This window comes from Marinobacter salexigens, assembly GCF_002806945.1.
GTDB lineage: Bacteria > Pseudomonadota > Gammaproteobacteria > Pseudomonadales > Oleiphilaceae > Marinobacter > Marinobacter salexigens.
Window position 1 is genome coordinate 1 of record NZ_NIHC01000010.1, and the last position, 55473, is coordinate 55473.

Here is a 55473-nt window from a genome sequence, read left to right on the forward strand (position 1 = left end):
GTGAAGATGGAAGTAACGTTGATTGCTCCGATCGCCATGGAAGACGGTCTACGCTTCGCGATTCGCGAAGGCGGCCGTACCGTTGGTGCCGGCGTCGTCGCAAAGATCATCGAGTAATACGCTCGTTGCATCAGGGAAGGGGGCTGATTTAATCAGCCCCTTTTTCGCTTTCTGTCGCAACCGCTTCTCCCGACTTGGTCAATAATCATGATTGTTGACAGGGTTGGGTATTATGCATACAATGCGGCTCCTTTTTTTGAAGGTCGGCTAACTAGTTAGTAGCTGCTACGAGTGGAGTTTGGTGCATCATGCAAAGCCAAAAGATTCGAATCCGGTTGAAGGCGTTTGATTATCGCCTTATCGACCAGTCGACGCAGGAGATTGTCGATACCGCAAAGCGGACCGGCGCTCAAGTGCGTGGACCTATCCCTCTGCCGACGCGGAAGGAGAAGTACACTATTCTGGTTTCTCCGCACGTCAACAAAGACGCGCGCGACCAGTATGAAATTCGTACTCATAAGCGTTTGCTCGATATTGTCGAGCCGACGGAAAAGACAGTAGATGCTTTGATGAAGCTAGACCTGGCAGCAGGTGTAGACGTTCAGATTAGCCTCGGTTAATACCGCCCGGTATTGATCTGTGTAACTGTCCTAAGGCCATAGAGGGTGCGAGCCCCGTACACTATAGAGGTGAAACATGGCGATTGGTGTTGTCGGCCGTAAGGCTGGTATGACCCGTATTTTTACGGAAGATGGGCAGGCTTTGCCTGTCACAGTAATTGAGGTTGATCCTAACCGCATTACTCAGCTCAAGACTCTTGAGAATGATGGCTACCGTGCCGTCCAGGTGACTGTGGGTGCGCGTCGCGCCTCGCGTGTGACCAAGGGCGAGGCTGGCCATTTTGCGAAGGCCGGCGTAGAGGCTGGTCGGGGCGTCTGGGAGTTTCGTCTGGCTGATGGCGAGGGTGAAGATCTGGCCGCAGGTGGCGAAATTGCCGCGACTGTCTTTGAAGATGGTCAGTTGGTAGATGCTACAGGTCGTTCAAAGGGTAAAGGTTTCCAGGGTGGCGTAAAGCGCTGGAATTTTGCCATGCAGGACGCTACGCATGGTAACTCCCTATCGCATCGTGCTCCGGGTTCTATTGGTCAGAACCAGACTCCGGGCAAGGTATTCAAGGGCAAAAAGATGGCGGGCCAGATGGGGAATGCACAAGTCACTGTGCAGAACCTGAAAGTTGTCCGTGTCGACGCCGAGCGCAACCTCCTGTTGATTAGTGGTGCCGTACCCGGCGCAACTGGCAGTGATGTTGTCATCAAGCCTGCACTTAAAGCCTGAGGAGCGGTTCGATGGAATTGACTATTACAGGTAGCGGTAAGGAAGTTTCTGTATCCGAAGCTGCATTTGCCAAAGATTTTAACGAGGCTCTGGTTCACCAGGTTGTAACTGCCTACATGGCAGGTGGCCGTCAGGGAACCAAAGCTCAGAAAAACCGTTCAGAAGTCAGTGGTGGTGGTAAGAAGCCCTGGCGTCAGAAGGGCACAGGTCGCGCTCGTGCTGGTACTATCCGTAGCCCGATCTGGCGCTCCGGTGGTGTAACCTTTGCTGCTAAACCCCGCGGTTTTGAGCAAAAAGTTAACCGTAAAATGTATCGCGCTGCGATGTGTTCTATCTTCTCCGAGTTGGTTCGTCAGGAGCGTCTGGTGTTGGTTGACGACTTTACAGTCGATGCGCCAAAGACCAAGGCCTTCACCTCCAAGCTTGCAGATCTGGGTGTTGCAAATGCCCTGATTTTGACTGAAAGCCTGGAGCATAACCTGCATCTGGCTTCTCGCAACGTACCTCACGTCGATGTGCGTGATGTTGCTGGGTTGGATCCGGTTAGCTTGGTCGCCTTTGAGAAGGTTGTGGTGACTGTTCCCGCTCTGAAGAAGATCGAGGAGATGCTGGGATGAATCAGGAACGTATTTATAAGGTCCTTCTTGGGCCTCACGTATCGGAGAAGGCCTCTCTGGTGGCCGAGCATGGACAAGTTGTTTTCCGGGTAGCCCCGGACGCTACCAAGCCGGAAATCAAGAAGGCTGTTGAACAGCTGTTCAACGTCACCGTAGAAGGTGTTCAGGTTCTGAACCGTAAGGGCAAGCTTAAGCGCACTGTCCGCGGGTTCGGCAAGCGTAATGACATTCGTAAGGCTTATGTAAAGCTGGCTGAAGGTCAGGACATCGATTTTCTGGATGTGGAATAAGGTAAAGGGGTCGTAATATGCCGATCGTCAAAACCAAGCCAACATCTGCCGGACGCCGTCACGTTGTAAAACTTTACAACCCGGACCTGCACACAGGGCGCCCTTACGCACCGTTGGTGGAATCTCAAAGCAAGTCGGGTGGCCGTAATAACAATGGCCGGATCACTTCCCGGCACATTGGTGGTGGCCACAAGCAGCACTACCGTATTATTGATTTTAAGCGGACTAAAGATGGTATTCCTGCGACAATTGAGCGCATTGAGTACGATCCTAACCGCTCTGCGCACATCGCGCTGATTAAGTATGCCGATGGTGAGCGTCGTTATATTATCGCTCCCAAGGGTATGCAAATTGGCGACCCTGTGCGCTCAGGAATCGACGCGCCTATCAAGGTTGGAAGCACATTGCCGCTGCGGAATATCCCGGTTGGTTCTGTGATCCATTGCGTTGAGCTCAAGCCTGGCAAAGGTGCTCAGCTGGCTCGCTCTGCGGGCGCATCCGTACAGCTGGTTGCTCGGGAAGGCGCTTATGCGACCATCCGCCTGCGCTCAGGTGAAATGCGTAAGGTGCTTGTAGATTGCCGTGCCACACTGGGAGCAGTATCCAACAGTGAGCATAGCGCCAAGCAGCTTGGCAAAGCGGGTGCATCACGTTGGCGTGGCAAGCGTCCAACAGTACGTGGTGTTGCTATGAACCCAGTTGACCACCCGCATGGTGGTGGTGAAGGGCGTACCTCTGGCGGACGTCACCCGGTTACTCCGTGGGGTGTTCCGACCAAAGGGCATAAGACTCGTAAGAACAAGCGTACTGATAATATGATAGTGCGTCGTCGTTCAGCCAAGTAAACGACTACATAGAGGTAAATGCTGTGCCACGTTCTTTAAAGAAAGGTCCTTTTATAGACCTGCATCTGTTGAAGAAGGTCGAGGCAGCTCTGGAAGCGAACGACAAGCGACCGATCAAGACCTGGTCGCGTCGCTCAACGATCTTTCCAGAGTTCGTAGGCCTGACCATCGCAGTCCACAACGGCAGGCAACACGTGCCGGTTTATGTAACCGAAGATATGGTCGGGCATAAACTGGGAGAGTTCGCGGCAACGCGTACTTATCGTGGCCACTCGGCCGACAAGAAAGCTAAACGCTGATTGTGAGGGGAATAGAAATGGAAGTAGCAGCCAAGTACAAGGGCGCTCGCCTCTCAGCTCAGAAAGCACGCCTTGTCGCCGATCAGGTCCGCGGCAAGCCGGTTGAGGACGCCCTGAACATTCTGACTTTCAGCCCTAAGAAGGCGGCGGTAATCATCAAGAAAGCTCTTGAGTCTGCCATTGCCAACGCTGAGCATAACGAAGGTCTGGACGTTGACGAACTGCGGGTTTCCACCGTAATGGTGGATGAGGGCCCAACGCTCAAGCGGATCAAGGCTAGAGCCAAGGGGCGCGCTGATAGAATCATGAAGCGCACCTGTCATATCACCGTCAAGGTCGCCGACAAGTAGGAGATGCTCAGATGGGTCATAAAGTAAATCCGATCGGCTTCCGCCTGGGTGTGATTAAAGAGCACAACTCAGTCTGGTATGCCGATAAAAAGGAATACGCACAGAATCTGTTGAATGACATTCAGGTTCGCGAATTCCTCGACAAGCGCCTGGTTAAGGCGTCTGTTAGCAAGATTGTGATCGAGCGCCCTGCTCAGAACGCCCGTATCACGATTCATACTGCCCGCCCCGGTATTGTTATCGGTAAGAAGGGTGAAGATGTTGATCGTCTGCGTCGTGAAGTTGGCGAGATGATGGGTGTGCCTGTGCACATCAACATCGAAGAAGTCCGCAAGCCGGATCTGGATGCTCGCCTGGTAGCGCAAAACGTTGCCGGCCAGTTGGAGCGTCGTGTGATGTTCCGTCGCGCTATGAAGCGCGCGGTTCAGAATGCCATGCGCCAGGGTGCCAAGGGTATCAAGATTCAGGTTGGTGGTCGTCTCGGGGGTGCTGAAATTGCGCGTTCCGAGTGGTACCGCGAAGGTCGTGTTCCGCTGCACACATTGCGTGCAGATATTGATTACGCAACCTACGAAGCGAATACCACTTACGGCATTATCGGCGTCAAGGTATGGATCTTCAAAGGTGAGATTCTTGGTGGTATGGAACAGGTCCGTGCTGACAAGAAAGCCTCTGGGAAGAAAGGTTCTAAGTAAAGGGGCAATCTTATGCTGCAACCAAAACGCACCAAATTTCGCAAGGTAATGAAGGGCCGTAATACCGGTCTTGCTCACCGCGCCAACAAGGTGAGCTTCGGTGAATACGGATTGAAAGCGACAACCCGTGGGCGTATAACTGCGCGCCAGATTGAAGCGGCTCGTCGTACCATGACGCGTAAGATCAAGCGTGGCGGGAAGATCTGGATCCGAGTGTTCCCGGACAAGCCGATCACCGGCAAGCCGCTTGAAGTACGTATGGGTAAAGGTAAGGGTTCTGTCGAGTATTGGGTGGCTGAGATTCAGCCAGGCCGGATGCTCTACGAGATGGAAGGTGTTTCAGAAGATATCGCACGTGAAGCCTTCACGCTCGCAGCGGCTAAATTGCCGGTACAGACCACCTTCGTAACGAGGACGGTGATGTGATGAAAGCAACAGAGCTGCGTGAAAAATCAGCCGAGGAGCTGAACAAGGAGCTGATCAATCTCCTGAAGGAGCAGTTCAACCTGCGCATGCGCAAGGCGACAGGTCAGCTCAATCAGTCTCACCTTCTCGCTGGGGTGAAGCGTGACATTGCTCGCGTGAAAACAGTATTGAACGAAAAGGCAGGACAGTGACATGACCGAAACTACCCAAACTGCCAGAACTCTTAGCGGCAAGGTCGTAAGCAACAAGATGGAGAAGTCCATCGTGGTGTTGGTCGAGCGTCAGGTGAAGCACCCTTTGTACGGTAAGTACTTGAAGCGTTCAACCAAGATCCATGCTCACGATGAGAACAATCAGTGCAACATTGGTGACAAGGTAACCATCGAGGAGATCCGTCCGATCTCCAAGACCAAGAGCTGGTCGCTGGTGGAAGTCACCGAGAAAGCATCCAAGGTGTAAATCGCCCGGAGAACAACCATGATTCAGACTCAGACAATGCTTGAAGTCGCGGATAACAGCGGTGCGCGTCAGGTGATGTGCATTAAGGTCCTGGGCGGTTCACACCGGCGTTACGCCAACGTAGGGGATATCATTAAGGTGACCGTCAAGGAAGCCATCCCCCGCGGAAAAGTGAAAAAGGGCCAGGTCCTGAAAGCTGTAGTAGTGCGCACCCGCAAGGGTGTCCGTCGTCCCGACGGGTCGCTGATCCGTTTCGACGGTAACGCGGCTGTACTTCTGAATGCTCAGGACGCACCCATTGGTACCCGTATCTTCGGACCGGTTACCCGTGAACTGCGAAACGAAAAGTTCATGAAAATTATCTCACTGGCACCCGAAGTACTTTAAAGGACCAGAGGCCGGTTATGAAAAAGATTAAACGAGATGACGAAGTAATCGTCACTACGGGGAAAGACAAAGGCAAACGTGGTAAAGTTCTGAAAGTTCAGGACGATGGTAAGGTAATTGTTTCCGGCATCAATATGATGAAGAAGCACACCAAACCAAACCCGATGTTGGGCACCCCTGGTGGCATCGTCGAAAAAGAAGCACCTATCCAGGCTTCCAACGTAGCTATTTTTAATCCGCAGACCGGCAAAGCCGATCGTGTCGGCTTCCAGATCAAGGAAGACGGTACAAAGTCGCGGATCTTCAAGGCTACGAAAGAAGCTGTCGATAACCAGTAAGCGGTGGTGGTTACGATGCTTAACATGAAAGAGCAGTACAGCAAGGAAGTGGTACCCGCCCTGCAGAAAGAGTTCGGTTTCAAGAACGTTATGCAGGTGCCGCGTATCGAAAAGATTACCCTGAACATGGGTGTCGGCGAAGCGGTCGGTGACAAGAAGCTGATTGAAAATGCTGTGGCGGATCTTGAGCGCCTGGCAGGTCAAAAAGTGGTTGTCACTACAGCGCGTAAATCTGTTGCGGGTTTCAAAATCCGTGAAGGATGGCCGATTGGCTGTAAAGTTACCTTGCGCGGCGAGCGTATGTGGGATTTCTTTGATCGCTTGGTACACATTGCGGTTCCCCGCATTCGTGACTTTCGCGGTCTGAATCCCAAGTCTTTTGACGGGCGCGGTAACTACAGCATGGGTGTGCGTGAGCAGATTATCTTCCCGGAGATCGAGTACGACAAAGTCGACAAGATCCGAGGATTGGATATCACCATTACCACCAGTGCCCGTACCGACGATGAAGGTCGTGAGCTACTGAAAGCTTTCGGTTTTCCGTTCAAGAAATAAAGGAACGAGAGTAATGGCTAAGGTTTCAATGAAAAACCGTGAGCTGAAGCGCGAGCAAACCGTTGCGAAGTATGCAGCGAAGCGCGCTGAACTCAAGGCGATTATCAAGAACCCAAATACCAGCGATGATGACCGTTGGGATGCGCAGATGAAGCTCCAGCAGCTTCCTCGCGATGCATCCCCCTCGCGTCTTCGTAATCGTTGCCAGGTTACTGGTCGTCCCCACGGCGTTCTACGCAAGTTCGAGCTTTCACGGATCAAACTCCGCGAATACGGCATGCGTGGTGACGTACCGGGCCTGACCAAAGCAAGCTGGTAAGATAGGTATCCTGGCTTCGGTCAGGGTGCCTGTTGGTAAGCGGTGCGGCGCGCCGCTGCACAACTAAAAAGATCAGGAGCCTCATACTAATGAGCATGCAAGATACGCTTGCGGATATGGTAACTCGTATTCGCAATGCCCAGATGGCATCGAAAGCTGATGTTACGATGCCGTCTTCCAAAATGAAGGTCTCGGTAGCCCAGGTTCTTAAAGACGAAGGCTATGTTGCAGACTTTTCCGTTTCAGCCGATGTAAAGCCCGAGTTGACAATCACGCTCAAGTACTTCGGTGGTAAGCCTGTCATTGAGCAGATCAAGCGCGTTAGTCGCCCAAGTCTGCGCCAGTACAAGGGCACTGGGGAGCTACCGAAGGTATCCGGTGGTTTAGGAGTCGCGATTGTCTCTACGTCCAAGGGCGTTATGACTGACCGCGCCGCACGAGCTGCTGGCGTGGGTGGCGAAGTCATCTGCACCGTATTCTAGGAGAATCACATGTCCAGGGTTGCCAATAATCCTGTCGTGCTGCCTTCCGGTGTTGAGGTTAAGCTGAACGGACAGGAAATTAGTGTTAAGGGCTCCAAGGGAGCTCTAGATTTTTCTATTCACCAGGCGGTTGAAGTGAAACAGGAAGAGAACCTTCTTCGTTTTGCTGCTCGCGATGGTGCCCAAAAGTCCCGCGCTCTTGCCGGTACAACCCGTGCGCTGGTCAATAACATGGTAACTGGTGTATCCGCTGGCTTCGAGCGCAAGCTCCAGCTGGTCGGTGTAGGTTATCGGGCCCAGGCGCAAGGTACGAAGCTCAATCTGACACTGGGTTTTTCTCACCCGGTTTCTTATGAGCTGCCCGAGGGGATCACTGCTGAAACTCCTTCTAATACGGAAGTAGTCATTCGCGGTATCGACAAGCAACAGGTTGGCCACGTCGCTGCAGAGATCCGCGCGTTCCGTCCGCCCGAGCCTTACAAAGGCAAAGGTGTACGGTATGCGGATGAGCAGGTCAGACGCAAAGAAGCCAAGAAGAAATAAGGCGGGACTATGAGCGCGAATAACGAAAGATTGCGTCGCGCACGCAAAGTGCGCATGAAGATCCGTGAACTGGGTACGACACGTTTGTGCGTTCACCGCACTCCGCGTCATATGTACGCCCAGGTTACGACAGCAGATGGCAGTCAGGTTTTAGCCACTGCCTCCACGTTGGATAAGGAACTGCGCCAGGGTGCAACCGGTAACGTGGACGCCGCCAAGAAGGTTGGTCAGCTGATTGCTGAGCGTGCCAAGGCGGCAGGTGTGGAGCAGGTAGCATTCGACCGCTCCGGTTACCGTTATCACGGCCGTGTTCAGGCTTTGGCCGACGCAGCCCGTGAAGCTGGCTTGCAATTCTAAGAGGTGGAGAAGATGAGCGTTAACGATCAGAAAGCGCCTGAGCTCCAGGAGAAGCTGGTTCAGGTGAATCGCGTTGCCAAGGTGGTCAAGGGCGGTCGCGTATTTGCGTTCACCGCGCTGAGCGTTGTTGGTGACGGTAAAGGACGCGTTGGCTTCGGTCGCGGCAAGGCTCGTGAAGTGCCGGTTGCGATTCAGAAGGCGATGGAAGCTGCACGCAAGAACATGGTGGATGTGCCGCTTGACGGTACTACCTTGCAATACGCTGTAAAAGCCCAGCATGGTGGCTCCAAGGTGTATATGCAGCCAGCCTCTGAAGGTACAGGGATCATCGCTGGTGGTGCGATGCGAGCTGTGTTGGAAGTTGCAGGTGTTCAGAACGTACTGTCCAAGTGCTACGGGTCTACAAACCCGGTAAACGTGGTACGTTCCACCATCAAGGGTCTCCAGGCTACTCAAGCGCCTGAAGATATTGCAGCCAAGCGCGGTAAATCCGTCGAAGAGATTCTGGGTTGAAGTCATGGCGAACGCAAATACGATCAAAGTAACTCTGACCCGCAGCCCCATCGGCTGCCAGCCCAAGCACAAGCTTTGTGTGAAAGGCCTGGGTCTTCGTAAAATCGGTCACACCGTTGAATTGGAAGATACTCCTTCCATTCGCGGCATGATCAACCGGGTTAATTACCTGGTTCGGGTTGAGGAGAACTAAGATGCGTCTGAACGAACTTAGTCCAGAGCCCGGTTCACGTCCCGCCGCCAAGCGCGTTGGTCGTGGTATCGGTAGCGGCATCGGTAAAACCGGTGGTCGCGGTCATAAAGGTCTGAAATCTCGTTCCGGTGGCAGCGTTGCTCCTGGTTTCGAGGGTGGTCAGCAGCCTTTGGCCCGTCGTCTTCCGAAATTTGGCTTTACGTCGCGCCAGCAGCGCTATGTTGCTGAGATTCGTCTGAACGAACTGGCGAAGGTAGAAGGCGATGTAGTGGATCTTGCTGGCCTTAAAAAGGCGGACATCATCCGCGAGGAAATTCGCGAAGCCAAAGTTATTCTGTCGGGCGAACTTGACCGCGCAGTAACTGTAAAGGGACTTCGTGTAACTAAAGGCGCGCGCGAGGCAATTTCTGCCGCGGGTGGCAAAGTCGAAGACTAAGGCGAGTCGAGGACTAAATGGCGAAGAACGCATCATTGCCTGCGGGCGCGGGGAAAGGACTGGCCGAGCTTAAGTCACGGCTTTGGTTCGTCTTCCTGGCATTATTGGTGTACCGGATTGGTGCACACATTCCGGTGCCAGGAATTAACCCTGACCGTTTGGCGGCATTGTTTGAGCAGAATCAGGGCACAATTCTGAGTATGTTCAACATGTTTTCAGGTGGTGCGCTCGAGCGCATGAGTATCTTCGCTCTCGGTATCATGCCGTATATCTCTGCCTCTATTATCATGCAGCTCATGACTGCGGTCAGCCCGCAGCTTGAGCAGCTGAAAAAAGAAGGTGAGGCTGGGCGTCGAAAGATAAGCCAGTATACGCGGTACGGTACGGTTCTCCTGGCTCTGGTTCAGGGTTTTGGTATTTCTGTTGGTTTGGCCTCTCAAGGCGTCACCTTTAATGACAGTTTCAGCTTTCACTTTGTGGCGGTTGTTTCTTTCGTGAGTGGTGCTGTCTTCATGATGTGGTTGGGTGAGCAGATTACTGAGCGCGGTGTCGGTAACGGCATCTCCCTGCTGATTTTTGCAGGCATTGTCGCCGGGCTTCCCGGTGCAATCGGCCAGACTCTGGAGCAGGCTCGTAACGGCGAAATGAGCCTGTTGGTGGTTCTGGGTATCGGTATCCTTGCTATTGCAGTAGTTGGCTTCGTAGTGTTTATGGAGCGTGGGCAGCGTCGTCTGACCATCAACTATGCCAAGCGACAGCAGGGGCGTCGTGTTTTTGCTCAGCAGTCCAGTCATTTGCCTTTGAAGGTAAACATGGCCGGGGTTATCCCGCCCATCTTTGCTTCATCCATTCTGCTTTTCCCGGCATCGTTGGGGCAGTGGTTTGGTCAGGGTGAAGGCATGGAATGGCTCAGTGATATTTCCCAGGCATTGGCGCCAAGCCAGCCGTTGTACATTATTCTGTTTGCAGCAGCGGTCGTTTTCTTCTGCTTCTTCTACACAGCTCTGATGTATAACCCGAAAGAAGTTGCGGATAACCTCAAGCGCTCTGGCGCGTTTATACCGGGCATTCGTCCTGGCGATCAGACAGCTAAGTATATAGATGGTGTTCTGACTCGTTTGACCCTGTTCGGTGCAATGTACATTGCAGCAGTATCTCTGTTCCCTCAGTTTCTGATGGTTGCCGGGAATGTTCCGTTCTATTTGGGCGGCACCTCACTGCTGATTGTTGTAGTCGTGGTGATGGATTTCATGGCGCAGGTTCAGTCGCACCTGATGTCGCATCAGTATGAATCGCTGATGAAGAAGTCCAATCTCAAGGGCTATGGACGGAACGGTTAATACCGTTCCCCTTGAAAACTGGAGTCGACAATGAAAGTACGCGCTTCGGTAAAGAAAATTTGCCGTAACTGCAAAGTAATTCGTCGCAATGGCTCAGTAAGAGTCATTTGCTCGGAGCCTCGCCACAAGCAGCGTCAGGGCTGATTCCCTCGGGAAGCATCCTGGCTAGCGAAAGAGGTTCGCAATGATGGCGCTTGACTCGATGCCGGGTCAGGCGCTATTATTTCGCGCCCCATTTCTGTGGCGGAAAATTCACACAGCAAAGCTTTGAACGCGGAGTAATTTGGATGGCACGTATAGCCGGTGTCAATATACCCGATCACAAACATGCTGTTATCTCGCTGACCTACATCTTTGGTGTTGGCAAGACAACAGCCCAGAAGCTTTGCGATGCAACCGGCGTTAAGCCGGACGTCAAGGTCAAAGACCTGTCTGACGATGAGCTTGAGTCACTTCGTACCGAAGTGGGTAAAGTTGTCGTTGAGGGCGATCTGCGTCGTGAAGTACAGATGAACATTAAGCGTTTGAAGGATCTCGGATGTCACCGTGGTCTGCGCCATCGTCACGGGCTTCCTGTCCGCGGCCAGCGCACAAAGACCAACGCACGCACCCGTAAAGGTCCACGCAAACCTATTCGTAAGTAACAGGTAGGCAAACATGGCAAAGCCAGGTACACGTACCCGTAAAAAGGTGAAAAAGACCGTTGTTGATGGCGTCGCGCACGTACACGCGTCCTTCAACAACACGATCGTGACCATTTCTGACCGTCAGGGCAACGTTCTGTCCTGGGCCACCTCTGGTGGGTCCGGTTTTCGTGGGTCACGTAAGAGCACACCTTTTGCTGCGCAGGTAGCAGCTGAAAGAGCCGGTAACGCGGCTGCTGAATACGGCCTTAAAAACCTGGACGTAGAGGTTAAGGGTCCCGGGCCAGGACGTGAGTCTGCAGTTCGTGCGTTGAATTCGTGCGGCTACAAGATCACTAACATCACAGATGTGACGCCGATTCCCCATAACGGCTGTCGTCCGCCCAAAAAGCGCCGCGTCTAACACAGGAGACAGTGAATTATGGCTCGTTATATAGGCCCGAAGTGCAAGCTGTCTCGTCGTGAAGGGACAGACCTTTTTCTCAAGAGCGGTGTTCGCGCGCTGGATTCCAAGTGCAACATCGAGACTCCGCCGGGTATGCACGGCGCGCGTCGCAGTCGTCTGTCTGAGTACGGCGTGCAGCTTCGAGAGAAACAGAAAGTTCGTCGTATCTATGGCGTTCTCGAAAAGCAATTCCGCAACTATTATAAAGAGGCGGCTCGCCTGAAGGGCGCAACAGGTGAAAACCTGCTGCAACTTCTTGAGACTCGTCTTGATAACGTTGCATACCGCATGGGCTTTGGTTCGACCCGTGCAGAATCCCGTCAGCTCGTCTCTCACAAGGCGATCCTGGTTAACGACAAGGTAGTGAATATTCCTTCCTACAAGGTCAAGCCTGGTGATGTTGTGAGTGTGCGTGAAAAAGCCAGAAACCAGCTGCGTGTTAAAGGCGCTCTGGAACTGTCTGCAAGCCGTGCACCGGTGAGCTGGGTAGAGGTCGACGCCAACAAGATGTCCGGCGTTTACAAGTCAGTACCTGAGCGTACTGAGTTGCCGGCCGACATCAACGAGAACCTCATCGTCGAGCTTTACTCCAAGTAAAGCCTGATAAGCAACGATAGTAGATAGGGGCGTCTATGCAGCGTTCAGTACAAGAGTTATTGACACCTCGTACCATTGACGTGAAAGAATCGAGTGCCATGCGCGCCAAAGTCACGCTGGAGCCTCTGGAAAGAGGGTTTGGCCACACTTTGGGTAGCGCACTGCGTCGCATTCTCTTGTCTTCGATGCCGGGCTGCGCTGTTACTGAAGCGCAGATTGACGGTGTCTTGCACGAGTACAGCGCGATTGAAGGTGTCCAGGAAGACGTTATTGAGATTCTGCTGAATCTCAAAGGCGTTGCCGTCAAGATGAATGGTCGGGACGACACTGAGCTTACGCTCAGCAAAAAAGGCCCGGGCGTTGTTACAGCCGGTGATATCAAGCTGGATCATGACGTCGAGATTTCCAACCCGGATCATGTGATCTGTCACCTGAGTGAAAAGGGTGAAGTGAACATGCGTCTGCGTGTTGCGCGTGGTCGCGGCTATGAGCCGGCAGATCAGCGTGGTCTCGAGGAAGATGAAACCCGCGCCATCGGCCGACTGCAATTGGACGCAACCTTCAGTCCGGTTCGCCGTGTAGCCTACTCCGTGGAAAGTGCACGGGTAGAGCAGCGTACCGATCTGGACAAGCTGGTTATTGATTTGGAGACGAACGGCACGATTGATCCGGAAGAAGCGATTCGCCGGGCAGCCACCATTCTCCAGCAGCAACTGGCAGTATTTGTCGATTTTGATCACGAAAAAGAGCCTGAGCGCGTTGAGGAAGAGGAAGAAATTGATCCTATTCTGCTGCGTCCGGTGGATGATCTGGAATTGACGGTGCGTTCGGCTAACTGCTTGAAGGCTGAAAATATTTACTACATCGGTGATCTGATCCAGCGCACAGAAGTTGAGCTGTTGAAGACGCCTAACCTTGGTAAGAAGTCGCTAACCGAGATTAAGGACGTTCTGGCGTCCCGTGGTTTGTCTCTGGGCATGCGTCTTGATAACTGGCCACCGGCTAGCCTTCGTGGCGACGACCGGGTTCTGGGCGGTTGATTGCCGATTAGTTTAAGGTAAGGAATCAGAGCAATGCGTCATCGTAAGAGTGGTCGTAAGTTCAGCAGGACCAGTGCGCATCGCAAGGCCATGTTTCGTAACATGACTGCGTCACTGGTTGGTCATGAGCTGATTAAAACAACGCTGCCGAAAGCCAAAGAGCTTCGTCGTGTAGCTGAGCCTTTGATCACGCTCGCCAAAAAAGATTCGGTAGCGAATCGTCGTCTGGCGTTTTCTCGCCTGCGCGACGACGCGGCGGTTGCCAAGCTGTTTGATGAGCTTGGCCCCCGTTACAATGAGCGTCCGGGTGGTTACCTTCGCATTCTGAAGTGTGGCTTCCGCGCTGGCGACAATGCCCCTATGGCATTTGTTGAGCTGGTTGGGCGTCCGTTGGACATCGAAGCAGAAGAAGTGGACGAAGGCGACGAGTAATATCGTTCCTTAGTCCACAAAAAAACCGGGTGCCGTAAGGTTCCCGGTTTTTTTGTGTCTAAAATTTGATGGTTTATTCGGTAATTGCTGCTTAGGGGGCTGGCCCGGGGTGGCGGGTGCATTTTCTTTGGAAAAATAACTCGCTGCGCTCAGACATCTTTTTCCGGCAGAAAATGCACCCGCCACCCCGGGCCGAACATGCTTTGAGTTAGTTTGCTTTTGGTCCCAGCATTGGTTTCAGGTAGCGGCCGGTATGGGAAGCTGGGTTTTGTGCAACTTCTTCAGGCGTACCTTCAGCAATAATCTGACCGCCGCCGGAACCGCCTTCCGGGCCCAGGTCGATTATCCAGTCCGCCGTTTTGATTACGTCCAGATTGTGCTCGATAACCACAATGGTGTTGCCGTGGTCTCTCAGGCGTTCCAGTACGTTCAGTAATTGCTGAATGTCGTAGAAGTGCAAACCTGTAGTTGGCTCGTCGAGTATGTACAGGGTTTTGCCTGTGTCGCGTTTTGAGAGCTCTTTGGCGAGCTTTACGCGCTGGGCTTCACCGCCAGAGAGGGTGACTGCACTTTGTCCAAGGCGGATGTAGGAGAGGCCTACATCGATGAGGGTTTGCAGTTTTCTGGCGAGGAAGGGAACGGCATCGAAAAACTCCCGGCCTTCTTCTACGGTCATGCTCAACACTTCGTTGATGTTTTTTCCTTTGTAGCGCACCTCGAGGGTTTCCCGGTTGTAGCGTTTGGCTTTGCATACATCGCATGGAACGTATACGTCCGGGAGGAAGTGCATTTCTACCTTGATCATGCCGTCGCCCTGGCAGGCTTCGCAACGTCCGCCTTTAACGTTGAACGAGAAGCGCCCCGGTTTGTATCCCCGCGAACGGGCTTCCTGGGTTCCGGCGAAGAGTTCGCGGATTGGGGTGAACAGGCCGGTGTAGGTGGCGGGGTTGGAGCGAGGTGTTCTTCCAATCGGGCTTTGATCTATGTCGATCACTTTGTCCAGCTGGTCGAGACCTGTGATACCCCTGTACGTCGCAGCGCTCAGGCTAGTGGCTTTGTTGAGTTTGGCCGCTGCAACGGGGTACAGGGTGCTGTTTATCAGGGTGGATTTGCCGGAGCCAGATACGCCGGTTATGCAAGTCATTATGCCCAGGGGCAGGTTCAGGGTGACATCCTGCAGATTGTTCCCGGTTGCGCCGGTCAGTGTCAGGATTTCGCCAATGCCTTTATTTCGGATTTCGGGGACGGCTATTTCCTTGGTGCCACTGAGATATTGGCCTGTCAGTGAGTCGGGGTTTTCCAGGATCTCGGCAGGCGTGCCTTGGGCAATGATCTGGCCGCCGTGGACGCCGGCGCCCGGCCCGATATCAATAACATGATCGGCTGCCCGAATGGCGTCCTCGTCATGCTCTACAACGATCACGGTGTTACCCAGGTCGCGCAGATGGGTGAGAGTGCTCAGCAGGCGGTCATTGTCCCGCTGGTGCAGGCCGATCGAAGGTTCATCCAGAATGTACATAACGCCTACCAAGCCCGCGCCTATCTGGCTGGCGAGCCTTATTCGTTGCGCTTCACCGCCAGACAGGGTGTCGGCGCTGCGCTCAAGGGTCAGGTATTCCAGACCCACATTCACCAGAAATTGCAGTCTCTGCCGAATTTCCTTAGTGATTTTTTCTGCAATCTCGCCCCGTCTGCCGGGCAAGGACAGTGCGTCAAAGTAGGAGTAGGCCTCGCCAATTGGCAGGCGAGTTATGTCCGGAAGGTTGCGCTCTTCAATGAACACATGGCGGGCACTGCGTCTAAGCCGGGAGCCATGGCATTCTTTGCAAGGCGCAGTACTTAGGTTGCGGGACAGCTCTTCGCGCACGCTCTGGGAGTCTGTTTCCCGGTACCGGCGCTCAAGGTTCGGGATAATACCTTCGAAGGGGTGTGCCCTTTCCATGATATGGCCGCGTGAGTTTACGTAGCGAAACGGTATGTCGTCGCTGCCTGATCCAAATAGAAGCATGGTTCGGAATTTTTCAGGGAGCTCCTCCCAGGGTGTCTCCAGGTCTATGTTGTAGTGCTCGGCGATGCTGCCCAGCATCTGGAAGTAATACACTGCCCGCCGATCCCAGCCCTTTATGGCACCGGCTGCGAGTGTTGCTTCAGGGTGCTGGACGATTTTCTCACTATCAAAGAACTGTTTTACCCCCAGGCCGTCGCAGGTCGGGCATGCGCCAGCCGGGTTGTTGAAGGAAAACAGTTTTGGTTCCAATTCGCTGAGAGCGTAGCCACATTGTGTACAGGCGTATTTAGCAGAAAAGGTCGTTTCTTCGCCCTCACAACCCGCTTCTGCGTCCATAGGTGCAATTAGCGCAATGCCGTCAGCAAGCCCCAGTGCCGTTTCAAAGCTTTCAGCCAGGCGCTGCTCCTGGCCGGGCTTTACCTTGAAGCGGTCCACAACCACATCTATCTGATGTTTGCGCTTTTTATCGAGTGCTGGAACGTCGTCAATATCATAGACCGTTCCGTCTATCCGCAAACGTATAAAACCTTGGCTGCGCATGGTTTCTACAACTTGCAGGTGTTCCCCTTTGCGGTCACGAATCACCGGAGCAAGGATCATCAGTTTGCTGTCTTCAGGCATCGCCAGCACCTGATCCACCATTTGGCTGACGGTCTGCGCTTCAAGTGGTTGACCGTGCTCCGGGCACCGAGGCTCACCAGCGCGTGCAAACATCAATCTGAGGTAGTCGTAGATCTCAGTGATGGTGCCAACGGTTGAGCGCGGGTTGTGAGAGGTGGACTTTTGCTCAATCGAAATGGCAGGGGAGAGCCCTTCGATGTGATCCACATCGGGCTTCTCCATCATAGAGAGGAACTGGCGGGCGTAGGTGGATAAGGATTCCACATAGCGCCGCTGACCTTCTGCATAAAGCGTATCGAATGCCAAGGATGATTTACCTGAGCCGGATAGACCCGTTATAACGATCAGTTTGTCCCTTGGGATATCCAGGTCGATGTTTTTCAGGTTGTGGGTACGTGCCCCCTTGATCTGGATATGATCCATAACACCTCGCGTAGAGAAAAAACGGGAATTATACCGTGTTACGCCGGCTTCGGCGAAGGTGCCGATAACAGCGCCGATAAACCAGCGGCTGTGCCTCGTGGCAGAAGCTTCTGTTACAATGCGCCGCCTGTTAAAAATATGCTTATTCGCAAAGCCACCCAAGCAAGCCTTCAAGAGGAGCCCACTACCGTGAATTCGCTGGAAAAACGCTCCGTATTTGCGCTGGCGTCTGTGTATGCCATACGCATGCTCGGATTGTTCATGATCATGCCAGTGTTCATGTTGCTGGGTGAGGGCCTCGAGGGCGCAACGCCGGCATTGCTCGGCTTTGCCATTGGCGCTTACGGACTGAGCCAGGCATTGCTGCAGATACCTTTTGGCCTGCTTTCCGACCGCGTTGGCCGCAAACGCATGATTTATATCGGCCTGATTCTGTTTGCAGCAGGCAGTATATTGGCCGGCTCAGCCGATTCAATATACGTTGTTATTGCCGGTCGGATCCTTCAGGGTGCAGGGGCTATTGCCAGCGTGCTGATGGCGCTGCTTAGTGACCTTACACGGGAGGAGCAGCGAACGAAGGCCATGGCAACGGTGGGTATCTCAATCGGGCTTTCTTTCTCTGTCTCTCTGGTGCTCGGGCCCTTGGTAGGTTCAGCTTGGGGGCTGTCGGGGATTTTTTACGCGACCGCTGTTCTGGCTATGGTTGCCTTGATCATCGTAAGCCGTGTAGTGCCTAGCCCCCATCAACATAAAGTCAGTGCCGATACTCATCCTGCCAAAGCCATGCTCGGCCGGGTGCTGTCTGATAAGCGTCTATTGCGGCTGGATTTTGGTATTTTTGCTCTGCACCTGGTGCTGACGTCGCTGTTTTTGGTGTTTCCTTCTGTGCTGCAGAATCAGCTTGGGCTGGCCAGCGCTTCCCATTGGTGGTTTTACCTGAGTGTGATGATTACCTCATTTTTTGCCATGGTGCCCTTTATCATTATTGGTGAAAAAAAACGCGTGATGAAGCCAGTACTCTGCGGTGCTATTGCTCTGCTGGCCTTGGCGACGGCGGGGCTTTCGGGCGTTTCAAGCAGTCTTGTGCTGGCTTGGGTTGTGATGTTTTTCTTTTTTATGGCATTTAACCTTCTGGAAGCCAGCCTGCCGTCGCTGATTAGCAAAGAGGCTCCGGCGGCGAGCAAGGGCACGGCCATGGGCGTGTATTCCACCTCCCAGTTTATGGGGGCTTTTCTTGGTGGTGCCTTTGGTGGTTACCTGCTGCAGAAGGTTGGAATCGACGGTGTAGTCTGGTTTATGGTGGCCGTTCTCGGGCTCTGGTTGTTGGTGGCTTTGACTATGCCAGCGCCAAGCCATAATTCAGGTTTCGTGGTACAGTTGCGTGAGTTGGCGAATGACCAGTACGACGATGTTGATGGCAGTCTGCGCCGCTTGCCGGGTGTGCAGGATGTGGTCATTGTTGAAAACGCTGCCACCGCCTATCTCAAGGTGGACCGACAGCACTTTGATGAGGCGTTACTTGCGGACTTTCCATTCGTCCGGCAGAGCAGCAATTCTTGAAACCCGAAGGCCCGCAAGGAATGCGGGTGTCGCTGAAAACAGAATCAGGAGCAGAACATGGCAAGAGGCGTAAACAAAGTTATTCTTATCGGGAACCTCGGGCAGGATCCGGATACCCGTTACACTCCCAACGGCAATGCAGTGGTGAACCTGAGCCTTGCGACCGACGAGAGTTACAAGGATCGTCAAACTGGCCAGATGGTGCCGAAAACCGAATGGCACCGAATCGTTATGTTCGGAAAGATTGCCGAGATCGCTGGCCAGTACCTGCGTAAAGGCTCGAAAGTTTACATCGAAGGTAAGCTCCAGACTCGCAAATGGACGAACAAAGAAGGCCAGGATGTGTACACCACTGAAGTGGTTGTTGATATCAACGGCCAGATGCAGATGCTGGATAGTCGTGGTGCTGACGGTGGTATGAACCAGGGTGCGCCTGCTGGCCGTCCTCAGCAACAGCAGGTACCTGCTGCGCAGCCTCAGAATAACCCGCAGCAGGGTGGTGGCTATAACCAAGGTTATAATCAGAGCCAAAACCAGAACCCGCCAGCACAGGGAAGCAGCATGCCTGAGCCGGTGGATGACTTTGATGACGACATTCCGTTCTAGATCTTAGCAAGTGTAATTTGTAATGAAAAAACGGCTGCTTCGGCGGCCGTTTTTGTCTTTTCGTAAACCTATTTTTCCTCTGCGCGGTCCATGCCCAACTCATTGATTTTTCGGGTAAGGGTATTGCGCCCCCAGCCAAGAAGAACCGACGCGTCCCGACGTTTCCCGCCTGTGTATTCAAGAGCCGTCTCGATCATGATTTTTTCGAATTCCGGCATGGCCGACTCAAGAATGGCAGTTTCTCCGCGCCTCAGCTCTTGATGCGCCCAGTTCTTCAGTCCCTCCTGCCAGGTGGCCCCGGTAGTGGGTTGCTCACTTTGGTGGCGCAGTTCAGGCGGCAGATCCGTGATGTGCACTTCTCTACCACTGGCCATGACTGTGAGCCATCGGCAGACGTTCTCAAGCTGCCTTACGTTGCCGGGCCAAGGCAGGGTTGTAAGAAAACTCTCGGCCTCAGGGCGCAGAGTTTTTGGTACTACAGACAGCTCCTTGGCAGCCTGCTGCAGGAAGTGCTGCATCAGGCGGGGAATGTCTTCACGGCGCTCGGCCAGTTTTGGCAGGTGTACGCGGATCACGTTCAGGCGGTGAAAAAGGTCTTCCCGGAACTCGCCAGACTCGACCAGCTTCTCCAGGTTTTGGTGGGTAGCCGCGATGATGCGCACATCAACCTTAACGGCTGTAGTTCCGCCAACCCGATAAAACTCGCCATCGGCAAGAACCCTCAGCAGGCGAGTTTGCGTGTCGCCTGGCATATCGCCAATTTCATCAAGAAACAGAGTGCCGCGGTCAGCCTGCTCGAACCGCCCCTGGCGTATAGCTGAGGCTCCCGTAAAGGCACCTTTTTCGTGGCCAAAGAGCTCTGACTCTATGAGGTCTCTCGGGATGGCCGCCATGTTCAGGGCAATGAAAGGGTGGTGGGCGCGAGGGCTGTGGTTGTGTAGCGCTTGGGCAACCAGTTCTTTGCCTGTGCCGCTTTCACCATTAATCAGAACCGTGATGTTGGAATGGGAAAGCCGGCCAATGGCCCGGAAAACCTCTTGCATGGCAGGGGCTTCGCCGATGATCTCTGTGCTTTGTTCAGGTGTGTCTGCCTTGGGTTCGGTAGCCGCACGTTTTTCATGGCTGTGAGCTACCGCTCGTTTTGCCAGGGCAACGGCATCATCTACATCAAAAGGCTTCGGAAGATACTCGAAGGCTCCGGTCTGGTAACTGGTTACAGCACTGTCCAGATCGGAATGGGCGGTCATGATAATAACGGGCAGGTCTGGGTGCGCTTCTGCTATTTTTGACAGCATTGTGATGCCGTCGATGCCGGGCATACGGATATCACTGATGATCGCGTCGGGCTGTTCCTGTTCAAGTCGTTTCATGATGTTTTCGCCGCTCTCGAACACGGTGGGCTGCAAGCCCGCCTGCCCAAGGGCACGCTCAAGTACCCAGCGAATACTGCGATCGTCATCAATTATCCATACCTTGGCGGATTTCTGGTTCATGTGGTGCCCTCCAGAGGCAGGAAGATAATGAAGTTAGTCTTGCCTGGTTCGCTTTCGCACTCAACCAGGCCGCGGTGTTGGCTGATGATGCCCTGGGTGATAGACAGCCCCAGTCCAGTGCCATTGGCACGACCACTGATCATCGGGTAAAAAATGTTCTGGCGCAGCTCTGGCGGGATTCCCGGGCCGTTGTCGATGATGTCTACCCGGCATATCAGGCGATGGCGGTTTGGGCCGATGGATACTTGCCGTAGGGCGCGAGTTCGGAAGGTGATCGTGGGTGTGTTTGCGGTGCCAGTGTGATCAGGGTTTTCAAAGGCTGCTTCCATTGCGTTGCGGGCAATGTTCAAAAACGCTTGTATTAGCAGTTCTTTATCCCCGGAGAGCATCGGCAAGCTTGGGTCGTAATCTCGCTGGAATAACACTCTGCCTTTGCTTTCTGCCTCCAGTAAGGTGCGTACACGCTCCAGTATTTCGTGGATATTGGTTGGTGCCAGTTGCAAGGCTTTGTTGGGGCCAAGCATGCGGTCTACCAAGCCCCTTAAGCGGTCAGCTTCTTCAATGATAACCCGGGTGTATTCCCGTTGATCCTCGTTATCCAGATCCCGGTCCAGCAGCTGTGCAGCACCGCGAATACCGCCCAGTGGGTTTTTTATCTCATGGGCCATGCCTCGCACAAGAATACGGGTGGTCGCTTGTTGGGCGATCAGGTCTTCTTCTCGGCTTATGCGCAGGAGGCGATCTCTGGGCTGTATTTCTACCAGCAGGGCTGCTGGACTCATGTCGAGAGGCGATACAGAGTAGTCCACCGATCGCTGTGAGCCGCTGGTCATAAGGAACTCGGTTTCCCGCCGCGTGTAGGACTGTCCGGTTTCTGCTGCCTTTTTCAGGGTTTTGAAGGCGTCATCTGAGTCCAGAAGAATGCTGCTGAATGTCAAACCAGAACAGCGAGTCATGCTGGTTTCAAACAGGTTTTCAGCCGCAGGGTTCAGGTAGTGGATGCTGAGATTGCGCTCCAGTACAACAACTGCCGTGGTGAGGTTGTCCAGCATGCTTTTATATCGGCTGTCTGAAGCTGGCGAGTGTTCCATGTGTACGTCCTGCTGTTTGTGGCAGAAGAAGTGAAGAGGCGTAAGGCTGAAAACTCCCAAGAACCTTTCTGGCCGCTGTGACGAGGTGAAGCAAAAACTGAACCAGTTTTGGCTTGTCGTTGGTCAGAGATAAGGGAAGGTGGGCAGGGCGCATTTCGCCATTGCGATGTGCGTCATTGTTGCACCATTGCAGTGCGAGCGCACCAAAATGGTGCGCCTTGAGGTCAGTTGAGAACGGAAGGACGGTGAACGGTGAAACGCACAGGGCTGCCGGATTTAATTTGAACTCCGTTGTTATCAACAATATGAAGGCCGGCCTCGTGGGTGCCGCGGTACACATTGCGAACGGTCACCGAGCCGGATGTGCTCTGGCCAACGGGCTGGCCATCCAGTGTTACCTCATACTTATGGCCTTGCCTGAGTTCTGGTGTGCTTCGCATTTCAAAATGCACATCACCATTGCCACTGTGGAATGCCTGATCGTTTGCCGGGTGGGTGAAAGAAACGCTTTCGTATACTGACCCTTCCCGTTCCACCTCTTCACGCAACTTTTCGGTTTCCCTGACATTTTGCGGTTTGGGGAGAGTGATGGTGGTAACAGGCTTTACCTTTACCGTTTCTGCGCCCTTCGACGGTTCATCGGAGAAGGTGACGTTGCCCTGTGCATCCACGGAGCGGTACACCTCGGCGGCAGCCGGCCCTGCTATCAGGAACATCAGCGCTGCGGTGATTCCAAGCCTTGGGTTCATAAGTACAGCCTGCGTTAGTATTTGTATTGATTATCAATGGCCGGGCAGGCCTTTTCAATGTGGCAGTGGGCAGATGATGATTACATATCGTTAAGGGCGGAAGTGTTGTGCTGATGGTCACAAAACCAGGTCGCAAAAAAGCCCCGCTCCGGGGGAGCGAGGCTTTGCTATATCTATTCAGTACCGCTGCAGCTTATGCAGGCGCTGCTGCGGGCTTTTAGCAGGAATAATACAATTCGAACTCGACCGGATGTGTGGTCATGTTGATGCGTTCAACTTCGCCACGCTTCAGATCGATGTAGCCCTGAATCATATCTTCTGTAAACACGCCGCCACGGGTCAGGAACTCATGGTCGTCTTTCAGGGCGTCCAGTGCTTCCTGAAGGGTTTCGGCAACCTTGGGAATGCTGAGAGCCTCTTCTTTAGGCAAGTCGTACAAGTCCTTGTCCATGGCATCGCCAGGGTGAATCTTGTTCTGGATGCCATCAAGGCCTGCCATCATCAGGGCGGAAAACGCCAGGTACGGGTTGGCCGCTGGGTCCGGGAAGCGCACTTCCACGCGACGCGCCTTCGGGCTGGTTACGTACGGAATGCGGATGGATGCAGAGCGGTTGCGTGCAGAATAGGCCAGCATAACCGGCGCCTCGTAATGGGGGACCAGCCGCTTGTAGCTGTTTGTAGCCGGGTTGGTGAAGGCGTTCAGGGCCTTGGCGTGCTTGATGATGCCGCCAACGTAGAATAGCGCCATTTCGCTCAGTCCGGCATAGCTGTCACCGGAAAACAGGTTTTTGCCGTCTTTGTTCAGGCTCATGTGCACATGCATGCCGGAGCCGTTATCACCTACCACTGGCTTGGGCATAAAGGTGGCAGTTTTACCGTAGGCGTGGGCTACGTTGTGCACACAGTATTTAAGGATCTGAACTTCGTCTGCTTTTTTGGTCAGGGTGTTGGGGCCAACACCGATTTCACATTGGCCAGCTGTGCCCACTTCATGGTGGTGTACTTCAATAACCAGCCCCATGGATTCCATGGCCGCGCACATGGCGCCCCGCAGATCGTGCAGGCTGTCAACAGGAGGTACAGGAAAGTAACCACCTTTAACGCCAGGACGGTGGCCAATGTTGTTGCTGTTGAAGTCATCGCCGGAAACCCAGGCCGCTTCTTCTGAGTGAAGCGAATACATGGAGCCCTGCATATCCGTTTTCCACTTGGCGGAATCGAACACGAAGAACTCTGGCTCGGGGCCAAACAGAGCGCCGTCTGCTATGCCGGTGGACTTCAGGTATTCCTCTGCACGGCGAGCAACTGAGCGTGGGTCCCGCTCATAGCCTTGCATGGTGGAGGGCTCTACAACATCGCAAGTGATGTTAACGGTGCTTTCTTCAGTGAACGGATCAAGAACGGAGCTGTTGTCATCCGGCATCAGAATCATGTCGGATTCGTTGATGCCTTTCCAGCCGGCAATGGAGGAGCCGTCAAACATTTTGCCTTCAGCAAAGAAGTCCTCATTGACCTCAGTTGCTGGCATGGTGACGTGCTGCTCTTTACCACGGCTGTCTGTGAAGCGCATATCAACCCATTTCACTTCGTGCTCTTTGATCAAATCAACTGTCTTGGACATGTGCATGCTCCGTAAGTAATCCCGCACCGCGGGCTAATTCGTGATCGGTGTTCCGGATTGCTCTGTGGGGCTGAATTCCGGTCTGGTATGCAGGTCTGCGCAGCTTAACAAAAGCAGTTGCCTCTTACCTTCACATTTCAGCTGAGCAGGAGGTTAAAAACCTGATGGGAGGTCTAAAGCAAAGTGCTTGCCAATATTGGGTAGCAGAACAGGAACTGACCATCTAGGGCTAACTACTGCGTTGTGGGCAGTATACAGGGTGTGTGCCCGGTGGGGGGCGATTGGCCTAACGAGCGGCTTGTGCGCCATAATGGTGCGTGCTCTGGCTGCGGCCTGCTGTGCCGCACCAACTTGGTGCATCCGGTTCGCTTTATGAAACTGATTAAGAAATAGGCGTTCTTCTACATATTAACGGTGCAGAGTTTTCGATATACTGCGCGCCGCTTCATTTTCTCCGCATGGGCCCGGGTTACCAAACCGGTTGCTGCATGTGAGGCGCCGGGCCGCCAGGCTGTGGTGGATGAGTTCATTTTACAGATTTGAGATGGCGTGTGCGGGAATGTTCCCTGAACGGCCTTTTCAGATCATTGAGTGCATTTCTCAGGAATAAATTTGTGATTGAAAAACTTCGTAATATCGCCATTATCGCCCACGTTGACCATGGTAAGACCACGCTTGTAGACAAGCTGCTGCGACTGTCTGGCACGCTGGACCGCAAAGAACTCGAGAACGAGCGAGTCATGGATTCCAACGACCAGGAAAAAGAGCGAGGCATCACTATACTTGCCAAAAATACCGCTCTTAAGTGGAATGGCTACGACATCAATATCGTAGACACCCCTGGGCACGCGGATTTTGGTGGCGAAGTGGAACGGGTAATGAGCATGGTCGATTGTGTGCTTTTGGTGGTGGATTCCATCGATGGCCCCATGCCACAGACCCGCTTTGTAACCCAGAAAGCATTCGCGGCAGGCCTGCGTCCGATCCTGGTAGTCAACAAGATTGATCGCCCGGGTGCGCGCCCGGACTGGGTTGTAGATCAGGTGTTTGACCTGTTTGACAGCCTCGGTGCTACCGATGAGCAGCTGGACTTCCCCATTGTTTATGCCAGCGCGCTGAACGGTATTGCTGGTCTGGACCATGAAGACCTCGCAGACAACATGGATGCCGTATTCCAGGCGATTGTAGATCACGTGCCTGCGCCTTCTGTTGATCCGGAAGGTCCCTTCCAGATGCAGATTTCCCAGCTCGACTACAGCAGCTTTTTGGGTGTTATTGGTATCGGTCGTATTGCCCGAGGCAAGATCACAACCAACTCCCCGGTGGTTGCCATAGGTGCGGACGGCAAGAAGCGCCAGGGTCGTATCCTCAAGATAATGGGGCATTCCGGTTTGCAGCGGGTGGAAGTTGAAGAAGCGCAGGCGGGCGACATTGTGTGCGTAAGTGGTCTGGATCAGCTGTTCATCTCCGACACCCTGTGCGACATGAACAATGTTGAGGCGCTGCCTCCATTGACGGTGGATGAGCCTACGGTGTCCATGACCTTCCAGGTTAACGACTCGCCCTTCTGTGGTAAGGAAGGCAAGTTCGTAACCAGCCGGAACATCAAAGAGCGCCTTGAGAAAGAATTGCTGCACAACGTTGCCTTGCGGGTTGAAGAGGGCGACTCGGCTGACAAATTCAAAGTATCTGGCCGTGGTGAGTTACACCTGTCGGTTCTGATCGAAAACATGCGCCGTGAAAACTTCGAGCTGGCGGTAGGTCGCCCGGAAGTGGTTATCAAGGAAGTAGACGGTGAGAAGCAAGAGCCCTACGAAAACGTTATTGTGGATATCGAAGAGCAGCACCAGGGCCCTTTGATGGAGCAAATGGGTTTGCGCAAGGGCGAGCTCACCGACATGGTGCCGGATGGCAAGGGTCGTATGCGTCTTGAGTACACCATTCCTGCCCGCGGTCTGATTGGCTTCCGCAACACTTTCCTGACCATGACATCCGGAACGGGCATCCTTACCTCAACCTTCAGTCATTACGGGCCAATCAAGAGTGGCGATGTGACAAGCCGCCAGAATGGTGTGTTGGTGTCCATGGCGACAGGTACAGCGTTGACCTATTCACTGGAAACCCTTCAGAGCCGTGGCAAGCTCTTTCTTGAGCCTGGCCAGGAAATATACGAAGGACAGCTTTGCGGTATTCACAGCCGTGAAAACGACCTGGTGATTAACCCCACCAAAGGTAAGAAGCTGGACAACATGCGTGCCTCTGGTAAGGACGAAGTCATCGGCTTGGTGCCGCCCATCAAATTTACTCTTGAGCAGGCACTGGAGTTTATTGATGACGATGAGCTGGTTGAAGTAACGCCCAAGTCCATTCGGCTGCGTAAGAAGTACCTGACTGAAAACGAGCGTAAGCGCGCAAGCAAGAAATAAGGTTGTTCTGATTTGAATCAGGCCGGCGCTGGTAATGCAGCCCCGGCCTTTTTTGTCTCCATAGTATTCAAGAGCGGGGCTGTGTCCGCTTAACTCCGCTACACTAGCTTTGAACTCAATCTGATCAACGGAGTGCCCCATGCTTACTCTTTATCCGGACATCAAGCCTTACGCCAAGCACCGGTTGGCGGTGGATGCACCCCATGAGTTGTACTTCGAAGAGAGCGGTAACCCCGAGGGCATTCCCGTTCTGTTTGTGCACGGCGGGCCTGGAGGCGGGTGTGAGGATTACCATCGTCGCTTCTTTGATGCAGAGCGTTTTCGGGTAATCCTGATGGATCAGCGCGGAGCTGGCCGCTCAACCCCTCTGGCAGAGTTGGAAGGAAACAGTACCGATAAGCTGGTTCAGGATATGGAAACCATTCGCAGGTTTCTGGGTGTTGAGCGCTGGCTGTTGTTTGGTGGAAGTTGGGGCTCCACCCTTAGTTTGGTGTACGCCCAAGCCCACGCTGAGCGGGTTATGGGCCTTGTGCTTCGCGGCATTTTTCTTTGTCGCCCCCGGGATATTTCCTGGTTTTATCAGGATGGCGCAAGCCGTGTGTTCCCGGATTACTGGCAAGACTTTGAGGCCCCGATACCGGAGGCCGAGCGTGGTGACATGGTAGGCGCTTACTACCGTCGGTTGACCAGTAGCAACGAATTGGAGCAGATGCAGGCGGCGAAAGCCTGGTCGCTTTGGGAGGGGCGCTGTGCCACTTTACACCCGAACCCCCGGGTGGTTGAACATTTTGGTAACCCTCACGTGGCTATTGCATTGGCACGAATCGAATGCCACTACTTTATGAATTCTGCGTTTCTGGAGGATAACCAGATTGTAAGGGATGCTTACAAGCTCCGGGATATACCCGGCATTATCGTTCATGGGCGCTACGATATGGTGTGCCCGTTGGACAATGCCTTTGCACTCAGTAAAGCCTGGCCAGAAGCAGAGTTGCGCATTATCCGTGAGGCTGGGCACTCGGCTTCCGAACCGGCCATTGTTGATGCGCTTATGAAAGGTGTTGATGAAGTGATTGCAAAAGCAGAGAAAAATGCAGGCTGATGCCTCATCTGGGGTTGCTACAAGGCCGTTGCATGGATACACTCTTGCCTGATTTTAATTCTCATTTAGCCGGAGTGTTAAAAAAACCGGATGAAAGGGCTTGTGCAGCGAGTGTCAAAAGCGAGCGTTGATGTTGAAGGACGCGAGATTTCGCGTATAGGCTCCGGTATACTGTTGTTGCTGGGTGTTGAGCAGGGAGATGGACAGACTGAGGCAAAGGAATTATGCCGGAAGATACTTACCTACCGCATATTTCCCGATGATGCAGGGCGCATGAACCTTAGCCTGCTCGATACGGGTGGTGCATTGCTTGTGGTGCCCCAGTTTACGCTTGCCGCTGATACTTCCTCAGGTACACGCCCCGGCTTTTCGCGCGCAGCTGCCCCGGACGTGGCAAAAAAACTCTACGCTCATTTTCTTGACCTTGCCCGTATCAGTATGGGTACAGAAAGGGTTAAGGAGGGGAGTTTTGGCGCAGATATGAAGGTAAGTTTAGTTAATGATGGGCCTGTAACCTTTATGCTTTCAGCCCGCTGAAGCTGGTTGGGGGTTTGTCGGTGCCTTCTGACGGCGCCGGAAGAGCCTCGATTAATGGAGTTAGGGCATAAGGGTTTATGCTTCTAGCGCCAAACGGGCTAAAAATGCGATATTAATAGTTTGCAAATTAAGCCCTTTTGTATTAAAAAAGGATCATTAGGCAGCGCTTTAAGAGAAGGCTGTAAGTGACTGAACTATAAAGATCTGACTAAGTGCAGATCTCAATAACAAGAAAAGTTGCTGACATGTCATAGAGTTGACACGTAGCGACCCTAAGTTAGGGGCCATCCAGCTTTTCTGGAGGCACCACACGGAAATCGGGATTAACCCGTTGTTGAAACCTGAAATAACTCGCAAAAGGATATACAACATGAAAAAAACACTCATTGCATCAGCTATCGCTGCGGCCACTATTTCTGGCACCGCGCTGGCTCAGGAAAGCAATCTGCCAACAGTTTACGGTAACATTCAGTACGTACTGACCCACACCAACGTAGACGGTGCTGGCTCAGCGATTGAGCACCAGGACAACGGCACCACACTGGGTATCAAGCACGATCACGAAATTGCTCCTGGCATTACCGGCTTCCTGAAGCTGGAGCTGGAAGACATCGCCGCTAACAATAAGGCCAAGAGTAGTGGTATTGACGGACTGGATGAGGCCTACATTGGTGTGCGTGGGGATTCCTTTGGCCAAGTTTGGATCGGTTCCGACGACTCCATGTATGAAGAGGCCATTGACGAGATCTACAACTTTTACGAAGTGGGCTCCAACATCGGTGGCAACTACGACACGGGTGAAGGCGACCTGATTCAGTACCTGTCTCCCTCATTCGGTGGTCTGAGGCTGGGTGCTGCAGTTCAGGTGAACGGCGACTCCACTGCGGGTGGCAAGTCCTATCCGTACCAGTTGGCGGCAATGTACAGCGTTGATGCGCTGGAACTGGCGTTCGCAATGGATTCAAACGACGGCTCTACCGAGTACTCAGATCTTGGGCTTAGAGCTCCTAAAAACAACGAAAACACATACGGTCTGCGTGCCAGCTACAACCTGGAAGACCTGCGTCTGACGGCTTCTTTTGAGACCCGTAAAGATGTAGCTGATGTGTTCGGTGTTATGGGTGTTTATACTCTGGGCGCGAACCAGTTCGCTCTGTCTTACCAGCTGCGTGACAACGACGTTTCTGGCGACAAGGACGACACCATTGCACTGCAAGCCCTGCACAACCTGTCTGACAACATGTACGTTTATGTTGAAGGCTACCTGTCCAATGCTGACGACGCAGCTCAGTACTCGCTGGAAGGCAAGTCAGGTGATGAGAAGTCCATCGCAGCAGTTGGTGCAGTATACTACTTCTGATCAGCTAACCAGCTAGTCAGTTAGTTTAGTATTGAAAACCGGTGACCCCTGGGTCACCGGTTTTTGCATTTTTGGATCCCGGAATTTACAGGTATGGCAAACATGGCAGAAGAGCTTGAAATAAAACTGAGCTTAAAGCCCGACGATCTCATAGAAGCTTTGGATTGGCTAAGGGCTCAGCCTGAGGCACGGGAAGGCAACAATAAATCTCTGGTGAACTGCTACTACGACACACCGGATGCAGAGCTTAACCGCCAACAAGCTGCCCTGCGCGTGCGTCAGGCCGGAGGCCGGTATATCCAGACCCTCAAAACCCGTGGTGATTTCGTGGATGGCGCCCACCGGCGTGAAGAGTGGGAATGGCCAGTTTCCGGGCCTTCTCTGTCACTTGGCCTGCTGGCGGATACGCCTTTGGAGGATCGTATAAACTTGGCGCGACTGGCGCCGGTTTTCGAAACCAATTTTACTCGCCAGGTGGTCATGCTGGACGATGGTGAGGCGGTGATTGAATGCGCCGTAGACGAGGGCGTTATTGTCGCTGGCGGACAGGAAAAACCGCTTCACGAAGTGGAGTTTGAGCTTGTGTCTGGCGACGCATCCCGCCTTCTTGTCTGGGCTGAAAAGCTGGCTCGGCGATGTCCGGTGTTTCTTAACCTGATCAGCAAGGCTGAGCAAGGCTATTACCTTGCGGGGATACATACTGCAGAGCCAGTCGCTGCCGAAAATGCGAATGCGAGTGACCGCAAGCATGATGATCTTGATCGCCTTTTGCAGAGGCTCAGCAATGCCTGGTTGGAGCATAAGAGTGTGTCGCTTGAGGGCCTGGATATTCAAGTGCTTGGCGTGCAAGCAGAAGCTTGTGGGATGGGGCAGTCCTTTGCCGCATTGGTTGAGGTCTTAGCCGAGGGCCACCCCTTGCAAGAATTGCTAACCCGGCCAGAGCTTGGGCAGTGTCAGCTAAGTTTGTTGGCGAGCCGTGCAAGGCGCTCACTAAACCCCTAAAATCGCCGTGGCGATACTGAAGTAAATCAGTACTCCGCTCACGTCGGCGATGGTAGTGATAAGGGGAATGCTCGCCGCAGCCGGGTCGACGCCGAGCCGGTTCAGTAAGAGTGGCAGCAAAATACCTATAAGCCCGCCGGCAAGCACGACCGCAATCATGGTTATGGCGACAATTGTGGCGATAACCATTTCCGTCCGGAACATGCCCACAGTCCACACCGTCAGGGCCATGGTCAGGCCGAGGGCTGTTGCTACGAGCATTTCTTTGTTGAACAGGCGAAGCCAATCCCGGTTTATCACCTCTCCCGTTGCGATACCCCGCACAACCAGCGTCGCGGATTGCGCGCCTGCGTTACCGGCACTGGCAACCAGCAATGGCATGAAGAACAGCAGGGCCAGGTGGGCGCCGATAATGTCCTCAAAGTGCGCTATACCGGCACCGGTAAAAATATTCGCAAACACCAGTATAACGAGCCACTGGATGCGGGACCGGTAGAGTGAAAAAGGCGAGGCCAGGGTAATGCCGGTGTCGAGGTTGCTCACCGTGCCGCCTTTGTGAAAATCCTCCGTTGCCTCCTCCTCGATAACATCCATGGCATCGTCATAGGTAACAATGCCTGCCAGGCGGTTATGGTCGTCCACTACTGGCAATGCCAGCAGGTCGTATTTTGCAATCAACCTGGCAACATCATCCTGGGATGTGTCCGTGTGGGTGGTTACCAGGCCGGTGGCGAGCAGGGAGTCGATGACGGTATCGGGTTTGGCTATAATCAGTCGGCGCAGGGACACCACGCCAATGAGCACTTGGTCTTCATCAATCACGTAGGATTGATAGATGGTTTCCTTGTCTTCTGCTGTTTTACGCAGGATATCTATGGCCTCACTGGCCGTGATGCCGGATTCAAACACCGCGTAATCCGTGCTCATCAACGCGCCTGCAGTACCCTCTGGGTATGCAAGAAGCGCGGTCAGGTCTTCTTGATCTTCCTGGTCCAGCTTTCTGATGAGGCGTTTCTGGCGTGGCTCGTCAAGCAAGCTAAAAAAATCAACCCGGTCATCTGAAGGCATCTCTGTTGTAAGAAGCGCCAGTTCAGCCAGGGGTATTGTTTGGGTCAACAGCAACTGCGTGTCTGGGGTGGTGTAACCCAGAACTTTTGCACGCAGAGTCATAGGCAGGCTCTGGAATAGCGAGCCTGACGCCTCAGTTTCCAGATTTTGCTCGATAAACTCGGCGAGATCGGCAGCGTTGAAAAGGTTGGCTGCGTCAATAACGGCCTGGGGTTGCCCGGATGCAAGCGCATCTACCAGCGGCTGGAAAAGTACGGATTCCATAGAAAGTGCCTGGGGAAGTTGCTTATTGGGTAGTGGAAGCTGATGAATCGGCTATGGTCGCATCTTCCTGCATATTTCTCCATTTCTCCATAAACTTACGGTAGCGCTCCAGTGCTTCTTTAATCACTTCAAGATCCGGTGTATCGCTGGATTTGACCAGCACGATAAGCCCTTTTCCCTCAATCTCTTTGATTATAGGAGGATGACAAATAACTTCGTCGTTATGATCGATATACGCCAGCGCGGTACCAATGCCGTGACGGATCAGCGCACTGACAATATCGGCCCAGTTAAGATCGTCCAGTTCCAGGTCGTAGCGGTGTGGGTGGTCCTGCTCATAGTTGAACATGTCTTCCAGCACTTTTTCTGACCCTGGTGCCACCACGGAGCGCACCATGATTTCAGGGTAGGTGCGGACAGGGCGGATAACGGCCCGTACTCCAAGTTCTTTGTAACGGCTGCGGTTGGCATCTGTTACGCACTCCACCGTTGTTTTCTGGGCAAGGTTGAGCTCGCTGAGGCGATGGGATATGTCGAAGGTCAGGCTGTCGGAGTGGGGGTCGGATTCATCAGCGGCCAACACTACAATGTGCTTTGCGCTACCTGCGTGCACGGCTTTTAACGCCTCCGGGTCGAAGCCAGAACCGTGGTAATGCACGATTCCGAGATCAGACAGTTCGGCTGGCAGGCCGCTTGGAAACTCCCGGGTAAGCAGCATGATAGGAATGGTTTCATAACCCTCCACGGCGCGAATTTGCGTGGCAAAGCGCATGAAATAGGTCATGCCGCCGTGCTTTGGGGTATTGATAATGACAATGTGGTTGTTCATTTTATAGATCCAGCGTCCGGTGAGAATGCGTTCCCGGCGGTAGAACCGGTACTCGATAAAATCGCTGACAATCAGCGTTACTAAAGTAATAGCACCCACGAACACGAACAGAATGGTGCTGATGCGGCCTATGTAGGTTGCCGGTGCGAAGTCACCATAGCCTACGGTCGCAATGGTGGTCATTGTCATCCAGAGCGACTCGAACAGGGTCAGCTCTTCTACCGCCCAGATTATCAGTATGTGAGTGGTCAGCAGCGCTAGCAGAACCATAAACAGGTTTTTTGCCCGCTTCCGGATAAGCCCGCCCATAGGGATTTTGCTTTTCTCATGTTCCGCGTTGAGGGGAAAGCGGTTTCTCAGCATCCGGTGATGGCCTGTTCAGTCTCGGGTAAGTTCGTTATACAGTAACGGAAATATAACAGAGAGACAGGGGTTTGCATTATGTCCAAGCCATGGAATTGCCTTCCGTCACCATTGGCAGATGATGTTGCAGCCAGTTGGGCGTCGGTTTTTCCGGAGGGTTTACCAGGCTGGCTGTTGCAAGATACCAGCGTTTCGGAAGAGGTGGTTGCCCAGGCCATAGCCCGGAGCCTGTTTTTGCGCCGGACCCTTGAGCAGCATCCGGAGCAGATACGCTCTGGGTTGCAATCCCGTGTGCTGAGCGAGCCAACCACGCCACGGTATTTGCAGGCACGCTGGCATGAGTACCTTGCTCAGGTGAACGATGAGCCCGGATTGCACGTGGCCTTGCGCCGTTTCCGCCGGGAAACCCAATTCCGCATTATCTGGCGGGATGTGATGCGTTGGGCAAACCTTGCGGAAACCATGGCTGCCACCAGTGCTTTTGCAGAGGTGTGCATGCAGGGAGCACTGGATTGGCTGTATGAAGCTGCCTGTGAACAATATGGCACACCCTGGGGGGTAGACCCGGTATCGGGTGTGGAGGAACCACAATCCCTGGTTGTTATCGGCATGGGCAAGTTGGGTGGCTGTGAGCTGAACGTATCATCGGATATTGATCTGATCTTTGCGTTCCCCAGAAAAGGCGAAACCCGGGGCGGTCGCCGCTCACTGGATAATCAGCAGTTTTTTATCCGGCTTGGCCAGCGCCTGATTCAAGCGCTCGATCAGATCACGGCGGATGGATTTGTGTTCCGTGTGGACATGCGCCTGCGGCCCTATGGGCAAAGTGGGGCACTTGCCTTGAGTTTTGCCGCGTTGGAAACCTATTACCAGGATCAGGGGCGCGACTGGGAGCGCTACGCCATGGTCAAGTCCCGGGTGGTGGCGGGCGACTTGGAAGCCGGTCAGGTGCTTATGGAAAGCCTTCGGCCGTTTGTCTACCGCAGGTACATTGACTACAGCGCGTTTGAATCTTTGCGCAGCATGAAGGCGATGATTAGCCGGGAAGTGCGCCGGCAGGGGCTGGAGAACAATATCAAGCTGGGCAGCGGTGGCATCCGGGAAATCGAGTTTGTGGTTCAGGCGTTCCAGCTCATCCGTGGCGGCCGCGACCGGGAGCTTCAGCAGCGAGAATTGCTGGTCATTCTGGAGGAGCTTGAGGCGCTGGAGCTTTTGCCTGTAAGGGTGGTCAATGAGCTCCGGGAAGCGTATGCATTCTTGCGTAATCTCGAGCATGCACTGCAGGGCATGGAAGATAAGCAAACCCAGCTATTGCCTGAGGATGAGCTCTCCAGAGCGCGGATTGCACTGATCATGGGCTTTGATGATTGGCAGAGTTGCGAGCGAACGCTGGCCCAGCATCGGGAAAACGTTGCCAATCATTTCGCTAATATTATTACCACCGAAGAAGATGAGGCCAACGCTCAGTCATCTCTGGATGATGGCTGGTGTGAGCTTTGGCTGGCGGAGGTTGACGAGGCTTCAGATACTCAGTGGCTGGAAAAACACGGCTATGAGGACCCGGCGGCAAGCCTGGCCCTGCTCAACAGCCTGCGCGACAGTCGAACGGTGCAAACCATGCAAACCCAAGGGCGCAAACGGTTGAACCAGTTTATGCCAGTGTTGCTGGAAGCGCTGGCCGAAGTAGACAAACCCTCTGAAACCCTGTCCCGCGTTTTACAGTTGGTTGAGGCGATTTTACGCCGCACTGCCTACATGGTGCTGCTGCTGGAAAATCCCGGCGCCCGTGCCCAACTGGTGAGCCTGTGCAGCGAAAGCCCGTGGATTGCGCGACAGTTGGCAGAAACCCCTTTGCTGCTAGACGAATTGCTTAACGCTGAAAGCCTGTACAGCCCGCCGGCGCGAGATGAGTTGCAGGACGACCTGCGGCAGCAAACGCTGCGCATTTCCTATGATGATCTGGAAAACCAGATGGAATCCCTGCGCCATTTCAAAAAGGCCCACACCCTTCGGGTTGCTGCGTCTGAGCTTAAAGGCACCCTGCCTCTGATGAAGGTCAGTGATTACCTCACCTGGATTGCTGAGGTTGTGCTGGATCATGTAGTCGATGTGGCTTTCGCAAATCTGGTTGCCCGCCACGGCTATCCCGGGAAGGGCGAGGGAGCAGGCAGTGGCAGCGACTTTGCGGTGATTGGCTACGGTAAGCTGGGCGGTATTGAGCTGGGCTATACCTCGGACCTGGACCTGGTGTTTGTTCATGCAGCGGATCCGGAGCTGGCAACGGACGGCGACAAGCCCATCGATAACGTGGTTTTTTATACCCGCCTTGGGCAACGTATTGTTCATATACTTAACGCCCAGACGCCTTCCGGCCAGCTATACGACGTTGATATGCGGCTGCGGCCATCGGGCAATTCCGGCTTGCTGGTCAGTACACTGCAAGCCTTTGAAAAGTACCAACGCAACGACGCCTGGACATGGGAGCACCAAGCCTTGGTTCGGGCCCGTGGCGTGGCCGGGTGCAAGGAAACAACCGCCGCGTTTGAAGCGGTAAGGCATAACATACTTTGCCAGAACCGGGCTAAAGACAGCTTGCGCCAGGAAGTGGTGGAGATGCGCGAGAAAATGCGTGCGAACCTTGCCACGCCGGAAAACCGGCGGGAAGAAAGCTTCCATATCAAACACGATGCGGGCGGGATTGTGGATATAGAGTTTCTGGTGCAGTACCTGATGCTGGCATGGAGCGAGGCGCACCCGGAACTGACGCAGTGGCCTGATAATATTCGGCAGATGGAAGAGCTGGGCAGGGCCGGTGTGCTGCCAGTAGAAGATGCAGAAAAACTTCGTGAAGTCTATATATCGCTGCGCTCCAGCATTCACCGGCGGGCGTTGCAGAACCTGAGCAGCCAGGTAGCGGGTGATGCGTTCGCAGGCGAGCGGCGCTACATTCAGTCTGTCTGGCAGAAATTCATGGCTGTGTAGCAAGCCTGGTGTCGTTCCGGCAAAATTTCCTGATAGAATGCCAGACTACACTGGGTTTCCAAAAACCGCTTTTTAGGAGCAACGAAGCATGTCGATGGCTGATCGCGATGGCGTTATCTGGTTGGATGGTGAAATGGTTCCCTGGCGCGATGCCAAAACCCACGTCCTCACCCACACTCTGCATTACGGTATGGGCTGTTTTGAAGGGGTACGCGCTTATAACACTGAAAACGGCCCGGCAATTTTTCGCTTGCAAGACCATACGGACCGCCTGTTCCGCTCTGCCCATATTCTGAACATGAAAATGCCGTTCAGCAAAGAAGAGCTGAACGAGGCCCAGTGTGCGGCTGTTCGAGAGAACAACCTCGACGAAGCCTACCTGCGCCCCATGGCGTTTCTGGGCTCCGAGGGCATGGGTCTGCGTGCAGACAACCTGAAGGTGCATGTGATGATCGCCGCCTGGAGCTGGCCTTCGTACATGTCGCCAGAAGCCAAAGAAATCGGCATCAAGGTTCGCACCTCCTCATACACTCGCCACCACGTGAACATCACCATGTGCAAGGCGAAGGCAAACGGCAACTACATCAACTCCATGCTGGCGTTGAATGAAGCCATTGCCAGTGGTTGTGAAGAAGCCCTGTTGCTGGATAACGAAGGCTATGTAGCGGAAGGCTCAGGGGAGAACGTCTTTATCATGCGCAATGGCGTTCTGCACACACCAGAGCTGACCTCCTGCCTGGAAGGCATTACCCGCCAGACCATTCTGGATTTTGCGGCAGAACTGAACATTCCCGTAAAAGAGCGCCGTATTACCCGCGATGAAGTTTATGTTGCGGACGAGGCCTTCTTTACCGGCACAGCTGCCGAAGTGCTACCGATTCGCGAGCTGGACGGCCGTGCGATTGGCGCTGGCAAGCGTGGGCCGGTTACTGAGAAGTTGCAGGCTATGTATTTTGATGCGGTTAAGGGGAAGTTGCCGCAGCATGGGGATTGGCTGACGCACGTCAAAAACTGAGTGCGAGTGATTCGATTGTTGCCGTTTGCGATAGCGTAGCGGCCTACAAGTATTTAAATTCATTAAATTGACAGGTGCATGAAATGGCTGACGTCATTAAAGTTCCGGTTTCTTTCGGCGAAGTCCTCGACAAGATCACCATCCTGGAAATTAAATCCGAGCGCATCAAGGATGATGCCAAGGTGCGAAATGTCAGGCTTGAACTGGATGAATTAAGCGCAACCTGGAACGAAGCGGTAAAAGATCAGGGCGCAATCGCAGAGCTGCGTAAGCAGTTGAAAGCGGTTAATGAAGAGCTTTGGGTTATTGAAGACGATATCCGGGATGAAGAAGCAAAGCAGGATTTCGGCCCGAAGTTTATTGAATTGGCGCGCGCGGTGTACGTCACCAACGATAAACGGGCGGAATTGAAAAAAGACATAAATCTGGCGCTTGGGTCACGGTTTGTAGAAGAGAAATCTTATCAGGATTACACAGCCAGAAAGTAAACTGGCCCAGACGAAAAAGGCGCCCAGAGAGCGCCTTTTTTTATCCGCGATACAGGTCATAGCCTTTTTCTTTGTACCAGGCCTGCCACTTCAATTGCCGCCTCAATTTTTTCAGGCGTGATATGGACATATACGCCTTCAGGTAATCACCAAGGCCCGGTTTTGTTCTTGGAGATTCATCGAGCTTATCAGCAAAGCGGTCGTATTCTCCCGCAAGCGGATGGAAGCGCACCCTTCGCCATGGCTTGTCCCAGCCAATGTAGTGGATGATACCGGGTGATAGCGTGGCCTCGGCAATCTCGCTTTGTGGGAAGGCCGCAGTTTGCTCACTAGGCCGGTACAGCCCGGTTTGATGGTTCCACTTCAGGTGCAGGTGTTTCCACTTGTCATGAAGCACACCATTGAGCGCACATTGGTCGTTGGTGCTTATTCTGTCGGGGTTTTCCTTTTTGAATTTGAACACTTTCTTCGGTATGCCATCGCGCCGCCAGAGATCAAGATTGATCAGTAGCATGCCGGAATTAAAGTACTCATTCTGCGGAATTCCGAGTTTCTTGTAGGTGTGGCCTGACAGGTTTTCGACAGCACCAACATGGAAATCTGAAATGTCAGTTTCCCACAATTCGATGATGTCGCCTTTGACGATCATATCGCAGTCCAGATAGAGGACTTTGTGCACGGAGTCATCAAATATTTCAGGAATGGAAATCCGGTAATAAGCCGATGAGGTTATGTGTTTGGTTGTTGGTAGGTTGTCATATCGATCACTGTTGAAAGTAACAAAATCGACACCCGCTGCGCCCAGCTTCCTGACTTCCCGGTTCATACTGTCTTTGTTTTCGTCGGATATTCCGCCATCCAGGCAAAACAGTGAGATACGCTCCGGCGCCGAGCAATTGGCCAGCAGCGAATAGAACAGAACAGTCAGGTGAGGGGCGTAATTATCATCAGAGCTTGCAATAATACCGACTGCGTCGGCTGGCAGGCTCCGGCGCTGCTCATCACTCATGGTTGGCGTTACTCTGTTGGAAACTTTTAATATCGGATTGCCGTTTGTAGGCTTTCCAGCGCTGTCTCAAAGCGAAAAAATACTTGAGGTAGATCTTTAGCGATGCATCAGGCGCGGGGAGATCCGCCCAAGGTGTTTGTTTTACAAACGCCTTATGTTGGGTTTTGAAAGGATGAAAACAATAGATCGTCCAGGGTTTTTTCTTGCCGGTAAAATGCACAATTTCCGGGTTCAGAATCGCTCTTTCCATGCTTGTCTGCGAGTAGGAGCTGCCCTCATGATACTTTTTGACAACTTTGTATATATCAGACTGTTGATTCCACTCCGGCCCTAGCCGCAGCCAGCGGCCTCTCAGAACTGCGTTCAGGCTGCACTGGTCAACATACTGCAGTCGGTGCGCATTTTCCCTTGCGTAGTCGGTAACCTGATGATGGACTCCCTCTCGTCGCCAGCCCTCAAGATCTATTAACAGGACGCCCGAGTTAAAGTACTCAGTGCGTGGTAAGCCAATGTCCTTACAAGCTGTTGGCGACAGGTTTTCAACAGCCGCAACGAGATTGCCTTCAAGGTCTACTTGCCACAATTTCTCGAGATTGCCGAGAACCAATGTGTCGCAATCTATATAGATGATTCGCCTGATATCTGAAGGAATGTATTCGGGCAAGTTGATGCGTTGGTACACAGCCTCCCCATACCGCAGTGTGGGCAGGCCCCGGTAAAGTGCATCATCAGGTTGATGAACTTCGAGTTGGCTATTGTTCCTGCTGATGAGATCTTGCAACTTACGAATACTTGCGGACGAGATACTGCAGTTGATCAGGTGAAACGTGATCGGTGTTCCCGGCGTTGAGGTCAGCGCCGACAGCATCATGACGGCAGCGTACGGGACATAGTTTTCGTCACAGCAGGCAGCAATATGGATTCGGCGGGTCATGGGTTTACGCCCTCATTATGTGATTGAAGATAAAAAGAGTATATAAAGCCTCCCACAACGGCATTGATATAGTGCCCTGTGGTGTAGAGGGCATACGACTCAAAAAGATTGATGACTATCCAGAATCCGAAAAAACTGCATGCAAAAATGAAAACGTCGTTGGGCATTCGGCCTTTTCGATGGGCGATAAAGGTAGCGACTCCCATCCAGATTACCATAGCTAATAGAATCGCTGATCCTGCTAGGCCATTAGCGACAATGGATTCAACGAATGAATTGTGTAGGTGGCCAAAACTTTTCTTGAACTGATCGGAGAAAAAAACGGATCGATTGATCAAGTCTTCGGCGCTGCCGGGCCCCCAGCCCACCAAAGGACGCTCTTTAAACCACTCCAACGCGACTCGCCAAGAATATAACCGAATACCATGGCTGGTACGGGGGTCGAAGCTGTAATCTTGCAGGGTGATGTATTGTTCTACAGTAAAAGTCTGGCTATTGAATAGAGCTTTGACCCGTTCTGAAGCGCCCAGCCCAGCAAGTAAAGCGCCAAATAGGAGCAGTAACGCCACAATAAAAATAGCTTTACGTTTCTTGTTGCGACAGGATAAATCTTTTTTTCTCCACATGAGAAACGCAGCCGCCACAAGGCCAAGATTGCCGGCCACGAGAATGCCTAGCCAAGCGGCGCGAGTCTGTGTGGCGATAAACCCAGTGGCGAGCACGGCAAACGTAAGAGCGACAAGGGCGATCTTCGCACGGTGCCAACGATGTGAGCTACCCTTGATGACCCGGTCGATAAAACACACAGTGCCTATCAAGGCCGTTCCTAGGAACATAGCTGCGTGCTGGGCATTGTGGATACCAAAGTCTGTCCGTTTTCCTGCCAAGGCGTTGTTCCAGTAGCCGCTTCCGGTATTTGAAAATAAATAGACGGCCAGCCCGAGCATGCTCAAGAGCAGAAAAGCCCAGCGGTAAGGGCGCGCAATAACACCCATGCCAAGAGCAACCATGAACACCATTATTGGCTTCATAAAATATCGTGTTTCACGGATTTCCGGATCGATGCCCGGCGGTAAGGTATAGGCGTACCATAGCCTTGCTAGAATGAGGAAACCCAGCATTGCTATACATGCTAGGAAGAGCGGGTCATGGAGAACGCAGATCTTCAACTCTGATTTTCTGCCTGGAACCAGAGCCAGCCAGAGAAAAGCCAGAATCATTACGCTTTCGGCCCCGCGATACGCTGCGAGCACTGGGAGGTAGCAAAAGATGTAGGTTGCGAGAGCCACAACGAACAGTGCTTCGCCGTGGTTTTTCTTAAACAGCAAGGATGCGGGTGTTGATGATGGAGGGGCATTAGTCATTGGATGGTTTTCCACTCTGCTGCGCTATCCATTCATCAAGCGTCGCACAGGCCTCATCCACCTCGATCAGATCCATAGCGCCCTCAAATTCCGCTTTGGCTCCCCAGCGGGCCTCATCGACAGACTTCCCTGTATATTTCTTTAGAGCTTCCGGATAACGGTTAACGCACCATTGCAGCGAATTGTATGGGCCGGAGCGGTACGGATTGCTCGCGGCAAACAAACCCAGCACATCAGTATCTACAGCGCTGGCAATGTGGGCTGGCCCTGTGTCTGGCGCAACCGCCAAATCGGCGTGAGTCAGCAGGGCCGTTAGTTGCTTCAGGGTGTCCTTGCCGCAGATGTTGTGAGCTTTTTCTTTCATTGCGGCTTCAATGGTTGCGCAGTAATCCACCTCAAATGGTGCCGGGCTCCCAACCAGAATAACCTTCATTCCATGCACTCTTATTGCATGATCTGCCAATTGTGCATAACGCTCTGGTGGCCAGTTTCGCAATTTGTGGCTGGCACAGGGGCTGATAACCAGGTTTTTGCGCCCCCCCGCCAGATGGGTGTGTGCAAATTGGTGGTCAGCGTCTGACAGTGGAATGTGCCAGCGGGGTGGCGCAGCCTTGAGGCCTAACGGCTCCAGAAAGCTCGCCAGACAATCCCTGACATGCTGTTGTGGGGCTGGAGCTATCCGCTTGTTAATAAACAGGCCATGCAGGTCTTTACTGCGAGCTTTGTCGTAGCCGACTTTGACCTTTGCCGGGATCAGTGCTGCGGCCAGATTGGCTCTCAGCGCTACCTGCATGTGCAGCAGCGCATCAAACTGGCGGCCTCTTATTTTCTTTCGCAGATCCGCATAACCCTGGCGACCAGCTTTCTTGTCGAAAATGATGAACTCCACGCCTGGCAAGTCGCCAATGAGCTTGGCTTCAAGCTTGCCAATGACCCAGGTAATGTTGACGCCCGGTAGCTGCTCCTGAAGGCTTAGAACAACCGGGATGACGTGTGTAACGTCACCGATGGCGGATAGGCGAAGTATGCAGATAGACTTCATCGAGTATTTATCCGTTGCAGGTAAATAGACCCTTTTGTGGAGCTGAGCCCTAGTTAGTTGGTAAACTGGCCGCCATTCTATCCTACTCGTTAGTATACGTCCTACGGCGTTGGGCTAGCGGTATCTTTGGGCGAAGGCTGCCGGGGAACCATGACCGAGTCTGAGAAGGTTATACGTGATGATGGTGCCGTAGCGTTAGTGCATCCAGATTACCGGGAACGAGTAAAGCTTGACTGGTTTAGTGCCAGTTACTGGGGAAAGAGTGCCCGGCAGGTCAGCAGTGGTGGCCGGGGGGGGGCTTGGTTTATTCAAGCTGGTGATCTTGATCTGGTTCTTCGGGAGTACCGGCGAGGCGGTCTGGCAGCTCGGATTTCCCAAAAGACCTATGTTTATACTAAGGAACGGGCTGTCCGGTCTTTTTCAGAGTTTCGTCTCCTCCAAAAGCTACACGGGATGGATTTCCCAGTGCCGAAGCCCGTGGCTGCTCTGTATAAGAAAACATCTTTGATTCAATATCAGGCATCCATAATTGTAGAGCGCCTCAGGGATGCAATTACGCTTGCCGAGGTAGTAGGGAGTCTAGACACAAACGACTGGCAAAATTTAGGGGTTGTGATTCGTGCTTTTCACGAAGCTAATGTGCGGCATGCTGATCTGAACTGTTTTAATGTGATGGTTCACGATGGGCGCTTCTATCTGATTGATTTTGATAGGGGCAGGATTATGCCTGAGAATTCTGACCCGAATTGGAAAACCGCAAACCTTGAGCGCTTTGCCCGGTCACTGAGAAAGGTGGCCGGTGAGAGAATCCAGGCCAGAATCTGGGATAGTTTTATAATTGGGTACAAGAGGAGTCCTGCTGCTTGACTGATATAAACCCTGAGAAGGGCCTACCGACAATACTTTGCCTCACTGATTCGTGTGACCTTCCTGAGTCTGAGTTATTTATCGGGCTAAAAAATGCGGGCTTTGATATTGATGTGATGTGTAACCCGAAAGGCCGGAATTACCAGCGCCTGGTTGATGAGGGGCTGGTTGCGCAGCCAATGGCTCTGAAAAGTCGTTTCGATAAGGCGGGTACAGCAGCTATTCATGATCAGTTGACGAAGAAAGACTATGACATTATCCACGCATATAATCCCCGGTCTTTAGCGTGTGGGTTGCGGGCTTCAAAGGGAACCGATATACGAGTGGTGGCATATCGTGGTGTGATCGGGAATATCAGTTTCCTGAACCCGGAATCCTGGATTACGTTTCTGCACCCGCGGGTAAGCACGATTGTATGTGTGGCCGATGCGATTAAAGATCATTTGGCAAGTTTGCGCTTTTTATGGATGCGTATACCAGATACTAAATTACGGCGTATTTATAAAGGGCATGATTTGGCTTGGTACCAAGAAACCCCGGCAGACCTTAGCGAATTTGGTATTCCGAAGGATGCTCTTGTTATCTGTTGTACCGGTCGCAACGTTCCAAGAAAGGGTGTTGATGATCTGATCAATGCGTTGGGGCTATTGCCAAAAGAGACAAACGTGCATCTGCTGCTCGTTGGTGATGTGATCGAGAACCAGGAAATAAAGTCTCTGGCAAATCAGTCCACCTTTGCGGATCGAATACACTTTACCGGTTACCGCAATGATGCTCCTGCTCTAGCTGCAGCAAGTCACGTTTTTGTGCTGCCTTCAAAAGGGAGAGAGGGGCTACCCAGGGCGGTGATTGAGGCCATGGCTTATGGGGTGGCGCCCGTTGTTACAAATGTTGGGGGGATGCCTGAGCTGGTGGAGGACGGGGTGAGTGGTCTTGTCGTGCCTCCGGAGGATCCTGAGAGTTTGGCTGCTGCCATCGCGCGCTTGATAAATGATCCTGGTCTGGCTCAAAAACTGGGAGCTTCGGCTAGAGCGCGAATTGCCAGTGACTTTCATACGTCACAAACGGTTGCTCAAACAGCAAAACTCTACGTGGAACTGTCGGGTAGCGAATAAGGTCTGGCTTCGATTGCAGCACACATTAAAATCTTTTCGGACATTGGAGTAAAAGATGGGCATAGATAGTTTACATGCAGGGAAGTGTTATCAGTGCCCAACTCTTTAAAAAAAGCGCCTATTAAGGTGTTGGTGTTAACACTACCCCAGTCTGAGGACAGGCAAACTCGAATTGAGGCGGCCCTGACAAATGCCGGTATAGATTTCGAGTTTTTTTGGGGAGTTGACGGTAGAACGGATCGTGACCCGGTGTTTGCAATGTATGACAAGCCCAAGCGCGTTTGGCTGAAAGGTCAGCCCATGAGCCAAGGGCAGCTTGGTTGTTTTGCCAGCCATTACAATATATGGAAACGCTGTGTTGAGGAGGGCGCAAACTATGTTGTGCTCGAAGATGACGTCTTGTTTGATGCGCCCTTACTGAAGCAGTTTCTTGAAGATGCGCTTGGCTTTCCAAGACGTCTTGAATGCTTAAGGCTCTTCAAGAACAAAACACGAAACCATAAAACTACTAACCTTGGCTCTACCGGACGCTTCGATATCCTTAGGTACACAAAAGGGCCCATGAGCACCATGGGATATTACATAACGCCAGCGGCGGCAGAAAAATTTCTTGTTGCGTCTAACCCGATATTCTTGTCAGTGGATATCTATATGGATCGATACTGGGTGAATGGTGTCCAGTGTCTTGGTGTACAGCCTGCGATTGTGACGCATGATTATGGGTTTGAGTCCATTATCGGGTATGGCGAAAAGGTTGGCCGGCGGCCGTTGTTTGTTCGCTTAATCAGGGAGGCTTTTACTCTGACTGAAAGATTGAGACGGTTTTACTACAACCTTCGGGTGGGGAATGTGGCAATAGAAAAGAAGATCCTTGGTGATGACTGAGAGCATTCACGCTATCTGGTTAGGTAAACGTATGCCTCCGCTATCCCATGCCTGCCTGGATGACTGGAAAAAAATGGGGTTTAGCTATCAACTTTGGACGGAGGATAACCCACAGATTCGGAGCTGGATTGATAACTGCGAGTTTGCGAAGGAATGCTATGATCGTAAACTTTTCGATTTTGTTTCAGGCTATCTTCGATTGGAAGAGCTACAAAAAGAGGGAAGGCCCTACCTAGACACTGGTGTGACAATTCGCCGTGATCCGTTTCCCCTATTTTCGGGGAGGAGCTTTGTGGCTGGTTCGTACATTCCAGTAGCAATGAGGTGGGGTTGGAGCCAGGCGTATTTAAGGGGAAAGAGTTCCTGATGCGGCGCTATCTCTTTTTTGTTAACCAGTCCTATTCGTACTCAATTCTGCGACCACTCCAAAGCGAGATAGAGCGCCGAGGCGATGAGGCAGCCTGGTTTGTAGCAGGCTGTAGTGCAGCCCCACTCACTACTACAGAGCGGCGGTTGCTTACGGTTCGTGAGGTGCAAGAATATAATCCTGATGCTGTATTTGTGCCAGGTGACTGGGTTCCGCCCTGGTTTCCTGGCCTCAAGGTGAAGGTTTTTCACGGTTTTCCTATTAACAAGCGTGGCGTAGATCCGGCCAAACAGTCCCATTACCGTATTCGTGGATGGTTTGATCTGTACTGCACCATGTCCGATATAGATACAGAGCGCTTTGAACAGCTTGCGATTGAAAAACCGCATTTCGCTGTGAGGAAAACCGGTTGGCCAAAGCTAGATGGTGTTATAAGGCCGAAAACGAAAAAGCAAAAAGAGGATCTGTTTTGTGAAGCATCCTTACCTGTTGTCTTCTACGCTTCCACTTTTACCAGAGGTGTAACCTCAGCCCCCGACTTATTGACCACGATCAAGGCTTTGCGGGATTCGGGGGAGTGGAACCTGGTGGTGACACTCCACCCCAAAATGCCTGAAGAGACGGCCGACCGATACCGGGCACTTCAGAGTTCGCGACTGATTTTTCTTGAAAGTACTGAGGATTTCGTCCCATACATGCGGCTGGCGGATGTTATGCTTTGCGATACCTCGTCCATCATGAATGAGTTCATGGTACTGGATATTCCGGTTGTTACCTTGCGAACCAGGATACCGGGGCCGCAGGTCATTGATGTTCAGGAACCGGAAAATGTGCCCGCGGCCTTGAATCAGGCCCTTCGGCGTGATGAGCAACTAATTGCCAGCATGCGCCAGTATATTAAATCACTACATTCGTTTGATGACGGGCACTCGTCACCGCGGGTACTGGATGCGGTAGAGGGATTGTTTGAGAGCCCTCCGCAGCTTCAAAGAAAACCATTGAATGCCTGGCGCTGGCTCCGATTAAAGTTCAAATTCAGGAAGATACTGCGTGAGCAGGCGGATCAGGACAGGCGCGATAACTGCGCCTGAGCCACCCGCAACCCCTGGCTGAGCCTTCTTTTAGTGCTTTGGCTTCACCCTTTTGCTAAGGGTCCAGAGGCCGGCGTATTTGTTGAAAGAGCCCTGTGCGTAGGTCACTGCAACCAGAAAGCCAACAGATCCATCCAGAAAGCCAAAGCGGATTATGTAAACCTGTAAAAACGTTAGCAGGCCTCGAAATGCCGGGTAAATCAGGGTGCGTGTTCTCTTACCTTTTCGGAACTTTTCCTGAGAGCCCAGCCAAGCGTACTTGGCACTTTTTTCAAGTGCATGCCCGAAATGCCGGTGGGTGTAATGGGTCAGGCGCCCTCGCAGGGTTTTGGTTTTACGCCCTTCCGGAACCAGAATTTTTTCGTGCACCAATGCACTGGAAAAGCGAACACCTTCACGGCGGAACAGGCGCAGTGGCGCTCGGCCGCTTCGGCCAAAATCAAGCCTTGTACCATACAGTGTGACAGCCCAAGGGAGCTTGTAAGCATCTGCGTCGGGATCGGCTAGCCGGTGGTTGATTTCACGGGCCAGTTCCGGCGTGATACGTTCATCGGCATCCAGTGACAGCACCCAGTCGCCCGTGGCTTTCTCCAGAGCTCTCTGTTTCTGAACACCAAAGCCCGGCCAGTCGGTGACCTCAAGAATGTCCGCATACTGCTTGGCAATTTCAACGGTTCTGTCCGTGCTTCCGCTATCCAGAACGATAATTTCGTCAGCAACCAGCCTGGCCGACTTCAGGCAGTCGGCAATGTGGTCTTCCTCGTTTTTTGTGATGATTGTTGCCGATACGGTTTTGGTCCGTTGCCGCACGTAAGAGGTGCCCAGCTCGTTGAAAAGTGCAGCGGCAGTGCCGGCAACCGATACCAGGTAGAAGGTCAGGAACAGCGTTCGGTTAAAGGTAGCTTCGGTCAGCCCAAAGAGGAGGTAACCGACACTGATTAGTGAGCCTGACACTGCAAGATGCGCCGTAGCTGTATGTGTACTGAACAGGTGTCGTGCAAAAATCGTCAAAGGTATGAATATCAGGAATGCCCAACTCAGAATGCCCGGGATACCGCTAGTAGCGGCAATGTTGAGCAAATCGTTATGGGCGTGGCCAGTACAGCAGTCTATCAGTGCGGCAGACGACTCCCCGGAGGCAACTGAAGCCTCGATTTCCTGGGCGTAACCCCCAAGCCCGACGCCGGTCCATGGGTTTTCAGCGAACATCCCCCAAGCCAACTCCCACACCTCCATCCGGATTGTAATGGCCGAATCCGGGGAGTCATTCTGCAGAAGGCCTGCAATTTGCCCTGACATCCGATCGTTGGTTGCAATGGCCGTCACAACCAGCACAGGAATAACGATCATGCTGATGATGCGAAGATTTCTGCTCAGCAGCGGCACCAGAAGGAGCAGGAAGAATGGTAAGGCAACAAGGTTGCTTCGGGTTTGCGATAGCATGGCGACCGCGGCAGTTCCGGCCCCCATAATGATCAAGATAAGGGCAAGAGAGCGCCGCTTGCTGCGGTAGAAAAACAATCCGCCCGTCAGGGTGAGAAAGCTGCCCAGTAACGCGATATTCCCAAAGCTGATCGGGTTTATTCCTCCGCCAAAGCGGTTGTTAAGAAGAGGATCTAGTGAGCCTTGGTTCGCAATCACCGCTGAACCCAGCAAGCCAAAAACAGCTGCTGCCAGAAGCCCTGCACTGGCAAACAGCGTATTTGCTCCCAATCGGGCGTAGCTCAGGGCAATTATCAGAGGCCAGAACAAGATGAAGCGGGCATGGGTACCAAACGTTTTGCCGCCCTCATAACTGAAACCTTCTATGGCCCAAGAGCAAAAACTCACGAGTACGAAAAACCAGAAGGCAAAATGCAGCAGGCGAAGCTCTTTGGGCTTATCCCACCCGGCCTGGTACAGGGATTTTCGGAGGCTGATTACGATGCCTGTTATGGCAAGCAATAGCGTGGCGGCTGCCAAGACGCTGGATGACAGAAGCGCGCCCGCCACACCGATTACAAAAAACAGATGAACAGGCATTTGGGAATGATTTGTCATGTCAGCATACCCGGTCCGGGTTGTAGGGATTGATTTCACCCGGTGGGCGGTGCCGCAAGCGTTTGTATTCCCATTGATACTGCCCCGGAATATCCCGAATACACTGTTCAATAGACTGGTTCAGGGCGGTTGTTGCTGCTACCGAATCCTTGCTATCCAAGCCCGGTTCGGTTTTGCGTACTACAATCCGAAAGCCCTGAGCGTTCTCTAGCCGCTCGGCGTAGGTAATCAGGACCTTGGCGCCAGTTCGTTGCATTAGCTTTGAAACTAAGGTCATGGTTTTGACTTCCATGCCAAAAAAGGGCGCAAAGGCATTGCCTTTGCCACGCGGGGACTGGTCAGGAAGAATGCCAGCAACACCGCCCTCCCGGAGGATCGATCCCAGCCGTACAAGGCCCCGCCTGTCGCCGCGCACGAGTTCGGAGCCAAGCCTGCCTCGTACACGGGTCATGTAGTCTTCGAACTCGGGCATGTTGGGCGGGCTGTAAAGGGCGGCCATTTTGTAACGAGATGAAAAAAACAACCCCGCCAGCTCCCAGCTGCCAAGGTGCGGCGCGAGAAGGATCAATCCGCTACCATCAGCCATTGCCTCATCAATGAGCTCAAGCCCTACAGTTTCACGGACCAGTCCAAGGCATTTTTCAACCGGCCATTCCCACATCAGAGGAACTTCCAGCATGGTCATGCCTGTACTGATCAGCGATTCCTTCGCCAGGTCTGCACGCTCAGTGGGTGAGAGTTCAGGGAGGCAGATCGTGAGGTTAATGTCGGTAACTTCACGAGCTTTCAGCGGCAGCCTCCACATAAGCAGGCCGATAAATTTGCCAATGCGCTGAGCATTTGCCAGAGAAAGCTTGCCTGCGATACGCAGTAGACCTGCAACAAAAAAATATTTCAGCTTACTCATTTTCTGCCATACCGGTCTTCGTATCTGACAATGTCATCCTCACCAAGATAGGAACCGGACTGAACCTCAATCAGTTCCAGATCAATAACCCCGGGGTTTTCCAAAGAGTGCACCTGGCCTATGGGGATGTAAGTGGACTGGTTTTCAGTAACGAGATAGGTTTTTTCGCCGTTGGTTACCCGCGCAGTGCCACTGACAATAATCCAGTGCTCGGCGCGATGATGGTGCATCTGAACCGATAGCTTGGCGCCGGGTTTTACCGTGATCCGCTTTACCTGGTAGCGCGGCCCACTGTCTATGGAGTCGTATACACCCCAAGGGCGGTAAACCTCACGGTGATTCATATGCTCATGTCGGCCATCGTTGCGAATCTGCTCAACCACAGCTTTTACATCCTGCACTTTGTCTTTGTGAGCAACAAGAATCGCATCGTTGGTCTCAATGAGGACGAGGTCATCTACACCGATGGTCGCAACAAGGCGGCTGTCTGCGCGAACCAGCGTGTTGCTGGTTTGGTGGGCGATCACATCGCCGCTGAGACTGTTTCCATCAGAATCTTTTTCGCTAACATCCCAAAGTGCAGACCAGGAACCGATGTCGCTCCACCCGGCGTCCAGGGAAACAACCACAGCGTGATCGGTTTTCTCCATCACGGCATAGTCGATAGATTCAGAGGGACAGTTGGCAAACAGCTCCGGGCTCACCCGTATAAAGTGAAGGTCCTCGCTGGTATCTGCCATCGCGGCGCGGCAGGCAGATAAAATGTCAGGGCGGTGCAGTTCCAGTTCTGCCAGGTACTGCCGGGCACTGAACAGAAACATGCCGCTGTTCCAGAGATACTCTCCGGATTCGAGATAGGTTTTAGCGGTCTCAATGTCGGGCTTTTCTACAAAGCTGTCAACAGAGTAACAATCGGCGGCCAGTTCATTGCTACGATGTATATAGCCATACCCGGTTTCAGGTTGATGTGGGACTATGCCGAAGGTGACAAGCTTGCCTTCTTTAGCCAGAGGGATGGCCTTTGCTACGCCCGCCTGGAACGCGTCGACATCTGTGATCAGATGGTCGGCGGCAAGAACCAGCATCAGTGGGTCATCTCCACCTGCGCTCTCACACAGCTGAAGTGCCGCCAATGCGATGGCAGGCGCGGTGTTGCGACCGCAGGGTTCAAGGATGATGCAGCTATCTTCATGGCCGGATTGCCGCATTTGTTCCGCCGCCAGAAAACGGTGCTCTTCATTGCAGATCAGGAGTGGTTTTTGGGCGTCCATTCCGTCAAGCCGGGCCACCGTTGACTGAAGCATTGAGAGGGGCCCGTCTGTCAGTTTGAGAAACTGTTTAGGGTTCAATTGTCGTGACAGCGGCCAAAGTCGCGAGCCGGTACCGCCAGCCATAATGACGGGATGAATCATGAGCTTACTCCGGGCTTGATTGAGTTTGTGAGAGCGTTCCTGAACCCTGCATTCAAAGGTGGAATCTTACCATACGGATTGAGCATCGACAGCGCAGCTGCACCGTGCCGCGCCCCCCGTCGCAGAAGTCATAGTTGTTGCGACGCTTCCCAGGTTTGTTTTCTGTCACTGAGCTCCCATGCAATTCGCTTGTAGAAGCGATTGATGCGTCTCGTTATATACCGCTTTCGCCATGCCGGAATCGCTGCAAGCTGGTTCTGAGCATCGGGTGCTCCAAGGCCATCGACCAGGAACAGCTCTGGCTGATTGTTACGTTGGGCAATTACCAGGTTGTGGGGCAGGAGATTGCGGGTCAATATGCCCGTTGCCTCAAGCCACGCACAGAATCGCTCCGAAGCGGCTTTTATGGGTGCGTCAAAACCGTGTTGCTTCAGATAGTTCTCAAGCGTTTCGGCAGGATTGCCGTGATCATCCAGAAGGAGCTCACTTTCGTTAGCTGCGCCGAGCGATGTTAGTGTTTCGCCGTAGAATCGCGGGAGATGTTTCCAGACACTGCTTTCGTGGCCGTGTTTGATCAACGATACTATTGCACTCTGCCGGTGGGCACGTTGTTCCTGTGTATTGTCGTTGATCCTGGACTTGCCGAGCAGTTTCTTCAGAGGCATCTGCCGCTGATAACGAGCTTCTATATTTTCAGGGCGAATCACCTTCAGGCAGCGGCCAGGGGTATCTGGATGCAGATAGCAATGGCGGTTGTAGCCCGAAGCAAAGGGCGTTTGATCTGAAAGGTCTATCACGGCAGTGTTTGTTCTCATCGGATATAGTGGCTGATTGCCGAGATGACTCCCATCACTGGCAATTCGTTATGTTGGCAACTGGAGCCTGATGGTTATGGGTTTTTCTGAGGTATCCAAGCTTTGTTTGGCGTTTGGGGATTGTAACACAGAGGGTTTTGGAACCCTTGAAGGCCCGGTCTGGGCTGAGCAGGTTGCAGACGCGCTGGAGCTTGAGTTCAAAAATTGCGGGCACACGATGAGCACGACCCGGGAACTGCTGCAGTATGCAGCAGCGTTTCCTCCATCCGAATGTGCTCTGGTGTTTGTCCAGTACGGGCTGGTGGACTCCTGGCTGACGTTTCGTGGTGCGCCTTATGTGCTTTATTACCCTGACAACCCGCGCCGGAAACTGGCGCGAAAACTGGTAAAGAAACTAAAGAAATGGGCGCGCACTTTGCAGCTTCAAAAAAAGCTGGGGGCTGTCGAGCAAGTCCCGTTGGAAGAGTACATTGAAAACGTGCGGACCGTACTGAAGTCTGCCCCGAACAGTCAGTTTGTGTTGGTGGCAACGGCCCCGAACCGTGACACATCCCGAAACCCCAGAATTCTGAGATATAACGCTGCCCTTTCAAACCTTGCAGGCGAGGAACAAAACGCACTCTATGCTGATGCCTGGAATGAGCTCTGGAATAATCTTGATACATGCCTGATGGATGATGGAACGCATCTTACAGCCCAGGGGCACCACATTGTTGCCAATTGTGTTCAGAATGCTATCAGGCGCGGGAGTTTGCGTTGAGAAGCTCGTAATAAAAAACCTCTGTCCGTTTTGCCATAGCTTCCAGTGTCAGCTCCCGCGAAGCATACTCAAAACACGCTTTCTGGCTTTTTTTCAGGCTTTCGGGGTCTGCAAGTTGCACTGACAACAGAGCCTGCAATGCACTCAGGTCTGTGGCGGTTGCCAGACTTTCGGCAGGTAGCAACTCAAGCGCACCATTGACAGGCGTTGATAGTACGGGGCACCTTGCCAACAAGGCCTCGACAAGAGTATAGGGAAAACCTTCGCGCTCGGAACTGATTACGCATACAGAGGCCTGATCAAGCCAGGCTGTGGGATTCTCTTCGTGGCCGGTTAACTTTATGAAACTGTCAGCACCGAGGTGTTGGATCAGTGTCTTTAACCTGTCTGCCTCGGAGCCATCGCCCAGAATATACAGCGGCAGTGTCGGCGTTAGTGCTGCCCATGCAGAAATCAGGTTGCTGAACTGCTTGACCGGCTCAAGGCGACCTATGGCCACGGCAAAAACTTGAGCTCTCGGTATTGGATGCGTTGCTTTAGTTTTTTTGCTTTGAGGATTGAGCCCATTGTGAATCAGTTTTGTGCAGGGGTGAGATAACACCTGGTGAATACCTTTGCTCACGGCAATCACACCATCAAGTTTGTCGAAATCCTTATGGCTGGATTTGGTACCGTGGACAGTTCCCACCGTTACGATTGCCGGAGTTCCTGCCGCTGAAATCAGGGCGGCCGCCTTATTGCCTTGGGCATGGAGTACATCGGGTGATAATTTGCGAAGCACGTGCCTTAAGCGCAGCTTCAGAAGAGGGTTACGTCTTCCCCACTGAAACGGTAATGGGTGGAAGGTGACTTCAGGCGAAAAGCGATGCCGGTAATCGGGGTGTGCCATAACGTGCACTTTGTGCCCGCAACGTGCGAGTTGCTCCGAAAGGTCGGCCGTATGCTTCTCCATGCCTCCCCAGCTACCTCCTGGAGTGGCAATCAGCTGGGCAATGGTAAGTCGGTCGGGGGCGTTCATGGCGAGGCGGCTGCTTTGGCAAGAACATTGCGGTAAACCTCCAGTGTCGACTCCGTTTGCGCCTGAAGACGAAACCTGAAGGGGATTTCGATATTTGATGTTTCTTCGGTCAACAGCCGCAGCGCAACCCCGGCAAATTCCTGAGTGTCATCAGGCGCTACAAGCCCGTCGCGAAAACATGCCTGAAGTGTTTCTGCGGCGCCACCACGATTAAACGCAACCACGGGCGTGCCGGAAGAAAGTGCTTCGGTAACGGTGCGGCCGAAGGGCTCAGCTTTTGTCGACATGTGGCACACCAGGTCGGCGAACAGATAAAGCTCCGCCATATCATCCCGCTGGCCGAGGAAGGTTACCTTATCGGTAAGCCCGAGCTTTGAGCGGTGCTGCTCCAGCTCTTGCATAAAGCGCTCTTTTCCCGGCTCTGCACCGCCAACAATAATGCCGTGGCAGTCTGGCTTTTCGCGGGTGATCTCTGCCATGGCGTCAAGAAACTGCAACTGGCCTTTCCAGCGGGAAATGCGCCCTGGCATCATCAGAATGCGCTTGCCCTCAAGCTGCGGGAATTGCACAAACAGCCCCTGCCGCCATGTTTCGCTCAGCTCCCGTTGCTGAAAATAACCCACATCCACGCCGCGCTGAATCACCGTCAACTTTCGTTCCGGAACCTGATAATTGTCGATGACGTAGTTCCGCACGCAATTCGATACTGCAATGACATGATCGGATTTTGCCATGATGGCACTGTACGGATTCACCGAGTACATGCCGTGGAAGGTTGAAACAACGGCCGGTTGCTGATGTGATGGCAGGCCTTTCCATGCCAGGCGCACGATCCAGGCAGGCATGCGTGAACGCACGTGAATGATGTCTGGCTGCAGTTCGCGGATCAGGTTTCGCATGGGGCGAATTTGCCCGAACGACGCGGGCGATTTGCGGTGGATGGGCATTTGGATGTGCGTCGAACCTTGCTCTTGCAGGTGCTTTGCCAGTGGGCCACCGCTGGAAACGACAAAAGACTCGTGGCCGTGTCGCACCAGATCCGCCGCAAATTCCACGGTGCCCCGCTCTACACCGCCACTATAGAGGGCTGGCAATGCCTGAAGAATTCTCAAGGTGTCGCTCCCTTTCGTTTTTTCTGCGTTCCGGCACTTGCGGTAAGCCAGCGCTGGATTACCCACTGTGCGGCCCGGTCTGCTTCCCAGAGAGATTTCTCCTGGCCAGTTTTACCACCCATCACCGCAGCATGATCGCTCCAGCGAGCCACGTAACCTGCTTCAAGCAACCTTTGGATGCCATTGACAACTCGGCTGCCAGAACGCCCTGATAACTGGAACAGCCCGGTTGGCACGCCGGATGTTGTGGCTTCGCACACCATGGACATGCTGTCGGGTGTTACCCAGATAGCTTTGGATGCGGCAATGCGGTGGTTGAGCCAGTCTTCGTGGGTGTTGTCCGGGTTTGCCACGGTGGTTCGTGGGCCTGAAAGCTCATCCAACCTCGCCCTGAGGGCGCCCGGTGTTCGCCGGGAACCACTGATCGTCCAGCGCCATTGTGGGTATTCGCCCATCAGGTGGGTCACTTGCCCGAAGACAACGTCATCGTCCCAGTCGTAATGAGGGGATGGGCCGCCGAGCAACAACAAGGCTTCGGGCTTTTCAGTAATTCGGGCGAGGGGGGTGACGGAGTTAATAACGCCTTCTGTAACCAGGGTGTCCCGATTCGGTGCAATGCCATCATGGGCAGGAATAATGGAACCATCAACCCAGCTGCGCGGGAAGCCGGGCTTCATAAGAACCAGGGTTTTGGTTTTCCTGACCCGCCTCAAAGAGAGTAGAAGCCTGTGAGTGCCGGTGCCAGCAGCAATGATCAGGTCCGGGTGGGGGAGCGACTTGTCCAGTGCAGGAGGTACCGCTAGTAACGCCCGCCACAGCGGAACGCTGATGTCATCAGCATTAACCCAGAACAGGCTGGCGCCGGCTTTGACCCTTAAGCGGTTGCCCAGGCCTTTCAGCTGATTCCGGTGCCCGGGTTTATTGTCTGTAAGCAGCCAGATAACAGGTGTTGTTGACACGTTATTTGTCGCCATAGAAGCCTGGATCGCTTTTGTCTGGACGCGTTTTGAAGCGCCGGTGCATCCAGAGATACTGATCTGGTGCGCGCCGGATTTCCCGTTCAAGAACCCGGTTGATTTCGGTAGCGTCCTGCAAGTCATCGTCGCTTGGAAACGGTTCCAGTGGTGGGTGAAAGTAAATGTCGTAGCCGGGCTTGTCTTCCCGTCGGAAGTGGCTGAAAGGAACCACTT

At 53.2% G+C, this 55473-nt stretch carries 63 protein-coding genes (1 of these 63 only partly in view); 44 read left to right on the plus strand and 19 right to left on the minus strand.

The genetic code is table 11. The features are described from left to right. From CDH47_RS16005 to rplQ, 29 genes are all read left to right on the plus strand, one after another. A partial coding sequence (locus CDH47_RS16005) for an EF-Tu C-terminal domain-related protein (protein WP_205077621.1) occupies positions 1-117 on the plus strand: 117 nt, incomplete at its 5' end. Positions 118-308: 191 nt separating this feature from the next. Beyond that, the gene (gene rpsJ / locus CDH47_RS16010) at positions 309-620 is read left to right on the plus strand and encodes a 30S ribosomal protein S10 (protein ID WP_041341420.1); all 312 of its coding nucleotides are present in this window, start codon (positions 309-311) and stop codon (positions 618-620) included. Between the two features lie 76 nt (positions 621-696). Further along, positions 697-1335, plus strand: coding sequence for a 50S ribosomal protein L3 (rplC, locus tag CDH47_RS16015; RefSeq protein ID WP_100641154.1), 639 nt, complete (start codon positions 697-699; stop codon positions 1333-1335). A gap of 11 nt (positions 1336-1346) precedes the next feature. After that, positions 1347-1952 carry a 50S ribosomal protein L4 gene (rplD, locus tag CDH47_RS16020; protein ID WP_100641156.1) on the plus strand — a complete coding sequence of 202 codons (606 nt, stop codon included), beginning with the start codon at positions 1347-1349 and terminating at the stop codon, positions 1950-1952. Continuing rightward, positions 1949-2242, plus strand: a complete 294-nt coding sequence (gene rplW, locus CDH47_RS16025; RefSeq protein WP_100641158.1) for a 50S ribosomal protein L23 — start codon at positions 1949-1951, stop codon at positions 2240-2242. The genes rplD and rplW overlap by 4 nt, the downstream gene beginning before the upstream one ends. A gap of 17 nt (positions 2243-2259) precedes the next feature. Beyond that, positions 2260-3087, plus strand: coding sequence for a 50S ribosomal protein L2 (gene rplB, locus CDH47_RS16030; RefSeq protein ID WP_100641160.1), 828 nt, complete (start codon positions 2260-2262; stop codon positions 3085-3087). Positions 3088-3110: 23 nt separating this feature from the next. Then, on the plus strand, positions 3111-3386 hold the full coding sequence (gene rpsS / locus CDH47_RS16035) for a 30S ribosomal protein S19 (RefSeq protein ID WP_096784145.1): 276 nt from the start codon (positions 3111-3113) through the stop codon (positions 3384-3386). 17 nt (positions 3387-3403) lie between these two features. Beyond that, entirely contained in the window at positions 3404-3736 is a 333-nt protein-coding gene (gene rplV / locus CDH47_RS16040) for a 50S ribosomal protein L22 (protein WP_100641162.1), read from the plus strand. Positions 3737-3747: 11 nt separating this feature from the next. Continuing rightward, positions 3748-4431, plus strand: a complete 684-nt coding sequence (gene rpsC, locus CDH47_RS16045; protein ID WP_100641164.1) for a 30S ribosomal protein S3 — start codon at positions 3748-3750, stop codon at positions 4429-4431. Positions 4432-4443: 12 nt separating this feature from the next. Further along, positions 4444-4857, plus strand: coding sequence for a 50S ribosomal protein L16 (rplP, locus tag CDH47_RS16050; protein WP_100641166.1), 414 nt, complete (start codon positions 4444-4446; stop codon positions 4855-4857). Continuing rightward, positions 4857-5048 carry a 50S ribosomal protein L29 gene (rpmC, locus tag CDH47_RS16055; RefSeq protein ID WP_100641167.1) on the plus strand — a complete coding sequence of 64 codons (192 nt, stop codon included), beginning with the start codon at positions 4857-4859 and terminating at the stop codon, positions 5046-5048. Before rplP ends, rpmC begins: the two co-directional genes overlap by 1 nt. 1 nt (position 5049) lies before the next feature. Then, the gene (rpsQ, locus tag CDH47_RS16060; RefSeq protein ID WP_100641168.1) at positions 5050-5316 is read left to right on the plus strand and encodes a 30S ribosomal protein S17; all 267 of its coding nucleotides are present in this window, start codon (positions 5050-5052) and stop codon (positions 5314-5316) included. Positions 5317-5334: 18 nt separating this feature from the next. Further along, on the plus strand, positions 5335-5703 hold the full coding sequence (gene rplN / locus CDH47_RS16065) for a 50S ribosomal protein L14 (protein WP_100641169.1): 369 nt from the start codon (positions 5335-5337) through the stop codon (positions 5701-5703). Positions 5704-5720: 17 nt separating this feature from the next. Then, on the plus strand, positions 5721-6041 hold the full coding sequence (gene rplX, locus CDH47_RS16070; protein ID WP_100641170.1) for a 50S ribosomal protein L24: 321 nt from the start codon (positions 5721-5723) through the stop codon (positions 6039-6041). Positions 6042-6056: 15 nt separating this feature from the next. After that, positions 6057-6596: a 50S ribosomal protein L5 gene (rplE, locus tag CDH47_RS16075; protein ID WP_100641171.1), complete on the plus strand. Its 540-nt coding sequence runs from the start codon at positions 6057-6059 to the stop codon at positions 6594-6596. Positions 6597-6609: 13 nt separating this feature from the next. Beyond that, positions 6610-6915, plus strand: coding sequence for a 30S ribosomal protein S14 (gene rpsN / locus CDH47_RS16080; RefSeq protein WP_100641172.1), 306 nt, complete (start codon positions 6610-6612; stop codon positions 6913-6915). Between the two features lie 89 nt (positions 6916-7004). After that, on the plus strand, positions 7005-7397 hold the full coding sequence (gene rpsH, locus CDH47_RS16085) for a 30S ribosomal protein S8 (RefSeq protein WP_100641173.1): 393 nt from the start codon (positions 7005-7007) through the stop codon (positions 7395-7397). Between the two features lie 9 nt (positions 7398-7406). Further along, positions 7407-7940: a 50S ribosomal protein L6 gene (gene rplF, locus CDH47_RS16090; protein WP_100641174.1), complete on the plus strand. Its 534-nt coding sequence runs from the start codon at positions 7407-7409 to the stop codon at positions 7938-7940. Between the two features lie 9 nt (positions 7941-7949). Then, positions 7950-8297: a 50S ribosomal protein L18 gene (rplR, locus tag CDH47_RS16095; RefSeq protein ID WP_100641175.1), complete on the plus strand. Its 348-nt coding sequence runs from the start codon at positions 7950-7952 to the stop codon at positions 8295-8297. 12 nt (positions 8298-8309) lie between these two features. Continuing rightward, the gene (gene rpsE, locus CDH47_RS16100) at positions 8310-8810 is read left to right on the plus strand and encodes a 30S ribosomal protein S5 (RefSeq protein ID WP_100641176.1); all 501 of its coding nucleotides are present in this window, start codon (positions 8310-8312) and stop codon (positions 8808-8810) included. A 4-nt stretch (positions 8811-8814) separates the two neighbouring features. Continuing rightward, on the plus strand, positions 8815-9003 hold the full coding sequence (rpmD, locus tag CDH47_RS16105; protein ID WP_100641177.1) for a 50S ribosomal protein L30: 189 nt from the start codon (positions 8815-8817) through the stop codon (positions 9001-9003). A gap of 1 nt (position 9004) precedes the next feature. After that, positions 9005-9439, plus strand: a complete 435-nt coding sequence (rplO, locus tag CDH47_RS16110) for a 50S ribosomal protein L15 (protein WP_100641178.1) — start codon at positions 9005-9007, stop codon at positions 9437-9439. 17 nt (positions 9440-9456) lie between these two features. Further along, a complete protein-coding gene (gene secY / locus CDH47_RS16115) occupies positions 9457-10779 on the plus strand; it encodes a preprotein translocase subunit SecY (protein ID WP_100641179.1) in 1323 nt (440 codons plus the stop codon). Between the two features lie 30 nt (positions 10780-10809). After that, the gene (gene rpmJ / locus CDH47_RS16120) at positions 10810-10923 is read left to right on the plus strand and encodes a 50S ribosomal protein L36 (RefSeq protein WP_008174902.1); all 114 of its coding nucleotides are present in this window, start codon (positions 10810-10812) and stop codon (positions 10921-10923) included. A gap of 143 nt (positions 10924-11066) precedes the next feature. Further along, the gene (rpsM, locus tag CDH47_RS16125; RefSeq protein WP_100641180.1) at positions 11067-11423 is read left to right on the plus strand and encodes a 30S ribosomal protein S13; all 357 of its coding nucleotides are present in this window, start codon (positions 11067-11069) and stop codon (positions 11421-11423) included. 13 nt (positions 11424-11436) lie between these two features. Beyond that, positions 11437-11826, plus strand: coding sequence for a 30S ribosomal protein S11 (gene rpsK / locus CDH47_RS16130; protein ID WP_100641182.1), 390 nt, complete (start codon positions 11437-11439; stop codon positions 11824-11826). An 18-nt stretch (positions 11827-11844) separates the two neighbouring features. Then, positions 11845-12465, plus strand: coding sequence for a 30S ribosomal protein S4 (gene rpsD / locus CDH47_RS16135; RefSeq protein WP_100641184.1), 621 nt, complete (start codon positions 11845-11847; stop codon positions 12463-12465). 35 nt (positions 12466-12500) lie between these two features. Beyond that, entirely contained in the window at positions 12501-13505 is a 1005-nt protein-coding gene (locus CDH47_RS16140) for a DNA-directed RNA polymerase subunit alpha (RefSeq protein ID WP_100641186.1), read from the plus strand. Positions 13506-13538: 33 nt separating this feature from the next. After that, positions 13539-13937 (plus strand): 50S ribosomal protein L17, encoded by a 399-nt coding sequence (rplQ, locus tag CDH47_RS16145; protein ID WP_096784129.1) that lies wholly within the window; start codon positions 13539-13541, stop codon positions 13935-13937. A 208-nt stretch (positions 13938-14145) separates the two neighbouring features. Here rplQ and uvrA read toward each other — a convergent pair whose 3' ends face one another. Continuing rightward, the gene (gene uvrA / locus CDH47_RS16150) at positions 14146-16989 is read right to left on the minus strand and encodes an excinuclease ABC subunit UvrA (protein ID WP_100641188.1); all 2844 of its coding nucleotides are present in this window, start codon (positions 16987-16989) and stop codon (positions 14146-14148) included. A gap of 189 nt (positions 16990-17178) precedes the next feature. Here uvrA and CDH47_RS16155 point away from each other — a divergent pair, with 189 nt between their 5' ends. Then, positions 17179-18549, plus strand: a complete 1371-nt coding sequence (locus CDH47_RS16155) for an MFS transporter (protein ID WP_100641300.1) — start codon at positions 17179-17181, stop codon at positions 18547-18549. A gap of 57 nt (positions 18550-18606) precedes the next feature. Next, positions 18607-19155: a single-stranded DNA-binding protein gene (gene ssb / locus CDH47_RS16160; protein WP_100641190.1), complete on the plus strand. Its 549-nt coding sequence runs from the start codon at positions 18607-18609 to the stop codon at positions 19153-19155. A 68-nt stretch (positions 19156-19223) separates the two neighbouring features. Here the strand turns inward: ssb and glnG are convergent, their stop codons facing one another. From glnG to glnA, 4 genes are all read right to left on the minus strand, one after another. Further along, entirely contained in the window at positions 19224-20648 is a 1425-nt protein-coding gene (glnG, locus tag CDH47_RS16165) for a nitrogen regulation protein NR(I) (protein ID WP_100641192.1), read from the minus strand. Continuing rightward, a complete protein-coding gene (gene glnL / locus CDH47_RS16170) occupies positions 20645-21739 on the minus strand; it encodes a nitrogen regulation protein NR(II) (RefSeq protein ID WP_100641194.1) in 1095 nt (364 codons plus the stop codon). Before glnL ends, glnG begins: the two co-directional genes overlap by 4 nt. A 224-nt stretch (positions 21740-21963) precedes the next feature. Then, positions 21964-22488: a DUF4124 domain-containing protein gene (locus tag CDH47_RS16175; protein ID WP_100641196.1), complete on the minus strand. Its 525-nt coding sequence runs from the start codon at positions 22486-22488 to the stop codon at positions 21964-21966. A gap of 217 nt (positions 22489-22705) precedes the next feature. After that, a complete protein-coding gene (glnA, locus tag CDH47_RS16180; protein ID WP_100641198.1) occupies positions 22706-24109 on the minus strand; it encodes a glutamate--ammonia ligase in 1404 nt (467 codons plus the stop codon). 614 nt (positions 24110-24723) lie between these two features. Here glnA and typA point away from each other — a divergent pair. The 5 genes from typA to CDH47_RS16205 all read left to right on the plus strand — a co-directional run bounded on the left by typA (position 24724) and on the right by CDH47_RS16205 (position 30536). After that, entirely contained in the window at positions 24724-26535 is a 1812-nt protein-coding gene (typA, locus tag CDH47_RS16185; protein ID WP_100641200.1) for a translational GTPase TypA, read from the plus strand. Between the two features lie 139 nt (positions 26536-26674). Continuing rightward, positions 26675-27637, plus strand: a complete 963-nt coding sequence (gene pip / locus CDH47_RS16190) for a prolyl aminopeptidase (RefSeq protein ID WP_100641202.1) — start codon at positions 26675-26677, stop codon at positions 27635-27637. 90 nt (positions 27638-27727) lie between these two features. Further along, a complete protein-coding gene (gene dtd / locus CDH47_RS16195) occupies positions 27728-28174 on the plus strand; it encodes a D-aminoacyl-tRNA deacylase (protein ID WP_100641204.1) in 447 nt (148 codons plus the stop codon). A gap of 370 nt (positions 28175-28544) precedes the next feature. After that, complete coding sequence (locus CDH47_RS16200; RefSeq protein WP_100641206.1) at positions 28545-29534, plus strand: porin; 990 nt, start codon at positions 28545-28547, stop codon at positions 29532-29534. Between the two features lie 93 nt (positions 29535-29627). Continuing rightward, complete coding sequence (locus tag CDH47_RS16205) at positions 29628-30536, plus strand: CYTH domain-containing protein (RefSeq protein ID WP_338038015.1); 909 nt, start codon at positions 29628-29630, stop codon at positions 30534-30536. On the opposite strand, the gene mgtE is transcribed toward CDH47_RS16205, so the two are convergent. Together mgtE and CDH47_RS16215 are read right to left on the minus strand one after the other, a co-directional pair. After that, complete coding sequence (gene mgtE, locus CDH47_RS16210; protein WP_100641208.1) at positions 30525-31868, minus strand: magnesium transporter; 1344 nt, start codon at positions 31866-31868, stop codon at positions 30525-30527. The genes CDH47_RS16205 and mgtE overlap by 12 nt on opposite strands. A 22-nt stretch (positions 31869-31890) precedes the next feature. Continuing rightward, complete coding sequence (locus CDH47_RS16215) at positions 31891-33060, minus strand: potassium channel family protein (protein WP_100641210.1); 1170 nt, start codon at positions 33058-33060, stop codon at positions 31891-31893. A gap of 78 nt (positions 33061-33138) precedes the next feature. On the opposite strand from CDH47_RS16215, the gene glnE reads away from it, so the two are divergent. The 3 genes from glnE (at position 33139) to CDH47_RS16230 (ending at position 37545) form a co-directional block, all read left to right on the plus strand. Beyond that, complete coding sequence (glnE, locus tag CDH47_RS16220) at positions 33139-36042, plus strand: bifunctional [glutamate--ammonia ligase]-adenylyl-L-tyrosine phosphorylase/[glutamate--ammonia-ligase] adenylyltransferase (protein ID WP_100641212.1); 2904 nt, start codon at positions 33139-33141, stop codon at positions 36040-36042. Between the two features lie 88 nt (positions 36043-36130). After that, positions 36131-37057 (plus strand): branched-chain amino acid transaminase, encoded by a 927-nt coding sequence (locus tag CDH47_RS16225; protein WP_100641214.1) that lies wholly within the window; start codon positions 36131-36133, stop codon positions 37055-37057. A gap of 83 nt (positions 37058-37140) precedes the next feature. Then, positions 37141-37545 carry a DUF6165 family protein gene (locus CDH47_RS16230; RefSeq protein WP_100641216.1) on the plus strand — a complete coding sequence of 135 codons (405 nt, stop codon included), beginning with the start codon at positions 37141-37143 and terminating at the stop codon, positions 37543-37545. A 40-nt stretch (positions 37546-37585) separates the two neighbouring features. Here CDH47_RS16230 and CDH47_RS16235 read toward each other — a convergent pair whose 3' ends face one another. From CDH47_RS16235 to CDH47_RS16250, 4 genes are read right to left on the minus strand one after another with little or no spacing between them, the layout of a single operon-like run. Next, positions 37586-38554 carry a glycosyltransferase family 8 protein gene (locus tag CDH47_RS16235; RefSeq protein ID WP_100641218.1) on the minus strand — a complete coding sequence of 323 codons (969 nt, stop codon included), beginning with the start codon at positions 38552-38554 and terminating at the stop codon, positions 37586-37588. Beyond that, the gene (locus CDH47_RS16240; RefSeq protein WP_100641220.1) at positions 38547-39488 is read right to left on the minus strand and encodes a glycosyltransferase family 8 protein; all 942 of its coding nucleotides are present in this window, start codon (positions 39486-39488) and stop codon (positions 38547-38549) included. The genes CDH47_RS16235 and CDH47_RS16240 overlap by 8 nt, the downstream gene beginning before the upstream one ends. Further along, positions 39485-40852, minus strand: coding sequence for an O-antigen ligase family protein (locus tag CDH47_RS16245; protein WP_100641222.1), 1368 nt, complete (start codon positions 40850-40852; stop codon positions 39485-39487). Before CDH47_RS16245 ends, CDH47_RS16240 begins: the two co-directional genes overlap by 4 nt. Further along, positions 40845-41894 (minus strand): glycosyltransferase family 9 protein, encoded by a 1050-nt coding sequence (locus CDH47_RS16250; protein ID WP_100641224.1) that lies wholly within the window; start codon positions 41892-41894, stop codon positions 40845-40847. The genes CDH47_RS16245 and CDH47_RS16250 overlap by 8 nt, the downstream gene beginning before the upstream one ends. A gap of 150 nt (positions 41895-42044) precedes the next feature. Between CDH47_RS16250 and CDH47_RS16255 the strand changes: the two genes are divergently transcribed. From CDH47_RS16255 to CDH47_RS16275, 4 genes are all read left to right on the plus strand, one after another. Next, entirely contained in the window at positions 42045-42761 is a 717-nt protein-coding gene (locus tag CDH47_RS16255) for a 3-deoxy-D-manno-octulosonic acid kinase (protein WP_100641226.1), read from the plus strand. Continuing rightward, on the plus strand, positions 42758-43876 hold the full coding sequence (locus tag CDH47_RS16260) for a glycosyltransferase family 4 protein (RefSeq protein WP_100641228.1): 1119 nt from the start codon (positions 42758-42760) through the stop codon (positions 43874-43876). The genes CDH47_RS16255 and CDH47_RS16260 overlap by 4 nt, the downstream gene beginning before the upstream one ends. Before the next feature lie 84 nt (positions 43877-43960). Next, positions 43961-44761 carry a glycosyltransferase family 25 protein gene (locus tag CDH47_RS16265; RefSeq protein WP_100641230.1) on the plus strand — a complete coding sequence of 267 codons (801 nt, stop codon included), beginning with the start codon at positions 43961-43963 and terminating at the stop codon, positions 44759-44761. Between the two features lie 366 nt (positions 44762-45127). Further along, positions 45128-46219 (plus strand): UDP-N-acetylglucosamine 2-epimerase, encoded by a 1092-nt coding sequence (locus CDH47_RS16275; protein WP_100641234.1) that lies wholly within the window; start codon positions 45128-45130, stop codon positions 46217-46219. Positions 46220-46249: 30 nt separating this feature from the next. On the opposite strand, the gene CDH47_RS16280 is transcribed toward CDH47_RS16275, so the two are convergent. From CDH47_RS16280 to CDH47_RS16295, 4 genes are all read right to left on the minus strand, one after another. Further along, positions 46250-48259: an O-antigen ligase family protein gene (locus tag CDH47_RS16280; RefSeq protein ID WP_100641236.1), complete on the minus strand. Its 2010-nt coding sequence runs from the start codon at positions 48257-48259 to the stop codon at positions 46250-46252. A gap of 1 nt (position 48260) precedes the next feature. Continuing rightward, positions 48261-49166, minus strand: a complete 906-nt coding sequence (locus tag CDH47_RS16285) for a lysophospholipid acyltransferase family protein (RefSeq protein WP_100641238.1) — start codon at positions 49164-49166, stop codon at positions 48261-48263. Next, the gene (locus CDH47_RS16290) at positions 49163-50578 is read right to left on the minus strand and encodes a mannose-1-phosphate guanylyltransferase/mannose-6-phosphate isomerase (RefSeq protein ID WP_100641239.1); all 1416 of its coding nucleotides are present in this window, start codon (positions 50576-50578) and stop codon (positions 49163-49165) included. The genes CDH47_RS16285 and CDH47_RS16290 overlap by 4 nt, the downstream gene beginning before the upstream one ends. 128 nt (positions 50579-50706) lie before the next feature. Continuing rightward, positions 50707-51393: a YrbL family protein gene (locus CDH47_RS16295; protein ID WP_239985862.1), complete on the minus strand. Its 687-nt coding sequence runs from the start codon at positions 51391-51393 to the stop codon at positions 50707-50709. Between the two features lie 76 nt (positions 51394-51469). Between CDH47_RS16295 and CDH47_RS16300 the strand changes: the two genes are divergently transcribed. Beyond that, entirely contained in the window at positions 51470-52153 is a 684-nt protein-coding gene (locus CDH47_RS16300) for an SGNH/GDSL hydrolase family protein (protein WP_100641303.1), read from the plus strand. On the opposite strand, the gene CDH47_RS16305 is transcribed toward CDH47_RS16300, so the two are convergent. The 4 genes in view from CDH47_RS16305 to lpxL are tightly spaced (at most 1 nt apart) and all read right to left on the minus strand, a layout consistent with a single transcriptional unit that may run on beyond the window. Then, the gene (locus tag CDH47_RS16305; RefSeq protein ID WP_100641241.1) at positions 52131-53171 is read right to left on the minus strand and encodes a glycosyltransferase; all 1041 of its coding nucleotides are present in this window, start codon (positions 53169-53171) and stop codon (positions 52131-52133) included. The genes CDH47_RS16300 and CDH47_RS16305 overlap by 23 nt on opposite strands. After that, complete coding sequence (locus tag CDH47_RS16310; RefSeq protein WP_100641243.1) at positions 53168-54283, minus strand: glycosyltransferase family 4 protein; 1116 nt, start codon at positions 54281-54283, stop codon at positions 53168-53170. The genes CDH47_RS16305 and CDH47_RS16310 overlap by 4 nt, the downstream gene beginning before the upstream one ends. Beyond that, positions 54280-55242 carry a mitochondrial fission ELM1 family protein gene (locus CDH47_RS16315; RefSeq protein WP_420843691.1) on the minus strand — a complete coding sequence of 321 codons (963 nt, stop codon included), beginning with the start codon at positions 55240-55242 and terminating at the stop codon, positions 54280-54282. Before CDH47_RS16315 ends, CDH47_RS16310 begins: the two co-directional genes overlap by 4 nt. A gap of 1 nt (position 55243) precedes the next feature. Next, on the minus strand, positions 55244-55473 hold the final stretch of the coding sequence (gene lpxL, locus CDH47_RS16320; protein WP_100641247.1) for an LpxL/LpxP family Kdo(2)-lipid IV(A) lauroyl/palmitoleoyl acyltransferase. It continues 718 nt past the right edge of the window; 230 of the gene's 948 nt are visible here — the last part of the coding sequence; its start codon lies beyond the right edge, outside the window; the stop codon is at positions 55244-55246.

Excerpts from the sequence above, each read along its gene's own strand:
- CDH47_RS16280 (WP_100641236.1), bottom strand. The coding sequence starts at position 48,259 with ATGACAAATCATTCCCAAATGCCTGTTCATCTGTTTTTTGTAATCGGT.
- rpsE (WP_100641176.1), top strand. The coding sequence starts at position 8,310 with ATGAGCGTTAACGATCAGAAAGCGCCTGAGCTCCAGGAGAAGCTGGTT.
- rpsM (WP_100641180.1), top strand. The coding sequence starts at position 11,067 with ATGGCACGTATAGCCGGTGTCAATATACCCGATCACAAACATGCTGTT.
- rplX (WP_100641170.1), top strand. The coding sequence starts at position 5,721 with ATGAAAAAGATTAAACGAGATGACGAAGTAATCGTCACTACGGGGAAA.
- rplW (WP_100641158.1), top strand. The coding sequence starts at position 1,949 with ATGAATCAGGAACGTATTTATAAGGTCCTTCTTGGGCCTCACGTATCG.
- dtd (WP_100641204.1), top strand. The coding sequence starts at position 27,728 with ATGAAAGGGCTTGTGCAGCGAGTGTCAAAAGCGAGCGTTGATGTTGAA.
- rpsJ (WP_041341420.1), top strand. The coding sequence starts at position 309 with ATGCAAAGCCAAAAGATTCGAATCCGGTTGAAGGCGTTTGATTATCGC.
- CDH47_RS16245 (WP_100641222.1), bottom strand. The coding sequence starts at position 40,852 with ATGACTAATGCCCCTCCATCATCAACACCCGCATCCTTGCTGTTTAAG.
- rpsK (WP_100641182.1), top strand. The coding sequence starts at position 11,437 with ATGGCAAAGCCAGGTACACGTACCCGTAAAAAGGTGAAAAAGACCGTT.
- CDH47_RS16175 (WP_100641196.1), bottom strand. The coding sequence starts at position 22,488 with ATGAACCCAAGGCTTGGAATCACCGCAGCGCTGATGTTCCTGATAGCA.
- rpsQ (WP_100641168.1), top strand. The coding sequence starts at position 5,050 with ATGACCGAAACTACCCAAACTGCCAGAACTCTTAGCGGCAAGGTCGTA.
- rpsN (WP_100641172.1), top strand. The coding sequence starts at position 6,610 with ATGGCTAAGGTTTCAATGAAAAACCGTGAGCTGAAGCGCGAGCAAACC.
- CDH47_RS16235 (WP_100641218.1), bottom strand. The coding sequence starts at position 38,554 with ATGAGTGATGAGCAGCGCCGGAGCCTGCCAGCCGACGCAGTCGGTATT.
- rpsH (WP_100641173.1), top strand. The coding sequence starts at position 7,005 with ATGAGCATGCAAGATACGCTTGCGGATATGGTAACTCGTATTCGCAAT.
- CDH47_RS16205 (WP_338038015.1), top strand. The coding sequence starts at position 29,628 with ATGGCAAACATGGCAGAAGAGCTTGAAATAAAACTGAGCTTAAAGCCC.
- glnL (WP_100641194.1), bottom strand. The coding sequence starts at position 21,739 with ATGGAACACTCGCCAGCTTCAGACAGCCGATATAAAAGCATGCTGGAC.
- CDH47_RS16225 (WP_100641214.1), top strand. The coding sequence starts at position 36,131 with ATGTCGATGGCTGATCGCGATGGCGTTATCTGGTTGGATGGTGAAATG.
- CDH47_RS16305 (WP_100641241.1), bottom strand. The coding sequence starts at position 53,171 with ATGAACGCCCCCGACCGACTTACCATTGCCCAGCTGATTGCCACTCCA.
- rplB (WP_100641160.1), top strand. The coding sequence starts at position 2,260 with ATGCCGATCGTCAAAACCAAGCCAACATCTGCCGGACGCCGTCACGTT.
- CDH47_RS16250 (WP_100641224.1), bottom strand. The coding sequence starts at position 41,894 with ATGAAGTCTATCTGCATACTTCGCCTATCCGCCATCGGTGACGTTACA.
- CDH47_RS16215 (WP_100641210.1), bottom strand. The coding sequence starts at position 33,060 with ATGCTGAGAAACCGCTTTCCCCTCAACGCGGAACATGAGAAAAGCAAA.
- rpmJ (WP_008174902.1), top strand. The coding sequence starts at position 10,810 with ATGAAAGTACGCGCTTCGGTAAAGAAAATTTGCCGTAACTGCAAAGTA.
- rplF (WP_100641174.1), top strand. The coding sequence starts at position 7,407 with ATGTCCAGGGTTGCCAATAATCCTGTCGTGCTGCCTTCCGGTGTTGAG.
- CDH47_RS16285 (WP_100641238.1), bottom strand. The coding sequence starts at position 49,166 with ATGAGTAAGCTGAAATATTTTTTTGTTGCAGGTCTACTGCGTATCGCA.
- rpsC (WP_100641164.1), top strand. The coding sequence starts at position 3,748 with ATGGGTCATAAAGTAAATCCGATCGGCTTCCGCCTGGGTGTGATTAAA.
- secY (WP_100641179.1), top strand. The coding sequence starts at position 9,457 with ATGGCGAAGAACGCATCATTGCCTGCGGGCGCGGGGAAAGGACTGGCC.
- ssb (WP_100641190.1), top strand. The coding sequence starts at position 18,607 with ATGGCAAGAGGCGTAAACAAAGTTATTCTTATCGGGAACCTCGGGCAG.
- CDH47_RS16240 (WP_100641220.1), bottom strand. The coding sequence starts at position 39,488 with ATGACCCGCCGAATCCATATTGCTGCCTGCTGTGACGAAAACTATGTC.
- CDH47_RS16295 (WP_239985862.1), bottom strand. The coding sequence starts at position 51,393 with ATGAGAACAAACACTGCCGTGATAGACCTTTCAGATCAAACGCCCTTT.
- pip (WP_100641202.1), top strand. The coding sequence starts at position 26,675 with ATGCTTACTCTTTATCCGGACATCAAGCCTTACGCCAAGCACCGGTTG.
- glnE (WP_100641212.1), top strand. The coding sequence starts at position 33,139 with ATGTCCAAGCCATGGAATTGCCTTCCGTCACCATTGGCAGATGATGTT.
- uvrA (WP_100641188.1), bottom strand. The coding sequence starts at position 16,989 with ATGGATCATATCCAGATCAAGGGGGCACGTACCCACAACCTGAAAAAC.
- rplE (WP_100641171.1), top strand. The coding sequence starts at position 6,057 with ATGCTTAACATGAAAGAGCAGTACAGCAAGGAAGTGGTACCCGCCCTG.
- rplD (WP_100641156.1), top strand. The coding sequence starts at position 1,347 with ATGGAATTGACTATTACAGGTAGCGGTAAGGAAGTTTCTGTATCCGAA.
- glnA (WP_100641198.1), bottom strand. The coding sequence starts at position 24,109 with ATGTCCAAGACAGTTGATTTGATCAAAGAGCACGAAGTGAAATGGGTT.
- rpsD (WP_100641184.1), top strand. The coding sequence starts at position 11,845 with ATGGCTCGTTATATAGGCCCGAAGTGCAAGCTGTCTCGTCGTGAAGGG.
- rpmD (WP_100641177.1), top strand. The coding sequence starts at position 8,815 with ATGGCGAACGCAAATACGATCAAAGTAACTCTGACCCGCAGCCCCATC.
- CDH47_RS16230 (WP_100641216.1), top strand. The coding sequence starts at position 37,141 with ATGGCTGACGTCATTAAAGTTCCGGTTTCTTTCGGCGAAGTCCTCGAC.
- rplO (WP_100641178.1), top strand. The coding sequence starts at position 9,005 with ATGCGTCTGAACGAACTTAGTCCAGAGCCCGGTTCACGTCCCGCCGCC.
- CDH47_RS16290 (WP_100641239.1), bottom strand. The coding sequence starts at position 50,578 with ATGATTCATCCCGTCATTATGGCTGGCGGTACCGGCTCGCGACTTTGG.
- rplC (WP_100641154.1), top strand. The coding sequence starts at position 697 with ATGGCGATTGGTGTTGTCGGCCGTAAGGCTGGTATGACCCGTATTTTT.
- CDH47_RS16300 (WP_100641303.1), top strand. The coding sequence starts at position 51,470 with ATGGGTTTTTCTGAGGTATCCAAGCTTTGTTTGGCGTTTGGGGATTGT.
- CDH47_RS16200 (WP_100641206.1), top strand. The coding sequence starts at position 28,545 with ATGAAAAAAACACTCATTGCATCAGCTATCGCTGCGGCCACTATTTCT.
- mgtE (WP_100641208.1), bottom strand. The coding sequence starts at position 31,868 with ATGGAATCCGTACTTTTCCAGCCGCTGGTAGATGCGCTTGCATCCGGG.
- CDH47_RS16275 (WP_100641234.1), top strand. The coding sequence starts at position 45,128 with ATGCGGCGCTATCTCTTTTTTGTTAACCAGTCCTATTCGTACTCAATT.
- CDH47_RS16255 (WP_100641226.1), top strand. The coding sequence starts at position 42,045 with ATGACCGAGTCTGAGAAGGTTATACGTGATGATGGTGCCGTAGCGTTA.
- rplN (WP_100641169.1), top strand. The coding sequence starts at position 5,335 with ATGATTCAGACTCAGACAATGCTTGAAGTCGCGGATAACAGCGGTGCG.
- rplR (WP_100641175.1), top strand. The coding sequence starts at position 7,950 with ATGAGCGCGAATAACGAAAGATTGCGTCGCGCACGCAAAGTGCGCATG.
- CDH47_RS16140 (WP_100641186.1), top strand. The coding sequence starts at position 12,501 with ATGCAGCGTTCAGTACAAGAGTTATTGACACCTCGTACCATTGACGTG.
- rplQ (WP_096784129.1), top strand. The coding sequence starts at position 13,539 with ATGCGTCATCGTAAGAGTGGTCGTAAGTTCAGCAGGACCAGTGCGCAT.
- rplP (WP_100641166.1), top strand. The coding sequence starts at position 4,444 with ATGCTGCAACCAAAACGCACCAAATTTCGCAAGGTAATGAAGGGCCGT.
- glnG (WP_100641192.1), bottom strand. The coding sequence starts at position 20,648 with ATGAACCAGAAATCCGCCAAGGTATGGATAATTGATGACGATCGCAGT.
- rpmC (WP_100641167.1), top strand. The coding sequence starts at position 4,857 with ATGAAAGCAACAGAGCTGCGTGAAAAATCAGCCGAGGAGCTGAACAAG.
- rplV (WP_100641162.1), top strand. The coding sequence starts at position 3,404 with ATGGAAGTAGCAGCCAAGTACAAGGGCGCTCGCCTCTCAGCTCAGAAA.